This window comes from Mycolicibacter sinensis (assembly GCF_001673565.1).
Lineage (GTDB): Bacteria > Actinomycetota > Actinomycetes > Mycobacteriales > Mycobacteriaceae > Mycobacterium > Mycobacterium sinense_C.
Genome location: NZ_LZMF01000116.1, coordinates 1 through 54,920 on the forward strand (window position 1 = coordinate 1; position 54,920 = coordinate 54,920).

The following is a 54,920-nucleotide window of genomic DNA, read 5'->3' on the forward strand; positions in this document are numbered from 1 at the left end:
GCCCTGGTCGACCGGGATTGGTCGGCACATTCGGGGGAGTTCGTCGGCAGCGCCCATGGTGACGGCAAAGCCGATTAGCATCCCCAGGTATGAGCCGAATCGGAACTTTCCCCGCGGATGACCTGACGGCCTGGATGGCCAAATCGCCCGAACTCGCCGCGGGCATCGGTGGATTCAGTACCGCGGTCTACAACCGCGGCCGGCTGCCGATGCGCACCCGCGAGCTGGCCCGGATGGTGATCGCCTTTGACAACGAGTGCGCGGTGTGCGTCAACACCCGCGATGCCGACGGCCCGGCGGCCGGAGTGAGCGAGGAGCTCTACGACCACGTCGCCGAGTGGCGCACCTGGCCCGGCTACAGCGACTCCGAACGGCTCGCGGCGGAGTTCGCCCACCGGTTCGCCATCGACCACACCGGGCTGCGCGACGACGAGGACTTCTGGTCGCGGTGCTCCGAGCACTTCAGCGACGAACTGTTGGCCGACCTCGCGCTGTCGTGTGCGTTGTGGCTGGGCATGGGACGGTTGCTGCGCACCCTCGACATCGGTCAGGCCTGCGCATTCACCCTGCCCAGCCGCGCTTGATGGTGCGACGGCCCTCGCGCCGGGCCGGCTGGGCCGCGGCGGCCGCCGCGGCTGTGGTCGGGGTTGCCGGTGTCGCGGCGCTGAAATCGGCTGCCGTCCGGGCCCGCAACAGCAGCCCCTCGCCGCTGCGCCCCGAGTGGTCCGCGCCGCCGGCACAGTACGGCGTCGGGGTGCGCCGCAATGTCGCGGTGGAGATGAGCGACGGGGTGGTGCTGCGCGCCGATATCCATTACCCCACTGAACGCGACACCGGATCGCCGGCGGCCGGGCCGTTTCCGGTCCTGCTGTCGGTGACCCCCTACGGCAAACTCGCCCCGCCACCGGCCGCGCAGATCGGCGGCGGTCCCACGCCTCGCCTGATCCGGCGCGGCTACATCGAGGTGATGGTCGACGTTCGCGGCACCGGCGCGTCCGGTGGGTCGTTCCAGATGTTCGGCCCGGACCAGGCTCGCGATGGCGTCGAGCTGGTGAACTGGGCCGCGACGCTGCCGAACGCCAACGGCCGGGTCGGCATGTTCGGCATCTCCTACCTGGCGATCAACCAGCTGTTCACCGCGGCCGCCGTCGGCCCGGACTCCCCGCTGAAGGCGATCTTCCCGGTGATGGCGGCCAACGACTTCTACCGGGATGCCGCCGCGATGGGCGGCGCTCCGCACCTGGCGACCGTGCGCGGCTACGGCGCGCTCTACACAATGCTCAACGTGATCAACCCGGCCCTCGAGTTCTTCACCCGCGGTGACCATCCCCGGCCCCGGGCCGGCGGACTGGCCGCGGTGCGCCAGCGCGGCAGGGATCAGCGCGGCTACTTCGGGCCGTTGGTGACCGAGGCGCGCGTCGGCGGTGACGCCGCCTACGACGGTCCGTTCTGGGACAGCATGCGGCCCGACCTCGTGCTGCCCGAGATCGCGGCCAACAAGGTGGCCGTCTTTCTGGTGGGCGGCTGGCACGACGCCTTCCAGCGCGGCGCGCCGCTGAACTACGCCGCCCTGCAGAACGCCTGCAGCGACCGGCCGGTACACGCCCCGATGCAGCCCGGGCAGCCACTGGCAGACCGGATCAGGCTGATGATGGGGCCCTGGTATCACGTATCGGCTTACGACGGGCTGCGTATCCAGGACCTGCAGCTGCGCTGGTTCGATCATTGGCTGAAAGACGATGCGGCCGCGGAGATCTCCGGTTCGCCGTTCACGTTTCAGGCGATCGGCGACAGCCGCTGGTACCACGCCGGCGAGTACCCGATTCCGGCGGCGACGCCCACCCGGTTGTACCTGTCGCAGGGCGGCCGGCTGATCGCCGACGCCCCGGCCGAGCAGACGCTGGCCGCACTGCCATACCGCACTCGCGGTCCGATGTCGGGGCGCAGCCTGGAACAGTGGACGCTCGGCCTGAACAGCTTCGTCACCGCCGCCGCCGGCGGCCGCACCCGCTACGACCAGGACAACCGCCGCCTACACCGAAATGCGTTGACCTACACCGGCGAACCGTTCGATGCGCCGACGCTGATCGCCGGGCCGATCACGCTGCACGTGCAGGCAACGGCCGACACCACCGAGACGCTGTGGGTCGCCTACCTCGACGACGTCGCGCCCGAGGGCGTGTGCCGCCCACTGACACAGGGGGCGTTGCTGGGCTCGCACCGGGCGCTCGATCCGGAGCGCAGCTGGTATCTGCCGGACGGCACGGTGCTGCGCCCGCACCACATCAGCACCCGGTCAGCGGTGCGGCCCGTCGAACCGGGGGAGCTGACCGGGTATGACATCGAGATCTTTCCGACCGCCGCGATGATCGCTCCCGGCCACCGGCTGCGGCTGACCGTGACCACCTACGATTTCCCGCACCTGGTGCCGACCGCGCCCGCACGCCGGGCGCTGGCCGGCGGCACCTACCGCCTGCACCAGGGTGGGCCCACCCCGTCGTTTCTGCTGTTGCCGCTGGCCGATCCGGACGCCCTGGATTAACCCTGCTCTGCTAGCCCTTTTCTGCGACGTCCCGGATGCGTTCCAGCGTGCGCCGCATATCGCGAATGTTGTTGCGCTGCCGCAGAAAACCGCCGAACACCCAGTAGTACACGCTGGTCAGGAAGGAGTCGGCCAGCTTGAACGACTCGGTGACGTCGGTGCCGTCGGTGGTGGGCGTCAGCTCGTAGCGCCACCGGTTCAGTGCTCGATCACCGGCGAGCACCGCGAAGCCGAAGACCCGATTGGGCTCGCACTCGGTGACCCGGCACGTCGTCCAGTACACCGGACCGATCCCGTTGCGCTTGACGTGTCCCCGGAACCGTGCCCCCACTGCTGGGCCGGTGGCGCCGTCGAGCCATTCGGCCTCGAAGGTCTCGGGGGAGAACTGCCCGATGTTGCGGACGTCAGCCACCAGATCCCAGATCCGCTCGGGAGGTGCTGCCATGTGAACTGTCGCGGAACCCTGCATGCTCGCCAATCCAAGCACGTCCGCCGCGGTCCAGCTACGGCTACCCCGAACAAAGCGCTGAGCCCCACCCCGGATCGGGTGGGGCTCAGTGCTTCAGCTGTCTGACTTTTCGGGTCAGCCCTCGGAACTGCCGCTCTCGGCGCTGCCGCCGCCGGCGCTGGCGCCCAGGTGGCTCTGCAGGTCAGGCTTCATCGCCTGCAACTGAGCCCCCCAGTACTCCCAGCTGTGGGTTCCGTAGTCCGGGAAGTTGAACACGGCGTTGTTGCCGCCGGCCGCGGTGTAGAGCTCCTGGAACTTCTTGTTCTGGCCGATCATGAAGTTGCCCTCGAGGAACGTCGCGGGGATGTTGTCGCCCCCCAGCTCGTTCGGGCGGCCGTTGCCGCAGTAGACCCACAGTCGGGTGTTGTTGGCCACCAGCTTGCCGACGTTGACGGTCGGGTCGTTGCGCAACCAGGCCGGGTCGTCGTCCGGGCCCCACATGTCTTCCTTCTTGTAGCCACCGGCGTCACCCATGGCCAGCCCGATCCAGCTCTTGCCGTCCGAGGGGTTGATGTAGCCGGACAGCGAACCGGCGTAGGTGAACTGGTTGGGGTGGTAGATGGCCAGCGTCATCGCCGACGCGCCGGCCATCGACAGACCGACCGCCGCGTTGCGGCTCTGGCTCACGCCGTACTCCGAAGCCAGATAGGAGGGCAGTTCGCTGGTGAGGAAGGTCTCCCACTTGTAGGTGGTGCAGCCCGCCTTACCGCAGGCCGGCTTGTACCAGTCGCTGTAGAAGCTGGACTGGCCGCCGACCGGCATGATCACCGAGATGCCCGACTGGTAGTACCACTCGAACGCCGGGGTGTTGATGTCCCAGCCGTTGAAGTCGTCCTGGGCGCGCATGCCGTCGAGCAGGTACAGGCCCGGGGAACCCTGACCACCGCTCTGGAACTGAACCTTGATGTCACGGCCCATACCCGCTGAAGGAACCTGCAGGTACTCGACCGGCAGACCCGGCCGCGAGAACGCCGATGCGGTCGCCTCGCCACCGGTCAGGCCGATCAGGCCCGGCAGCGCTGCTGCGGCCACCGCGCCGACCATAAGTCGGCGCACCCAGCGCATTCCCTTGGTCACGTCTGTCATTCCTGCCCCTTGTCGTCTGCTACGGAACGCTCTCGAAATACTGTCAAAGTAACTAATCTGTCGTTCGCGACGCAACGCACGCCACCACTTCTGGATCGGGCCCTCAACATGCGACAACGGCCGCTATCCGCAACTCCGCGGCCGTCTCGGGTATCCGACTCGCGATATAGCATACCCGAATTCCGGGCGGTACCCGGTTAGCCACAACCCCCCGACACGCGTAGGCTGCCCTGCGGTAAGCCGACAAGACCACACTGTCCTGGGCTGTCTCCGGTCCGTTCCGGTGCCCGCCGAGTCCCAGCACGGGGACCCGGCGCAGGCTCTCCGCCGACGCGGTGACATCGCAGATCAGGACGATTGGGGCGCGCGATTTTGGACACGGTACTGGGGCTGGCGATGACGCCGACGACGCTCGGCTGGGTCATGGCCGAAGGTCAGGCCGATGGCTGCCCGACGGTTTCCGGTGACGAGTTCGGTATCACCCGCGGTGATGCCGGATTGGATGCGGTGAGCATGGCGTCGTCGGCGTCGGCCGTTGCCGCTCGGGTCCGCACGGTGCTGGCCGCCCGCGGCGACCGGCTGCACGGCGTGGGAGTGACCTGGAGCGACGACGCAGCCGTGGGGGCCGCCCTGCTGTTGGAGTCGCTGGCCGACGCCGGATTCGACAATGTGGTGCCGGTGCGATTCGCGCGCGCCGCCGCCTCGCTGACCAGTGGCATCGGATCCCGCGGCGAACAGAGCGCGGTGTGTGTCATCGAACCCGGATCGGCCACGCTGGTGTTCGGCGGCCGCGGTGACGAGGGCCCGGTCGTCAGCACCTGTCCGATCGGCGGCACCGACGAGGTGATCGACTGGCTGGCCGATGCCTTTGCCGCGGGCGGCCGGCGGCCCGAGACGCTGATGGTGGCCGGTTCGATGCGCGGCATGGACCGGCTCGGGCGCCGCCTGGAGTCCCGGCTTTCGGTACCGGTCTTCGTCCAGTCCGGGGCGCAGCAGGCGTTGGCGCGCGGTGCGGCGCTGGCCCTGGCGCCGTACGCCGACCTGACCGGCCCGCCGGTCACCGGCGCCCCGGCCGGGCTGCGGATCGGCGGCGTCGGCTCAAAACGTGCGATGCCCTTCTCGTACGCCGCGGCCGTGACGATGCTGACCGGGGGAGCGGTGACCTTCGTGGCCTCACTCTCGGCCGCGCTGAGCCTGCAGCTGGGCCCGGGCCGGGACGTCCCCGACGTGCGGCCGCCCGAGCGCGCGACGGTGGCTCGCGTCGCGGTGCCCGCCGCCCCACCACCGGCCGCGCCCGCGGCGCCGCCGCCGGCCGCTCCCGCTCCCTTGGCCGAGCTGCCCGAGGACCCGGTCGAGTTCGGTTCCCTGTGGGACGGGCCGGCCGTGGCCCCGGTGCCGCCGGCGCCCCCGCCGAGCGCCGGGCCGTCCTTGCTGGACCGGTTCCGCGAGCGTCTTCCGCGTCTTCCCGGCCGCTGAGGTCAGGATCCGCGGATCTTCTCCTCCGGGACGGTCGCGCAGAGGTGCACCGTCACCTCGTCGGCGACCCGCAGGGCGCCCATCAGCATCGAATAGCGCCGTACGCCGAAATCGGTGTGGCGCACCACGGTCTCGCCCTCGATCCGCCACGATCCATCGAGACGGGTCACCCGCACCTCGATGACGTGCGGCCTGGCGAGGCCGCGGATCTCCAGGCTGCCGGCCAACCGGTAACCGTCGTCGGTCGGGGCGATGTCGCTGCACTCGAACCGGATTCGGCCGTACTCCGCGGCGTCAAGGCAGTTGCGCGCATTGCTGCGGATCAAGGATTTCTCCGGAGTGGTCAGCGGGGTCAGTCCGCCGTCACCGCGCAGCACCTGCAGCGAATCCACCTCGACGGTCAGTGCCGCGGCGGTGGGCTGCTGGCCGGACCAGGACACCTGCGCCTGCCAGCGCTCCATGGCGATCGTGAGCCGGTGGCCCATCTTGGCGCCCCGGCCGGTCACACCCGTGCCGAGCTGCAGCTGCCCGTGTGATGCGTCGAACTGCCCCGTGGCCATCTGCGGCACTTTAGCGGCCCGGTCGGCCGGCGACGGCATTCGGCGGATTCGCAATGAGGCGCTGCGGCCACCCGTTAGGCTTCCACGCGGGGCCGGCTGCTGGCCCGGATCGAAGAGGGACGAAGGGCAGTAGGGGCGAAAAGAATGATTCGTGAATTAGCCGCAGCTGTTTTCCTCGCGGGAGCCGCGGGTGTCGTCGCCGTCAGCGGCGCGCCGGCTGCCGGGGCCTACCCCGGTGACGTGCCGGGCATGGCCGAAGGGCAGCGGCAGGGCGACGCCTGCTTCAGCTGGGAGCGCTTCATCTACGGCCACGGCCCCAACGGCCAGGCGCTGGCATGCCATTTCATCGCCAACCAGTGGCCGCCCAAGGACACCGGGTTCTGGCAGATCTCCTACCCGCTCTACGGGGTGCAGGACATCGGTTCGCCGTGCCCCAACCCGCAATCGGCCGCGCAGTCGCCCGATGGATTGCCGCTGCTGTGCCTGGGCGCGCGGGGCTGGCAGCCCGGCATCTACACCGGGGGTATCGGGCCGTACTTCCCGCCCGGGATCGCCCAGGTCGGATGACCGAGGCGTGAGCCCGCCCCCGTCTCCGGTGTACAGCGTTCGTCCAGACGGTTGCATTAGCTTCAGCCGGGGTAGCTATACGCAGGAGGTGCCGAGGAGTTGGGCGAACGCGGTGAGGCGACGTCGGAACTGTTGGTGATCTTCGGGATAACCGGAGACCTGGCCCGCAAAATGACCTTCCGCGCGCTGTACCGCCTGGAGCGCCGCCAGCTGCTCGACTGCCCGATCCTGGGGGTGGCCAGCGACGACATCACGGTCGAGGAGTTGGTCGATCGGGCCGGCGAGGCGATCCGCCAGTCCGGAGAGTCCTTCGACGAGGCGGTGTTTCGCCGGTTGGCGAAGCGGATGTCGTATCTGCACGGCGACGTCACCGACTCCGCGCTCTACGAGCAACTCGCCGAGCGCGTCGGCGCCGACAAGCAGTGCCTGTACTACCTGGAGATGCCGCCGTCGCTGTTCGCCCCGATCGTGGAAAATCTGGGCCGGGCCGGGCTGCTGGAGTGCTCGCGGGTGGCGGTGGAGAAGCCGTTCGGCCACGACCTGGCCTCTGCCCGCGACCTGAATTCCCGGCTGCGCGCGGTGCTGCGCGAAGACCAGATCCTGCGGGTGGACCACTTTCTGGGCAAGCAGCCCGTCGCCGACCTCGAGTACCTGCGGTTCGCCAACACGACCCTGGCCGAGCTGTGGGACCGGCACACGATCGCCGAGATCCACATCACCATGGCCGAGAATTTCGGCGTCGAGGAGCGCGGCAGCTTCTACGACGCCGTCGGTGCGCTGCGGGATGTGGTGCAGAACCACCTGCTGCAGGTGCTGGCGCTGTTCGCGATGGAGCCACCGGTCGGGCCCGGCGATGACGACCTCAACGACAAGAAGGCCGAGGTGTTCCGGGCGATGCCCCCGGCCGAACCCGCGCATTACGTGCGGGGCCAGTACCGCGGTTATGCCGACGTCCCCGGGGTGGCCGACGGGTCGCAGACCGAGACCTTCGTCGCACTGCGCCTGCAGATCGAGAACTGGCGCTGGGCGGGGGTGCCGATCTTCCTGCGGGCCGGCAAGGCCCTGCCCGAACGCGTCACCGAGGTCCGGCTGTTCACTCGCCGTGTTCCGGCCCTGGAGTTCATGCCGCAACGCGGACGCGCCCAACGCAATCAGATCGTGTTGCGTATCGACCCCGATCCGGGACTGCGGCTGCAACTGGTGGCCCAGGACGACGACACCTGGCGCGACGTCCACCTGGATTCCTCGTTCGCCCGTGATCTGGGGGAACCGATCCGGCCCTATGAGCGGCTATTGCATGCGGCGATGATCGGCGATCGCCGGATGTTCGCCCGCGAGGACAGCATCGAGGAGACCTGGCGCATCGTGGCACCGCTGCTCGATCAGCCGGGAGACGTCCACTCCTACGAACGCGGTTCGTGGGGGCCCGAGGCCGCGCACGAGCTGGTGCGCGGCCATCGCAATTGGCAGGACCCATGGCTGCCGGAAGGCGGCCCGGCACAGTAGGAAGGACAGCTATGCGACTGGGGATGATCGGCCTGGGCCGGATGGGAGCCAATCTCGTTCGGCGGCTGACCGCCGACGGCCACGAATGCGTCGTCTATGACCACAATGCCGACGCGGTCGCCGCGCTGGCCGCCGAGGCCAACACCACCGGGGTGTCCTCGCTCGCCGAACTGGCCGAGAAACTTCCCACCCCCCGCGTTGTGTGGGTGATGGTGCCGGCCGGCAAGATCACCACCGGCGTCATCGAAGAACTCGCCGAGACCCTGGCGGCAGGCGACATCGTGATCGACGGCGGCAACTCCTACTACCGCGATGACATCGCACACGCAAAACTGCTGTCCGACAAAGGGATTCACTTACTGGACTGCGGGACCAGCGGCGGCGTGTGGGGCCGCGAACGCGGCTACTGCCTGATGATCGGGGGAGATCGCGACGCGTTCGACCGGGTCGAGCCGATCTTTGCCACCATTGCTCCCGGCGTCGAGGCCGCCCCGCGCACGCCGGGCCGCGACGGTGAGGTCTCCCAGGCCGAGAACGGCTACCTGCACTGCGGCCCGTCGGGGGCCGGGCACTTCGTGAAGATGGTGCACAACGGCATCGAGTACGGGATGATGGCCTCGATCGCCGAGGGACTGAACATCTTGCACCACGCCAACATCGGCAAAACCGAACAACAGGGTGACGCCGAGACCGCACCGCTGAGCCATCCCGAGTTCTATCAGTACGACATCGACATCGAACAGGTCACCGAGGTCTGGCGGCGGGGCAGCGTGATCGGCTCCTGGCTGCTGGACCTGACCGCCAGCGCGCTGCAGAAATCGCCGGCGCTGGAGGAATTCGCCGGGCGGGTCTCCGATTCCGGGGAGGGCCGCTGGACCGTCATCGCCGCGATCGACGAAGGGGTGCCCGCACCCGTGCTGACCACGGCGCTGTACGCGCGCTTCGCTTCGCGCCATCTGTTCGAGTTCGGTGCCAAGGTGCTCTCGGCGATGCGCAAGCAATTCGGCGGGCACGACGAGAAATCCGCGTGAGCTAGCCCGTTCGGCCGAGCGCGGCGTCGCGCGACCCTGGCCGCCCGCCGTCCTGGCGTGCCAGTATGGGGAATGCCGCAGCGACGGCGAGGGACTCAGACGAGCGCTGTTCCGGTGCTGGCCACCGCCGGCCGAACGACGGGGCCGGTGATCGGCCTGATCATGCTGCTGCTCGTCGCCGGCGCGGCGACGCGTGGATATCTGCCCGGCGGGGAGCATGTCGCACACCGGCCGGCGGCGACGGGTCCGTTGGAGCCGATCATTCTCGCGGCCTTGCTCGCGGTGTCCGTCGGCGCCCTCGTGGTCGCCGCCATCCAGCGGGCCCGCCGGCATCGCGCGGTGGCCGGCAGCATGGGAGAACTGTCCGCCACAGTCGGTGCCGGCCGGGCAAAGCCGGCATGGCGGGTGCTGCTGATCGGCGTGGCCGCGGTGGCGGTGTGGTCACTGACGGTCGTGGTGCTGACCAAGCTGGGCGCGGCGCACCGCTTCACGATTTCGGCACGGCTCTTCGGTGTGCGCGGTGAGGCGCCCGCAGCACCGGCCGGCCCGGAAGCGCCGGCCCCGGTGTCGCCGCACCCGCTGCCGGACGGCTCGACAGGCGCTGTGTTCGGTCCACTGCTGGTGCTGGCCGCGGTCCTACTGGTGCTGATCGCCGCGGCGGTCGTCATCGCGCGTTCCCGCCGGAGCAGGCCCGCGCCGCCGGAAGCCGGGCCGGTGATGGCGGCGGTGCCCGCGCCCTCCGCAGGCGAAACCCTGGCCCGGGCAGCCGAACTCGGCTTGACCCGGATCGCCGACCGAAGCCGCGGGCCGCGAGAGGCGATCATCGCCTGCTACGCGGTCATGGAGCGCCACCTCGCCGACGTTCCCGATGCCGCGCCGCGCGAGTTCGACACTCCCAGCGAAGTATTGGCGCGTGCCGTCGAGCACCACGCACTGCCGGCCGAAAACGCATCCCGGCTGGTGGAGCTGTTCACCGAGGCGCGGTTCAGCCCGCACCTGATGACCGAGCGGCACCGCACCGACGCGGTCGCGATACTGCGGCTGGTCCTCGACGAGTTGCGGACGCCGACATGAAAACGCTTGCGCTACAAGGCTTGCTGTTGGTAACCGCGGTCCAGCTGGCGGCGCTTTTCACCCACCAGCGTCAGAGCCTGCTCTATGTGGCGGGCATCGCGGTCGCGGTGCCGCTGGCCGGAATCCGGCGGCTGCTGACTCCACCCGGAGAGCCTGCGGCGCCCGAGCTCACCGATGAGCCCGGAGAGTCGTTGCGGCGGTGGCTGTCGGGAACCGAGGCCAGAATCCGCTGGGCGGAATCGACCAGAGCGGACTGGGATCGGCGCTGGCGGCCGATCCTGGCCCGTCAGTTCGAGGTCTCCAGCGGCCAGCGGCGGGCGAAGAACCCGGCGGCGTTCAACGCCACCGGGGCGATGCTGTTCGGTGACGAGCTGTGGCCCTGGGTGGATCCGGGCAACGTCGCGCCCGCCGGTGGCCGCGGGCCCGGCCCGGGACGTGCTGCGCTGGAGGAGATCCTGTACCGACTGGAGCAGCGATGAGCGCGGGACTGTCGGGCACAGCGGCGATTACCGCCGAGCGCTGCACCGCGGTGCTCGACGAGATCGAGCAGGCGGTGGTGGGCAAACGTGCCGCGCTGACCCTCATCCTGACCGCGGTGCTCGCCGGCGGCCATGTGCTCATCGAAGACCTTCCGGGTCTGGGCAAGACGTTGATCGCGCGGTCGTTCGCCGCCGCCCTCGGGCTGGACTTCACCCGGGTGCAGTTCACCCCGGACCTGCTGCCCGCCGACCTGCTCGGCACGACCATCTACGACATGGCCTCGGGCAGTTTCGAGTTCCGGCGCGGGCCGATCTTCACCAATCTGGTGTTGGCCGACGAGATCAACCGGACCCCGCCCAAGACCCAGGCCGCCTTGTTGGAGGCGATGGCCGAAGGCCAGGTCAGCATCGACGGCCACACCCATCGGCTGCCGTCGCCGTTCATAGTGCTGGCCACCGACAACCCGATCGAATACGAGGGCACCTACCCGCTGCCGGAAGCCCAACTGGACCGGTTCGCGATCAGGCTGCGCCTGGGCTACCTCAGCGAACAGAACGAGGCGGCCATGCTGCGCCGGCGACTCGATCGGGGCGCCGCGACGCCGACGGTGCGCCAGGTGATCGACGCGCAGGACGTGATCGCGATGCGGGAATCGGTGGAGCAGGTCAGCGTGCACGAGGACGTACTGCGCTACGTGGTGTCGCTGGCGAACGGGACACGCCACCATCCGCAGGTGGCCGTGGGCGCCAGTCCACGATCCGAACTCGACCTCATCCAGTTGGCCCGGGCGCGCGCCCTGCTGCTCGGCCGTGACTACGTGATCCCCGAAGACGTCAAGGCGCTGGCCACTTCGGCGGTCGCGCACCGGATCACGCTGCGGCCCGAGATGTGGGTGCGGCGCGTCCAGGGCTCCGATGTGGTGGAGGAGCTCCTGCGGCGGCTGCCGGTGCCGCGCACCTCAGGTGCGCCCGGACCGGCGCCGGATGCGACGCCGCCGTGACGCACCACCCGCAGGCCCGCGAGGTTTCCGAAGTCGACATCGAACTGCATTGGCGGGCATCGCCGTTGGCCCGTGCGTTGGCCACCGGTGCGGCGCTGGCCCTGGCGGTGGCGGTGGGTGGGTCGCGCTGGCAGCTGATCGCGTTCGCCGCGCCGCTGCTCGGCGTGCTGTGCTCGCTGGGTTGGCAGCCGCCGGTACCGGTGTTGCGGGTGCACGCGAGTCCCGCGGCGCAGCGCTGCTTCGAATCCGAGCCGGTCGAAGTGACGGTCCGGGCCGCGGCAGCTAAGGGCGAGGCGGCCGCGGTGCGCCTGAAGGTGTCGGCGCATTCGGCGATGCAACTCGATATCGCCACGGCTGCCGGCGAGCCCGGCGCCAACAAGTCGGTGACGGCCAGCGCCCGGCGCTGGGGCCGCTACCCGATCCGAGCCACCGTCGCCGCCGTGGGCCGGGGCGGGCTGTTGGCCGGCACGGCCACCGCCGACGTCGCCGAGGTCACGGTGTTCCCGCTGGCGCCCCCGCAGCCCACGCCGCTGCCGCACAGCGAGCTGCTCGACCGGGTCGGGACGCATTTGACCCGGCACCCGGGCCGCGGTGTGGAATACGCCGACATCCGCGCCTACGTACCCGGCGACCCGTTGCGTGCGGTGAACTGGCCGGTCAGCGCGCGGCGGGGCAGCCTGCACGTGACCGAGCGGCTGACCGACCGGGCCGCCGACGTGGTGGTGCTGATCGACGCCTACCCGCAGCCGCGCGGGCCCGCGACAGCGGCGACCGAGCGGTCGGTGCTGGGCGCGGCGCACGTCGTGCAGACCGCGTTGCGCAACGGTGACCGCGCCGGGATCGTCACGCTCGGTGGCCGAGACCCGCACTGGGTCGGCGCCGATATCGGGCAGCGCCAGTTCTACCGCATCGTCGATGCCGTCCTGGGTGCCGGCGACGGCTTCGAGCCCACCACCGGGACGCTCGCACCGCGGGCGGCGGTGCCGCCAGGCGCCCTGATCATCGCGTTCTCCACCCTGCTGGACACCGAGTTCGCGCTCGCACTGACCGACTTGCGCAAGCGCGGGCACGTGGTGCTGGCGGTCGATGTGCTGGCCGGCCCCCCGTTCCAGGAGCAACCCGCTCCGCTGGTGGCAAGGCTCTGGACGCTGCAGCGCACCGCCATGTACCGGGACATGGCCAGCGTCGGCGTCGACGTCGCAGCGTGGTCGCCGCAGCAGCCCCTGGAGCAGTCCATGCGCCTGGTGACGCAGCGCCATCGCCCAACGGCGGTGCGGTGATGGAGCATTCAGGCCGCGCCGCTGCGGCCGACCGGTTCCTGTCGCTGGTGCTGTCCGCAGCGTGCGGGCTGGCGATGGCCGCTGCCGCCGGCTCCGGAGCGTCCGGGATGGCCGCGGCCGGCGCGCTGCTCACGGCCGCGGCGGTGCTGGCCGGGCTCTGGTGGCGGCCCGCCGCGACGGGTGCGGTGCTGCTGGCCATCGCGGTGATCGGGTTCGCCGATCCGCCAACGGTTTCGGTGGCGGTCGCCGGGCTGGCCGCGGTCGGCTACCTGTTGTTGCGGCACGCCGCAGACGGTGCTGCCCCGGTGACCGGCCCGGCGCTGCTGGGCGCGGCGGGATTCAGCGTCGTCGGAGTGGTGGCGGCGAGCTTCCCGCTGCAGCTGCCGTGGCTACCGCTGGTGGCAGCGCCCGCCGCACTGGGCTGCTACGTGCTGGCGTTGCGACCGTTCCTGTCGTGACGCGGGAAAGTCCTCAGACCGAGGCTGCGGCGTTGATCTCGTCCAGGCGACCGGTGGCCTCGAGGTACTCCTGCACCCAGCGCTGCATGACGGTCGAGGTCTTCTCCACCTTGGTGAACTGGCCGACGACCTGACCTACCGGATTGAACGCCACGTCGACGCTCTCGTTGGGGTACTTGTTCGTGGCCCGCACCGCCATGCCGGACACCATGTACTGCAGCGGCATGCCCAGCGGCTTGGGGTTCTCCGGGGCCTCCCACGCCTCGGTCCAGTCGTTGCGCAGCATCCGGGCCGGCTTGCCGGTGAAGGAGCGGCTGCGCACGGTGTCGCGGCTGCTGGCCTTGATGTAGGCCGCGTGCTGGGCTTCGGTGTTCGAGGATTCCTCGACCATCAGCCACTGCGAACCGGTCCACGCACCTTGGGCGCCAAGCGCCAACGCCGCGGCGATCTGCTGGCCGCTGCCGATACCGCCTGCGGCCAGCACCGGTACCGGCGCCACCGCCTTGACGACCTCGGGCCACAACACGATCGAGCCCACCTCGCCGCAGTGGCCGCCGGCTTCACCGCCCTGCGCGATGATGATGTCCACCCCGGCTGCGGCGTGCTTCTGGGCCTGCGAGGCCGAGCCGCACAACGCGGCGACCTTGCGGCCGGCTTCGTGGATGTGCTTGATCATGTCGGCCGGGGGAGTGCCGAGTGCGTTGGCGATCATCGTCACCTTCGGGTGCTGCAGCGCCACCTCGACCTGCGGGGTGGCGGTCGCCTCGGTCCAGCCGAGCAACTGCAGGCTGTCCTCGTCGGCGCCCTCCACCGGAACGCCGTGGTCGGCCAGCAGCTTCTTGCCGAAGTCGAGGTGCTGCTGGGGCACCAGCTTGCGAAGCGAGTCGGCGAGCTCCTCGGCGGACTGCCCGGAATCCATGCCCTCGTACTTGTTGGGGATGACGATGTCGACGCCGTAGGGGTGGTCCCCGATGTTCTCGTCGATCCAGTTCAGCTCGATCTCCAGCTGCTCGGGGGTGAAGCCGACCGCGCCCAGCACCCCGAAACCACCGGCCTTGCTCACGGCCACGACCACGTCGCGACAGTGGGTAAAGGCGAAGATCGGGAACTCGATGCCGAGTTCGTCGCAGAGGGGAGTGTGCATGACTTACTCCTTCAAGGGCGGCGGGACCGAAGTGAAACGTGTTCTAATTTAGTACCAGACTCGACGTGGCGAGGCCAGTCGGCCCCAGTGGGCCGCGTGAATGCAACACTACCGCCCATCGTGTCCGGGGTCGGGTTCAGTGGGTCGCGAAGGCGCGGAGCACGGCCACCCCGAAACCGGCGGCGCGGCGCAGGGATCGGCCGCCGGTGCGGCCGGCCCCGGTCACGTGCAGCACCGGCCAGCCCTGCTCGGCCGCCAGTGCCGCCAGCCCGGGGCGCGGATTGACCGGCCGGGGCTGGCCCACCAGCGACATCAGCGCGGCGTCCTCGTCGCCGTCGGCGTAGAAGAAGCTCTCGGCGAGGTCGACCCCGTTGTTCGCGCAGAACCGCTGGACCGCGGCCGCCTTCTCGGGTCCCCACACCACCGGTTTGACGACGCCGCCGGTCAGCACGCCCCGCTCGTCGAGTTCGAACCGGTTGCACAGCACCTGCGGAATGCCCAGGTAGTGGGCGACCGGCTCGGCGTGGATGGTCAGCGCCGAGGAACTCAGCACCACGGTGTGGCCTTGCTGCTGATGGGCCCGCACGACCTCCTGCATGTGCGGATAGACCCGGCTGGTGATGTGGTCGGCGAAGAGCCGCTCACCGACGTCGTCGAGCTCGGTGATCGATTCGCCGCGCAGGTAGCCCGCCGCGCGCACCAGCAGCCGCTCGAATTGCATGCGGCCCAGCCGATATCGCACCGCGGCCTCGACGACGCCGAGCACCTCACCGGCCCGGGCCTGACGCCGGCGGATCCGGTCGCCGGCGTGTGCGGTGGCGGTGAACCCGGACACCAGCGTGCCGTCCAGATCGAAGAATGCTCCGATCCGGGCGCCGGTTTCGCTGCGGCCGATCTCGGCGATCAGATCGCGCGGTGATGCGGTCATCGGCGTCGATGTTACGTCCGCCGCCGCGAATCACCGCCACCACGCGCCGCACGAACGGAGGCGAAACCGGCAGCTGATAGCGTGTTTGGCCTAGCGAAAGGAGGCCGGCGCCATGGCCAGCGAGACCAGTGAAACCACCGCGACCGATGTGCGGAACGCCCTGTCCGAGCAGGCCGCGGAGCTCGGCTGGCAGCGTACCCAGCGGGAGCGTGTCGACATCTACGGCCGTGGGGCCGCCCACGTCCACGCGGTATGGCGCGACAGCGGCACCCTCAACGGCGGGGCCCACTATGACGACTCCGTCCTGCTCGCCTACACCACGGAGCTGGCGAAGATCCAGAGCTGGCTGGCCAGATAGGGCTCGATAACCGCGACGGCTCCGGTTCGCAACGGTTGCATAACCGCCCCTCGTGTCACACGGGCAACATATTTCACACGGCTAACTTCAGTCCCGACCTTGTAGTTATCGGGATGGGGAAGAAAGCCATGTCACGTATCCGTAATTGCCTCACCGTCGCGGCCGGCGCCGCCGCGGGACTGTTCCTGACGGCACTCGCCTCGAGCGCCACCGCCGGCGCGGACGCGGTGCCGATCAACCCGGGCCTGCCCGGCGTCGTCGAGCAGATGGTCGCCTCCTCGACCACCATCCCGCAACAGTTGCTGCAGACCACCACGTCGGCACTGAGCGGAACCTCGGTAGCGCCGGCTGCATCGGGGGCGCAGTCGCCTCTCGCCACCGCGACCCTCAACGTTCCGCAGACCTCGGGTGCCACGGCGCCGGCGTCGCAGGCCGGCGGCCTGCCCGGACTGTCCGGCTTCCCGGCCAATCTGACGTCGGTGCTGCCGTTCCCGATGCCGAATTTCGGACCCACCACACCGGTGCCCACCGCGGTGGCGCCGACGGTCTTCGCGCCGTCAGCCCCGATGCCGCCGATGGAGGTCCTGCTGATTCCCGGCTTGCCCTGACGGTGAGGCCGTAACCTCGGACCGGTGAGCGCACGCGCAGGAATCGTGGTCACCGGTACCGAGGTACTCACCGGACGGATCGCCGATCGCAATGGACCGTGGCTGGCCGACCGGCTCCTGGAACTGGGAGTCGAGTTGGCGCACATCACGATCTGCGGCGACCGGCCCCGCGACATCGAGGCCCAACTGCGGTTCCTGGCCGGCGAGGGTGTCGACCTGATCATCACCAGCGGCGGTCTGGGGCCGACAGCTGATGACCTGACGGTCGACACCGTCGCCCGGTTCTGCGGACGCGACGTCGTGCTCGACGCCGCGCTGGAAGCCCGGATCGCCGACATCCTCAAACCGATGATGGCGCGCTTCACCGGGCCGGGCGCCCCGGATTTCGCGACGGTCCGGGCGGCCAACCGCAAACAGGCCATGGTCCCGGCCGGCGCGATCGTTCTCGATCCGGTGGGTACCGCGCCCGGTGTGGTGGTGCCCGGCTCTCCCACGGTGGTGGTGCTGCCCGGGCCGCCGCGCGAGCTGCAACCGATGTGGCACAAGGCGATCGCCACCGCCGAGGTGCAGCAGGCGATCGCCGGTCGTACCCGCTACGAACAGCAGACCGTGCGGATGTTCGGGCTGCCCGAGTCCGGTCTGGCCGACACGCTGCGGCACGCCCAGGAGGCGATCGCCGACTTCCTGCGGCTGGAGATCACCACCTGCCTGCGCCGCGGCGAGCTTGAGATCGTCACCCGCTACGAACCCGATGCCGCCGCGACCTACGGCCAGCTGCTCGCGCTGCTGCGCGAACGGCACGCCCGGGCGATCTTCTCCGAAGACGGTTCGCGCATCGACGATCTGGTGGCGGTGCGGCTGGCCGGCCGGCGGATCGCGACCGCGGAATCGTGCACCGCCGGGCTGCTGGCAGGCCGACTGGCCGACCCGCCCGGGGCCTCGGCCTACCTCGCCGGCGGGGTGGTGTCCTACGCCGACGACGCCAAGGTTGACCTGCTCGGCGTCGACGCTGCCCTGATCGCCGAGCACGGTGCGGTCTCCGAGCCGGTGGCCGAGGCGATGGCCGCCGGTGCGCTGCGCCGCTTCGCCGCCGATACGGCGGTGGCGATCACCGGAATCGCCGGCCCCGGTGGCGGAACACCGGACAAGCCGGTGGGAACCGTGTGCTTCTGTGTCGCGCTCGGGGACGGCCGGCTGCTCACGCGCACGACCCGGCTGCCGGGGGAGCGGGCCGACGTTCGCGAACGCTCGACGACGGTGGCCATGCATCTGCTGCACCGCGCCTTGTCAACCGCGTGATTGCGACCGCATCCGGTGGTATGAACATCTCACCGAGGAGTTGCGGATGTGAACACGACGTGGTTGAGCGGATCGGGTTACTGGCTGGGCCGGCTGGTGCTGGAACGCGGCATCGCCGCGATTTACGTCCTGGCGTTCGTCGCCGCCGCGCGCCAGTTCCGTGCCCTGATCGGTGAGCACGGCATGCTGCCGGTGCCGCGGTACCTGCGCCGGCGGCCATTCGGAGTGAGCCCCAGCATCTTTCAGCTGTACTACTCGGACCGGTTCTTCGCCGCCATCTGCTGGCTGGGGGCAGCACTGGCAGCCGCCCTGGTGGCCGGGGCCGGCGAGCTGGTCCCGCTGTGGGCGGTGATGGCGATCTGGCTGCTGTTGTGGGCGATGTACCTGTCGATCGTCAACGTCGGCCAGACCTGGTATTCGTTCGGCTGGGAATCGATCCTGCTGGAGGCCGGGCTGCTGGCGGTATTCCTGGGCAACGACCGCGTCGCGCCTCCGGTGCTGGTGATGTGGCTGGCCCGGTGGCTGCTGTTCCGGATCGAGTTCGGGGCGGGGCTGATCAAGCTGCGTGGCGACTCCTGCTGGCGCGACCTGACCTGCCTGGACTACCACCACGAGACCCAGCCGATGCCGGGACCGCTGAGCTGGTTCTTCCACCACCTGCCCAAACCGCTGCACCGGATCGAAGTCGCCGGAAACCATGTCGCCCAGCTGGTGGTGCCGTTCGGGTTGTTCGCTCCGCAGCCGATCGCCGGGGCGGCGGCGGTGATCATCATCGTCACCCAGCTGTGGCTGGTGGCCTCCGGCAACTTCGCCTGGCTGAACTGGGTGACGATCGTGCTTGCCGCCAGCGCGCTCGACCAGTCGTGGTTCACCGGACTGCTTCCGGGCCTGCAGCCCCCGGTGATGCCGGATCCCCCGGCGTGGTTCGCCGTCGCTGCGATCGCCTTCGCTGCGATGGTGGTGGTGCTCAGCTATTGGCCGGTGCGCAACATGGCATCACGCAATCAGCGAATGAACGCCTCGTTCAACCCCTTTCATCTGGTCAACACCTACGGGGCGTTCGGGACCGTCGGACGCTCCCGGCAAGAAGTGGTCATCGAGGGGACCGCCGACGCTGAGCTCACCGACAAGGCGGTCTGGCGGGAATACGAATTCAAGGGCAAACCCGGTGCCACTGACCGGCTGCCACGGCAGTGGGCGCCCTATCACCTGCGGCTGGACTGGCTGATGTGGTTCGCCGCGTTATCGCCGACCTACGCGCTGCCGTGGCGCGACGCGCTGCTGGAACGTCTGCTGCGCAACGACCGCGACACGCTGCGCCTGTTGCGGCACAACCCTTTCCCGGACGAGCCGCCGCGGTACGTGCGTGCACTGCTCTACGATTACCGCTTCACCACCCCGGCTGAGCGCCGGCGCGATCGGGCGTGGTGGCATCGCAGCCTGGTGGGCATCTACCTGCCGCCGGTCTCGGCCTCTGGTCGCGGGTCCTAGCGGGTGTCAACCCAGAAGGCGGTGCCGGCCAGCGCAAGCGTGAGCACCGCCAGCAGTGCCGTGTCGGTAAGGCCCAGCCGCGGCGTTTCGGAGCCCTCGGCAGCCAGGCGCCGTTCGCGGGCGATCAGGAACAGCGGGAAGGTGACGCTGATCGCGATGAGGAAGCCGCCGGCGATATAGGCCCAGACGAACCGCACGTTGTGCCGGCGCGCCTCGAGGACCATCAGGATCGCGGCGGCCAAGAACAGCAGCACGATATCGGCGGTGATCGAGCGCGCCGCGGGTGTCACGGTGGTGTCGAGCAGGAATTGCGGGAACACGTCGCCGAACTCATACGCCAGATTCTGGCTCCAGGTCGCGACCAGCGCGACAACGGATATCGCAGCGTAGACACCGCAGCGGATCTTTGCGGCTGTGTTCATCTGGCCAACGGTAAACGCGCGGCGCGGCGCGCACGGCGGTTTCGCCTCTACAGTTCCAGCAGCACGGTCACCGGTCCGTCGTTGACCAGTTCGACCGCCATGTGTGCCCCGAACACCCCGGTCGCCACCTGCGCGCCCAATTTCCGCAGCGCCTCGGCGAACTCGGCCACCAGCGGCTCGGCGACGGCACCCGGAGCGGCGGCGTTCCAGGAGGGGCGCCGCCCCTTGGCGGTGTCGGCGTACAAGGTGAACTGGCTGACCACCAGGATCGGCGCGCCGACGTCGGAGGCCGAGCGTTGGTCGTCGAGAATCCTTAACTGCCAGAGCTTTTCGGCAAGGCGCCGCGCCTTGGCCACGTCATCGCCGTGGGTGACACCGACCAGCGCCACCAATCCATGGCTTTCCGGCGTGATCGCACCGACGGTTTCGCCGTCGACGGTAACCCGGGCCGACGAGACGCGTTGCACCAGAACCCGCATGGGCCCGACTCTAGGTAGGCTCGGCGATGGTGCGACCGGGAGGGGTGGTCAGATGTCGGTGGTCGTTGCGTTCTCGGTCACGCCGCTCGGAGTGGGCGAGGGAGTGGGTGAGCTCGTCGCGGAGGCGGTGCGGGTCGTGCGCGAGTCGGGTCTGCCCAACCGCACCGATTCGATGTTCACCGTGATCGAAAGCGACAGCTGGGCCGAGGCGATGGCAGTGGTGCAGCGGGCGGTGGAAGCGGTGGCGGCCCGCTCGCCACGGGTGAGCACGGTGATCAAGGCCGACTGGCGAGCCGGCGCGGTCGATGCGATGACCACCAAGGTGGCGTCGGTGGAGCAGCACCTGGCGGCGCCACCTAGTTGACGGCGACGTCGAGGATGGGTCTGCCCACGCCGGCGCCGGGTCCGTCGAAGTGCCACCACTCCCCGGAATAGCCGGCGAGGCCGCCGGCGCTCATCGCGTCGCGCAGGGCGGCGCGTTCGGCCGCGGCTCGCGCGCTGATCCCGCCGGCGAAGGCCGCCGCGCGCGGCGAAAAGTCGTCGAAGTCGGTGCCCATCTCGACCAGCCGCCCCTGCGGGTCGGCGGTCGTCACGTCGACCGACCGCCCGGTCTCATGGCTGCGGGCCAGCGGGCCGGGCCGGGCCACCCAATTCGGATCCGGCACCACCTCGAACATCCGCACCTGCACGTCGTGCGGCCGGTAGCAGTCCCAGAACACCAACGTCCGGCCCCGGCCACGCAGCGCATCGGCGGCCGCCGTCAAGCCCGGAGCCAGCGACTCGTGCACCAGGCAGCGGGCATCGGCCGGATACAGCTGCACGCCGGTGAAGTTGTTCGCCGTGGCATACCGCAGATCGAGGATCGCGTCCGGCACCGCGCTGCGGACGTCGACGAACCCCGCCGCGCGCGCCGCCGGGGACACCGGTGGTGGGCCGGGAACGGCCCACGCCGCGCCGGCCGCCAGGGCGGCCAACAGCAGCGGCACCACGGCCAACGACCTGATCATGAGGCCGGCACCACCACGGTCAGCCGGTGGCGGTCGCGCTCCACCCGCATCCCGGCCCGGCGGGCGATCACCGCCACGGCCGCGGCGTCGGTCGGGTCGGACCTGGTGGTGGCCAGCGCCCGGGCCAGCCGGCCCTTGTGCGCCTTGTTGAAGTGACTGACGCTGGCCCGTCGGCCGTCGGGATGTTCGGCGACCACGTCGACGCAGACCGCACCGGGAATCTTGGCCAGCGCCGCATACGACCCGGACCGCAGGTCGACGATCAGTTCGGCGGCGGCGATCTCGGCCAGCACCGGCTCCAACATCGGGCGCCAGCGCTGGGCCAGGCCGGGCCGCCCGGGCAGCTTCGAGGTCGCCGACAGTCGGTAGGCGGGTACCGGATCGGTTGCCCGCAGCAACCCGAACAGGGCCGAGCCGACCGCCAGCCGCTCGGCGGCACGGGCTGCCGCCGCGCCGCGCAGCGAGCCGATGTCGAGCGCCTCGTACAGCACGCCGGTGTAGCGGTTGATCGCCGGCGCCGTCGGCGCCGAACGCAACAGGGCGTTGCGGTCGATCTCGGCGTCCTGGCTGGCCGACAGCGCCAGTGCGCGCCGGCTGGCGTCCCGATCCGCGGCCAGGGCGACCAGCTCGTCGACCAGCGCCGCCCGCAATTCGGTCAGCTGCGGGGACCCGAGCGCCTCCAGGCGCAGCCGCTGTCCGTCGCCGCCGGCCCGCTTGGTCTCCGACGGTGGCAGCAGCACGATCACAGCGCCGAGGTTAATCGAGCCGCTGCGCACACCAGCGCGGTGGCGAGCATCGCCGCTCCGAGGGTGTCGGTGAGGAAGTGGTAACCGCAGGCCACCAAACCGAGCATGCCCAGCAGGCTCAGCACCGTCGCCAGGGCCAGAGTCCCGCGCCGAGCCCGGCTCGAACCGGCCACCACGACCAGCATGCCCAGCACCGCGACCAGTAGCGCGGTGTGCCCGCTGGGATATTCCAGGTACGGCCCGTTGCGCCGGTCGAAGAGGTACTTGAGGGCCTGGCTGGTCGCGGTGACCACGAACGGGCAGACCAGCACCGCGGCCGCCAGCGCCCACTGCCGCCGCAATAAGGTGACCGCCAGACAGCCCACCAGCACCGCGAACACCAACCAGACGCTGGTGAACGTCAGCAGCCATCGCGGCTGGCCGCCGAGGAGAGCGTGGGTGTGATCGCTGAACCAGTCGTCGAAGGTGGTCGAGCCGCGGCCCACCGCCCAGCCCAGGGCCAGCGTGGCTAACAGGCCGACCAGCGGCCACCAGCGCAGCGCTGCGGCGAAGCCTCGGCTCAGGCCGACTTCTGGAACAGCGGCAGCAGCGCCTGGCGGCGCTGGTCGTTGCCGTCGGCGAGCGTGTGCAGCGCCTGCTCCACCGACCGCGCCGTCGGGAACATGGCGTCCTCATCGAAGTCGCCGAGCAGCTCGCTGACCGCCGGGCCCTCGATGAGCGTCCAGTCCACACCCGCGGCACGGCAGTCACCGTCGATTACGCACAGCAGCCAGATACCGGCGGCCGCGAACGAGGTGACCCCGCTCAAGTCCAGCAGCAGCGGTTCCTTGGCGAGGACGAAGCGACGAGCCTGCTCACTGAGCTGGTCCACGTTGGCGGAATCGATCCGGCCCCGGATCGTGATCACCGTCGCCAGGTGGCGGGAGTGTGCCCGGATCTGCGCGCCACCGCAGTCGACGGTGGGGTTGTTCTGCTGACCGATCCGTGCTGTGCCCCGTGTGGTGATGGTGATAGCCATGCCCAGCCCCCGCTTCCCATTGTCTGACCACTGCCGGCTGATATCCGACCGTGACATTTCCCGACGTTAGGCGGTGAAGTTAAGGCGCGTTGGGCGGCCGATTAACGCTTTGGTGAGATATCGAACGGCTCGGTCGTTCCGGTGAACTCCTTGACCCGGCCGTCGCGCCCCCGGGCGTCGCCGTGATAGCGCAGTCGGTAGCGTCCGGCGGCGGTGTCCTCGGGCACCGCCCAGGTCACCGTCACGGCGGAGCCGCGACGGCCGGCGCGGCGCCAACGCAACGTCGTCGACCAGTCGCCGTCGTCGGCCACGGTGCTCCATCCCTCGCCGGTTTCGCGCTCAACCCGCAGGTAGGTGCCGCCGCGGTGCAGGTCGTTGTTCGGGTAGGCGCCGGCGAACACCGCCGCCACGGTGGTCCCCGGCTGATACCGCGGCTGCGGCGGCTGCAGGACGTCGCCGAACCGGTGGCCCGGGGCCGGTTCGTCCGGGTACGGGTGGCGGCGTGACCGCCGGGCGCGGGCCGGCGCGGCGGGGGCGTTGCCGTTCGGCGCCGGCCGCCGCTCGCGCATCGCGGTGGCCAGCCCGGCGACCACCTGTTGCAGCGCCGCGAGCTCCCAGCGGCCGAACATCGTGCTGCCGCCCTCGTAGCGCTGCTCCTCGTACTCCTCCGGCGTGGTGACGTAGTGCAGATAGCCGTTGCTGTAGCCGGCGACCAGCACATCCCGCAGCTCGGCGCCCACGATCGCGGCCACGGTGCGGCGCAAGCGCAGCCCAGCCACGATCGTCACTTCGGCGGGGATGCCGATCAGATACAGCTGCCCGATGCGCAGCAGCTGGATGGGGCCACCGTTGGGCATCAGTGCCAGGGCCTTGTTCAGCCGGCTGCCCGGGCCCATCGCTCCCTTGGGTGCGTGTGCGTCGCGTAGGCGCGGAGCCAGGCGGTAGACGGTGCTGGTGACCAGCGCATCGATGATGCGGTTGCGGCCCTGTCTGACCAGCGGATGCAGTGGCCCGGGCCCCTCGTCGGTGCCGGCCAGCGCCGCCGCGCCGGCCAGCGCGGGGCCGGTGCGATGGGTTCGCCCGTCGCCGGTGAACTCGGCCGAGACCTCGAAATCAGACAGATCGACGTAGCTGGCCAGCGCGTCCAGGCCGCCGGTGACCTCGCTGCCGTGCCCGGTCGTCAGGTCGGTGGCGGCGGCGGCCTGCCGAGCCCCGATGATCCGGGTGTTCTCGAACTCGTCCTCGGTGGGCCCGCTGCCGGGCCGGTGGTTGAGATTCGGTGACATGTCCCCGGTGTTGGTCTGGGCGAAGGCCGCGATGAAGTCCGGCGGTTCGGGCGCCAGGTAGTCGACGCCGCGGTCGAGGCGCTCCAGTTGGTAGGCGGCGTAGCCCTTGTTGTCGCCGCTGATCAAGGTGTTGCGGTTGGTCATGGAGGTGCCGTGGGTGGCGAACCAGTTCACCGCGCCGACCAGCCGGCCGCCGCGTTCGATGCGCAGCAGGGTGGTCTGCGGGTCGATGGCGTCGGGGAAGTGGGCGCGGTCGGCTTCGGGATTGCGGGCGAACGCCGACGGTGAGCGGTTGGTGCTGGCGTCGTGCAACCGGCCGACGGCGAGGCTCAACGTGGCGGGAGCGAGGTCGGCGTGCGCGCGCTCGACCGCCTCGCAGGTGCCGTCGACGATCGCGGTGAACGTCTGCGGCCGAAACCCGCCGGTGTTGGAGTTGTAGAGCCGGTGATCGGAGTACCCCCCGGGCCCGCAATGGGTGTGCGTGGCGGTCAGCATCACGTTGCGGAACGTGTACAGCTCGCCGTGATCGGCGGCGAGGCGCCCGAGCACCGCGCGGTGCACGCTTTCCAGCAGCAGCGGCAGTTCGCAGACGACCAGCAGCAGCCGGGCGCTGGTGGCGGTGTCGACGAACACGAACGCCCGGGCGCGCAGCCGGTTGTGCAGCCCGGAAGTCTGCTGGGAGGCCACGCCGTAACCGAGCATTCCGCACTCGGCGGGTTCGCCGGTGATGTCGGCGATCCCGCGACCCACCCGATACTGCTCTGGCATCGCTTCAGTATTCACACCGGCCGGCAAAAACCCAGCAGGCGCACCCGGCCGGCAACTTCACCGAGGACGGTCCCGCTGCTAGTCTGCGATGGCTGCCGGCCACCGGTTGCGGCTGCCGATAGTCGGGCCATCTCGGCGGGCCCGCATCTCAGGCAGCCGAGACAGCAGAGCCCACCGGCGAAAGAGTGTCGTGCGCAGCGGAGAGATCAAAGCCCTCACCGGGCTTCGCATCATCGCCGCGGTATGGGTGGTGCTGTTTCATTTCCGGCCGCTGCTGCGACTGGCTTCACCGGCCTTCAGCGACGCGCTCGCCCCGGTGCTGGACCGGGGAGCCCAGGGCGTCGACCTGTTCTTCATCCTCAGCGGATTCGTGCTGACCTGGAACTACCTGGAACGGATGGGGGAGTCGTTCTCGCCGCGGGCCACCCTGCATTTCCTGTGGTTGCGGCTGGCCCGGGTCTGGCCGATCTATTTGGTCACCTTGCACCTCGCGCTGCTCTGGGTGATCTTCACCCTGCACGTCGGCCACGTGCCGACCGAAGACCTCAGCCGGCTGACCGCGACCAGCTACGTGCGCCAGCTCCTACTGGTGCAGCTGTGGTTCGAGCCGTTCTTCGACGGGTCCAGCTGGGACGGGCCGGCCTGGTCGATCAGCGCCGAATGGCTGGCCTACCTGTTGTTCGGCGGGCTGATCCTGGTGGTCTACCGGATGATGCGGGCGACGTCGGCGCGTGGCCTGGCCGCACTGGCGATCATCGTCTCGCTGCCGCCGCTGCTGTTGATGCTCGCCACCGGCCAGTTCTACACCCCGTGGAGCTGGTTGCCGCGCATCGTCATGCAGTTCACCGCGGGTGCGCTGGCCTGCGCCGCGGTGCGCAAGATGGCGCCCACCGGCCGCTCCCGCCGCGCCGCCGGATACTGCTCCGCGCTGCTCATCGCCGCGATCGTCGGCGTCCTCTACTACTTCGATGCGCATCCGATCTCCGGGCTCCACGACAGCGGCGGACTGGTCGACGTGCTGTTCGTGCCGTTGGTGATGGCGCTGGCGATCGGAACCGGCAGCTTGCCGGCACTGCTGTCGACTCGGCTGATGGTCTACGGCGGGCAGATCTCGTTCTGCTTGTACATGGTTCACGAGCTGGTGCACACTGCGTGGAACTGGGCCGCAATACAATTCGAAATCATGCTGGACGAGGGGGCGACCGCGGCCAAGTGGATGGTGTGCGGGCTGTTGGCGGCGTCGACGTTGTTGTCGGTGCTGCTGTTCCACGGTGTCGAGGAGCCGGGCCGGCGCTGGATGCGCAGGATGATCGGTGCCCGGCCCGAGACGGCGCAGGTGCGCCCCGCCGAGGACCCGCTGGCCGTCGAACCGGTCGAGGAGATCCTTGACCAGCGCACCGCGGCGGTTCCGGTCAGTGTCTCCTGAAACGCTGACCGTGGCCGCCGATCGGGGAGGTGAGCTGTGAGCCGGGTGATGACGTTCGCGGTCTCGCTGGCGGCGGTCGTCGTCGCCGTCGTGGCGGGAACCGGTTACCTGGCCCGCGATCGTGACTCAGCCCGCCATTACGAGACCGTGCCGCTGAGCGCCTCCCCGATCCGAGTCGCCGTCATCGGTGACTCCTACACCTCCGGGTATGAAGACACCGGTCGCGGCGCGGCGAACTGGACCGAGCGGGCGTGGCAGATCCTGGCCGGCCGCGGCATCTACGTCAGCGCCGACGTGGTGGCCGAAGGCGGCGCCGGTTACGCCGTGCGCGGCAACCGGGGCGGTCTCTTCGGGGATCTGACGGCTCGGGGAGTGCAACCCGACGACGCGCTGGTGGTGTTCTTCGGCTCGCGCAACGACCAGGATGTCGAGCCGGGTGAGCTGACCCGGCTGGTCGCCGAGACCCTGGGCCTGGCCCGGCGGATCACCCCGGTGGCCCGGATGCTGGTGATCGGGCCGGCGTGGCCCACCGCTGAGGTACCCGCCAGCGTGTGGCGGATCCGCGACATCTTGAGTGCCGAGGCGCGCGTCGTCGGGGCGGAGTTCGTCGACCCGCTGGCCGAACGCTGGTTCGTCGGCCGGCCCGAGCTGATCGGTCCCGACGGCGTGCATCCCACCGACGCCGGGCACGCCTACATGGCCGACAAGATGGTGCCGCTGATCGCCGGCCAGTTACCCAAGCGCACTTGACGCGGCTGCCTTGCCAGATCCCGGGCCATAGCAGAATCGGGGCATGACTGCGACGCGCGTGTTGATCACCGGAGGAACCGGATTCGTCGGGGGCTGGACCGCTAAAGCGATCAGCGACGCCGGTCACCAGGTGCGGTTCCTGGTTCGCAACCCGGCCGGCTTGCACACCAGCGTGGAGCGGCTCGGCGTCGACGTCTCGGATCACGTCGTCGGTGACATCACCGACGCGGACTCGGTGCGGCGCGCGCTGGACGGCTGCGACGCCGTGGTGCATGCGGCCGCGCTGGTCGCCACCGACCCGCGGCAGAACGACCAGATGATGGCCACCAATTCCGACGGCGCCCGCAACGTGCTCGGCGGCGCGGTCGAGCTGGGGCTGGACCCGATCATTCACGTCTCGAGCTTCACCGCGCTGTTCCGCCCCGGCTTGGGCACGCTGCGCGCGGACCTGCCGGTGGCGGGCGGCTCCGACGGCTACGGCCGGTCCAAAGCCCGCGAGGAGCGCTACGTGCGCGGTCTGCAGGAAGCCGGTGCCCCGGTCAACATCACCTACCCGGGCATGGTGCTGGGTCCGCCGGTCGGAGACCGATTCGGTGAGGCGGGCGAGGGGGTGCGGGCCGCGTTGCAGATGCGGGTGATTCCGGGCCGCAGCGCGGCCTGGCTGATCGTCGATGTCCGCGACCTGGCGGCGTTGCACGTGGCGCTGCTTGAGCCCGGCCGCGGTCCGCGGCGTTACATGGCCGGCGGGCATCGGGTGCCCGCGCGGCAGCTGGCCGGGCTTTTCGCCACGGTGTCCGGTTCGGCCATGCTCGCCGCGCCGGTGCCGGACATCGCGCTGCGCTGGGCCGGGCGCCTGCTGGATCAGGCCGAGCGGGTGCTGCCGATCAGCACGCCGTTCACCGAGGCGGGGATGCAGTACTACACCCAGATGCCGGCCTCCGACGATTCACCGGCCGAACGCGACCTCGGCGTCGTGTTGCGGGATCCGCAAGAAACCCTGGCCGATACGGCAGCGGCGATCCGCGGGTAGCCGGCTATGGATTACCGCTGGGCGCTGCTGCGGAATCGGTCTCGGTAGGCCTTCGGCGAGATGCCGAGGTGGGTGGCGAAGACTCGCCGCAACGTCTCAGTGCTGCCGAAACCGGCCAGCCGCGCCGTGTCGGTGACGCTGCGGCCGGCGTCGAGCGCGGCGCGGGCGATGTCGATCCGGACCGTTTCGACGTAGCGGGCCGGGGTAATGCCGAGCTCGGCGCGAAACAGCCGGGTCAGTTGGCGGGTGCTCAGCGACGCCTGGGCGGCCAGGCTCTTCACGGTGTGTCCGGCCCCGGGATCGGCCGCGATCGAGTCGAGAACACCCCGCAGCGTGGATTGCGATGGCGGAGAATAGCTTTCAACCAGGACCGAGAACTGCGATTGACCGCCCGCCCGCTTGAGGTACACCACCAGGGTTCGGGCCACCTCGCGGGCGACCTCGGTACCGTGGTCCTGCTCGACGAGGGCCAGGGCCAAGTCGATGCCCGACGACACTCCTGCCGAGGTGAAGACGTCGCCGTCGCGGACGAAGATGGCATCCGGTTCGACGGTGATGTCGGGGAAGGCGCGGGCCAGTCGCCCGGCATGGCGCCAATGGGTGGTGGCGCGACGGCCGCTGAGCAGCCCGGCCTGAGCCAAGACGAACGAACCGGTGCACACCGAGGCCAGCCGCCGGGTACGGGTGGCCGCCGTCTTCAGTGCGTCGACCAGTTCGGGATCGATCGGCCGGCCGACCAGCGCATCACCGCCGGCGACCATCACCGTGTCGGCGGATTCCAGCGCCGAGATCCGGCCGGTGGCTGTGAACGGCACCCCGACCGAAGTCTGCACCGGGCGACCGTCCACCGAGGCGACGGTCAGCCGATAGTCCGCGCCGAACCGGTTGGCTTCGGCGAACACCTCGGCCGGTCCCGCGATGTCCAGAAGTTTCACGCCGTCGAAGACGACGAGCATCACCGTCTTGCTCACCGAACCGCCCTCATACCTGCGGCATCCGCGCGCTCAGCTGCGCCAGCGTCAGCCGTTCGCGTCCAGCGTCGTCGAGGTAGGGGATACCGATTCCGTACTCCTGCCAGCGGGCGGCGATGCGGGCTTCCAACTCTGGGGCGAGTCGGTCCGTCGGCGGGAATCGCCGCCCTCCCCATGCCGGTCTGGGGTCGATGTCCCAGCTGCGGGTGGCGTCGATGAGCATTCGGGTCCATTCGCCGCTGCCGTACTTGTTGGTGTCGTTGCGTTCCGGCGGGGTGGACGGATCCAGTGAGGAGCCCAGGCCCGGCCCGAAGAACGCGATGTCGCCGCGTCCGGCGTTGACCCGGTAGGACATCGCCCAGTCCAGGGCGGCCGGGTCGTGGATGTCGATGTCCTCTTCGACGACCATGACGTTCTTGTGGAACCACATCGAGCCCCCGGTGCCCCACAGCGCCGAGGCGATCTGTTGGGCGTGGCCCCGGTAGCGCTTTTGGATCTGCACCACGGTGTTCTGCCCGTTGGTGACCTCGCTCATCCACAGGTCGGTGATGCCGCCGATACCGAGATCGTCGAGCACGTTCCAGCTGATGGCCGAGCGGGCGAAATTGACGATGCTGTCCTCGTTGAGAAGGCCCGGCCGGATGCCTTCCAGGGTGCCGCGCAGCACCGGATCATCGCGGTGGGTGATCCGGGTGACGCGCAGTACGGGCGCGGGTGCCGCATCGCCGATGAAGCCCGGGTATTCGGCGAAGGGGCCCTCCATCACGAAGGTCGCCGGGTCGGGATCGATGTATCCCTCGACGACGATCTCGGCGGTCGCCGGCACGTGCAGCGGAACCGACTCGCAGGCCACCAGATCCACCGGGCGGCCCAGCAGGGCACCCATCATGTCCCACTCGCAGATGTTCTTCGGAAACGGGCTGCCGGCGCAGAAGGTCAGCACATCGTGCCATCCATACACCACTGCCACCGGCATGGGCTCCGGTTTGTATTGCGCCATGTGGCCGCCCCAACCCTGGCTGGGAACCAGCAGTTTGGCGATCTTGTCGCGGTCGACGATCATGCCCCGGTACAGGCCGATGTTGTCGCGGCCGGTCACGGTGTCCTGGGTGATGACGCCGCAGAACGTATCGATGTAGCGGCCGCCGTCCTCGCCGTGCCATTTCGGCACCGGGAACTCCCGCAGGTCGATGTCGGCGCCTGCGATGATGTTCTGCTTGACCGGTCCGGTCTCGACGATGCGCGGGGGAACCGGGTTGCGGAACGCCTCCCGAAGATGACGCACCATGGCCGAATCGCCGGTGCCCTCGGGCAGGCCCAGCAGCAACTGGACCTGGCGTCGGCTGCCGATCGCCGAGGTCAATAGTTTGGTGCAGCGGGTGTTTTCATGGCCGGTGATGTTCTCGAACAGCAGCGCCGGGCCACCGAGGCAGAGATTGGCCCGGGTGATCGCACCGATCTCCTCATCCCAGTCGACGGCCGCGGTGATGCGGCTCAGTTGTCCGGCCGATTCCAGGGTGTCCAGCCAGCTGCGCAGATCCGGACCGGTGTGCTGATCCGGCTGCCCGGCGGAGTCTGCGGTACCGGAAAGGGTTGGCGCGGTGCTCATTGCGCGCTCCGCACTACGGCCAACCGCGCGTCACCGGGTTGGTCGCCGCCCGCCGGGATCGGGTGGTGATCGTCTTTCCAGCGGTCGATCAGCGAATGTTCGATCCCGAGCTGATCGATGATGCGGCCGACCACGTAGTCGGTGACCTCCTCGACCGTGCTGGGGCGGGCGTAGTAAGCCACCGTCGGCGGAAAGATCACCGCACCGGCCCGCGCCAGGTAATGCATGTTCTCCAAGTGGATCTCGCTCAGCGGTGCCTCTCGGGTGACCAGCACCAATTTGCGGCGCTCTTTCAGCGTGACGTCGGCGGCTCGGGTGATCAGATTGTCGCTGAAACCGATCCGGATGGCGCTCAAGGTTTTCATGCTGCACGGGCACACCACCATGCCATCGGCGCGGAAGGATCCACTCGAGATGCCCGCGGCCAGATCACGGGCACTGTAGGCATGCGTCGCCATCGCGCGCACGTCGGCGACACTGAAGTCGGTCTCGATCTTGATCGTCGCCCGGGCCCACTCACTGAGGACCAGATGGGTTTCGACGCCGAGCTGCGCCAGCGCTTCCAATAAACGGATTCCCAGAGCGGCGCCGGTCGCTCCGGTCATGCCAACCACTAATCGCATCTGCTTCCTCCTTCTGAACGCCACCTCAGTCTGTGGTGACCGCCTCCCGGCGCAGAGGGGCATTTCCGCCGCGCATCCCACAGAATGCGACGCGTCGACAGGTGTCAGGTCGCACTACCCAACGCGGTCAGGCGGGAGTGGTTCTCGGCGAACCACCTGGTCTCCTGGCCGGGTTCGGGCAAGACCAACCCGGCTTCCATGGCGTTCGCCGGGTCGGCCTCGGTGAGCACGACCAGAAACTCGGCCTCCGGTTGCGCGGTCACCTCGGCCCACATCCGCGAGAATTGACGCAGCATCTGCTGGCGGGTGTCGAGATCGCGCCCGTGGCGGATCAGCCCGAAAAGGTACGAGTGGGCGGCGGTCTTCCCGGCGACGAAACAGTCCCCGTCGGCGATCTGGTGAAACAGCACGTTGACGAACAACTCGGGCGCTCCCGTCTGTTTGGTGTGGATCGCGGTGATCTCCTTCGCGATTCGGCTTTTTTGCGGCCCACTGAGCAGCCCGGCCGGGCTGTAGCACTGATAGATGGGCATGTCAGGATTCCTTTCAACAACGTTCCTGGTAGGCGTGTGATCCCAGCACTTGCCGCCGGAAGTCGCTCGGCGTGATCGCGTGCCGCCGTCGCATCACTGTGGCGAGATGTTGGGAACTGGCGAATCCGCACTGGTGAGCGATCTCGGTGACGCTCAGCGACGAGGTCGCAAGCAGCTCACACGCTCGGGCGAAGCGGCGGTTCATCAGCCAGCGGCGCGGTGGGTCGCCGGTCGCGTCTCGAAAGAGCGCGGCAAGGCGTGGCACCGACAGGCACACTGACGCAGCGATCTCGCCGAGATCGAGGTCGTCGGCCAGGTGCGCCTCGAGATATTCGATGGTGCGCCGGAGACGCCAATCGTGGTAGCCGGCACCGAGTTTGGCTGCCAGAGGTCGTGAGCCGGAGACGCTCGAATGCCGTCGCAGCAGGCCCGTTATCAGCTGCTGGCCCAGGGCGCTCAGCATCGTCCGGGAAATCCTGTCGCCACAGGTCATCTCACGCAGAATCTGCCGGAAGACGAATTCGACGAACGGATCGTGGGAACACATCGGGTCGACGAGGGTTACCGTCCGGCCGACGGCCAGCACGCCGCTGTCGACGGCCAGCCGCTCGACCAGGGCGTGCCGCACGTAGACATGCAGATAGGTGAACGGCTGGTCGGAGATGAACAGCCCGCGCGGTTGCTCGCCGGCCACCACCATGTTCAGGTGGAATGCCGGATGCGAGCGGCTCCATTTCAGCCGGCCATTGCCGAAGTAGGTGTGGTGGTGGCGTCCGCTGATCGGCATCGCGATGACGTCGGTGTTCCGATCTGCGCTGCGGCACAGTTCGTAGGACGGCCTGTTGCGGAACCGCCAGATCGCCGCCGATAGCGACCCGTCCGGTGTGGCGAGGCGGCGTTCCGGGGCAAAGCCCAATCGGTGCGCGATCACATCAGGAATCGATATCGGAGGTGCCGTCACCCCAGCAGTGTCCGCTTCGGTGCGTCGCACGTACTGGGGCCAATGCGACATCTTTCCCACAACAGCCGACATCGCCGGCCGGCACCGACGGCCGCTGCGACGCAGGTGCGTGTCCGGTGTACATGCCGCTCGTCGCAGACACGCCGTGGCACCACCACTTTGGTAAGACCACGGGGCGGTCGCGGCGCTCGGTGTCGTGCCGACGTAACCACGCTCAGCAGAGGAGAAGTCATGCAGTTGTTCTGTCACCCAGGCGCAACCGCCGGGGGGCCCGCGGCCCGGATCCGGTTGTGCGTCGCCGCTGGCGCCGCGGCCGCAAGCGCGAGCGTCGTCGTGTGCTCTCTACCGGTGAGCGAGACCGACATAGCCCAGATTCGTCGGGATGTGGCGCTGACCGCCGGCCGGTTCGACGTCGAGGCTGCAGCCTTGGTCGACGCCACCGACCCAGTCCCGGTCGGCCCCAGCGCAACGGGCGCTGACGCGTTCACGATCGGCGGTTTCACCTTCGATCCGGTAAATGGCGACGAGGAGGGTTACGCCCTCATTCACCCGCTCACCAGCGCTCCGCCCCTGTTGACTCTGGGTGGGGGATTCGCATTCGGCGGGCCCATGGCCGGCCAGGAATTCGAGGTGTTCGATCCCGCCGACGGCACCGACCTCGGCAGCATCAACACCAGTGTGGTGGTGGCGAACCTGGCGGGTTTCACCAATACCCAGTTCACCGTCGTCGGCGCGCCACCGGCGACCGATGTGTCGCTACCAACGGTGGGATCGGTCTACGACGTGTTCAACCTCGGCGCCGGCTACGCGAACGTCTACACCGCCATCGTGAGTGCCGACGATGGCCCGGACACCGTCACTGACACCTTCGTGACGCCGTTCGGGAACATCGATCTGACCCCGTTGTTCGGCGGTATCGACGCTGCGCCTCTGCTGCAGCCCGGCGACGCCTTCGTCGAGCTGGAAGCCGGTGCGGCCGGCGGGGGCGAGGACGCCTTCGCGATCGGCGGGTTCACCCTCGACCCGTTCACCAAAACCGACGGCTCCATCACGGAGGGTTTCGCCCCGGTCGCAGCACTGACCGGAGCCGCGCCGTTCCTGAATATCGGGGGCGCTTCGATCGAGGATGCCACAAACGGCGGAATCATCTTGGCTCCGCAGAGCTTCGACGTCTACAGCGGTTCCGGTGATGCGGCCACGCAGGTCGGCACCATCGCCACCTCCGAGCACGTGACGAGCCTGTTGGGGCTGACCAACACCCAGCTGATCGTCGCCAGCACGACCGCGGTCGAGGGCGGCAGCACCGCCGACCTCCCGGCTGTCGGGACAGTGTATGACGCCTTCAATTTCGGCGGCGGTTTCACGAACATCTACACCGCCACCCCGGGAGTCGACGGTGTCGTCACCGACACCCTGATCACACCGATGGGGAGCATGGACCTCAGCTCACTGTTCGGCGGTATCGATGCGGCGGAGCCGCCGGACCCGGGCGATGCGTTCACCGGGTTGGCCGAAACGGCAATCGGCAAGGATGCTTTCAGCATCGGCGATACCACCTTCGATCCGTTCACCGGATCCGGTGACAACGCGACCGAGGGTTTCGCCCCGGTCTTCCAGACCATCGGTGCGCCGCCGCTGCTCAATATCGGCGGCGGTGTCGCCACCTTCCCCGGCACCTCGCTCCTGCTACAGCTGGCACCGCAGAGCTTCCACGTCTACGACGGAACCGGGGCCGATGCCGAACAGCTCGGCAGTGTGCACACCGCGGAGACCGTGACGCAGCTGCTGGGCCTGACCAACACCGCGTTCACCGTTGACGGCGTCACCGCCGCCACCGGTGTGGACATTGCGGATCTGCCCGCGATCGGCTCGGTGTATGACGTGTTCAACTTCGGCGGCGGTTTCGCCAACGTCTACACCGCAATCCCGGGTCTGGACGGCGCCGCGAGCACCGTCACCGACCTCTTGGTGACACCGTTGGGGAACGTGGACCTCAGCGCACTGTTCGGCGGCTTCGACGCCTCCTCGCTGCTGGACCCGGGGGATGCTTTCCTCGGCCTCGATATCTAGGCAGTCCAGTCAGCCAGCACGGCCCAGGCGGTAGGCGCCCACCGCCTGGGCGTGTGCATTTCCGTGCCGCCCGAGGTCGCATTCTGTGGGATCTACGGCACATCTGCCATGGCTGGATCGCCGGCTGGGCGACCAGAATCGGATCGAAGTGTTGTCGAGAGGAGAACTGATGCCCGAGAAGAGGCCGGACCGGCGAGTGTTGATCACCGGCGCCTCCAAGGGAATTGGGCGCGCGGTTGCCGACCGGCTCGCCTCGCGTGGAGTTCAACCGATCGGGATCGCCCGCACCGCACCCGAGAGCTTCCCGGGGCCGTTCTATCCGGTGGACCTGGCCGACCGCGCGGCAACCGCGGACACATTGGCGGCCATCGTCGCCGACGGCCACGTCGATGCGGTGGTCAACAATGTGGGCTTTGCGCACTTCGGCCGGATCGGGTCGATCGATCTGGACCACCTGTTCGACACCTACGATCTCAATGTTCGCGCCGCGGTTCAGGTCGTGCAGGCGGTCCTGCCCGGGATGCGCGCCGCCGGCTGGGGGCGCATCGTCAACGTCACCAGCTTGACCACCTTGGGCACTCCGGAGCGCACCCCCTACGCGTCGGCGAAGGCCGCGCTGGAAACCTGCACCCGGATCTGGGCGGTGGAACTCGCCGAGACGGGTATCACCGTGAACGCGGTGTCGCCCGGCCCTACCGAGACCGAGATGTACCGCGAGCGCAGCCCGGTCGGCTCGGAGCGGGAAAGCCTGTTCCTGCAGAGCATTCCGATGCATCGGGTCGGCACGCCGGCGGAGATCGCCCATGGGATCTGCTTTCTGCTGGACGAGGACGCCGGGTATATCACCGGACAGATCGTCCGGGTGGACGGCGGCGGAAGCCTACCCGGGTGAGTACATTCGCCGAATCGAAAGGAGCCGCAGCGATGAACGCAGCACTGGAAACCGTTGCCGGGATCGCGATCCCCGACACCGCGCTGGTGCGCGATGCCACCGACTACATCCGCGACGTCGAAAATGATCTGCTGTTTCATCATTCGCGCCGGGTGTTCTTTTTCGGTGCCCTGCAAGGAGCCCGGCGCGGACTGACCCCCGACCTGGAACTGCTCTACGTGGGGGCGATGTTTCACGACCTGGGGCTGACCGAGCGCTACCGCGAGTCCGCACTGCGCTTCGAGGTCGACGGTGCCAACGCCGCCCGGGACTTCCTGCTGGAGCGCGGCGTCGACGAGGCCGATGCCCGCACGGTCTGGCTGGGCATCGCGTTGCACACCACCCCGAACATCCCGGAGTTCCTCAACCCGGAGATCGCGCTGGTCACCGCCGGCGTGGAGACCGACGTGCTCGGCATCGGCCGCGACGATCTGGCACCGGATCTGCTGGCGGCGGTGACCGCCGCGCATCCACGACCCGACTTCAAGCGCCGCATCCTGCACGCGTTCGCCGATGGCTTCAGGCACCGCCCGGACAGCACGTTCGGCACGGTCAACGCCGATGTGCTCGCACACTACGACCCGTCGTTCGTCCGCGGCGATTTCGTCGAGACCATCCTGGGCAACAGCTGGCCGGAGTAGCCGGCTCCGCCCCGGCAGCGCGCTCAGTCCTCCTTGCGGATCAGCTTGCCCAGCGCCTCGCGGTCCGGTGCCAGCAGTTCGTCGATGCGCGGCTGGTTCACGTCGGCGACGATGATCTCGCCGACCTCCTGGTGCACGCTGCTGAAGATGCCGTGCGCCTTCATCTTCTCGGTCTGATACAGGTTGTCCTGGGTGGGCGTGACGTAGTGCACCGCCGCGGCCTTGAACCGGTTCACCAGCCACAGATGGGTCAGCGTCATCAGCCGCTTCTGGCGGAACTTCTCGGCGAAGGTGTTCTGATCGCGCACCGTCAGGATGCTGCGGCCGTGCCGGTCCTTGATCGGGTCGACGATCACGTTGGCGAGCTTCTCGCCGTCGTCATTGAAGATCCCGAGTTCGAGCACATCCGATCCGGGGCGGGTCGGGCGTAGCTGCACCCGCAGCTTGTCGGTGAGCTGATTGTGCTCGGCCCACATCGCCAGCCATTCCTCCAGCAGCTTCTTGGGCACCTCGGTCTGCACCAGGTGCTGATGCTGGGTGGAGCCGGCGCCCATCGCCTTGGTGGTGGCGGTGCGGCCGGACGAGGCGGCCAGCGCGGCATCGCTGCGCGGCCCGCCGACCAGGGTCTGCGGGGTCCGGTAGGGCGACTCGACCAACCGCATCTTGCGCTGCAGCCGGGCCAGCGCCAGCATGCCGTCTTGCAGCAGGGTGGCCGCGAACTCCTCGGAGGCCACGCCGTCGACCTGGTGCCCGCCGTAGGTGATGAAGTTGAAGACGAACCCCATCTTGCCGAGCTCGGCGGGGAAGGCCCGCATCTGTTCGTCGGTCATGCCGGTGGTGTCCCAGTTGAACGAGGGCGACAGGTTGTAGGCCAGCATCTGGTCGGGATACACGGCGTGGATGGCCTCGGCGAACTGGCGGGCGTCGTCGAGGTCGGCGGTCTTGGTCTCCATCCACAGCAGGTCGGCGAACGGCGCGGCGGCCAGCGACTTGGCGATCGCATAGGGAATGCCGCCGCGCACCTGGTAGTAGCCTTCGGGGGTCTTGGCCCGCTCGCAGTCCCAGCCGGAGTCGGCGTTCAACTCCGCGGCCTTCGCCTGGGCCGTGTAAAACGGTGCGCGTTCGGCGAATTCGCGCCACTGCGCGGCGGTCATGTTGCGTGGCTCGCCTTCGCCTTCGGCGAACTCCAGCAGCTCGGCGACGGCTTCGCCGTAGGTCATCAGTCCGGCGTCGTTCTGCCAGGCTTCGACGAACTTCGATTCGATCTCGTCGTAGAGCCCATCCACGGGCTGTCGGCCGTCGCTGCTCCAGCCCTCGGCGGCTTTGGTGATCGACGCGCTGATGCCGCTGCGTTCCAGCCAGGCGTCGGCGGCGGCGTACTCGCCGTCGGGCAGGTCATAGAGCAGGTGACCGTTGATCTCGGTGATCCCGGAGTTGTACAGCTGCCGCGTCATGGCCAAGAAACAGGCCTTGTAGGACGGGATCTTCAGGTTGGTGGTGCCCAGGATGAACGGCTGGTCGCGCTCGTCGGCGCGGCTGTCGATCAGGTTGGCCGCCTCGGCGTCGGTGCGCGCCACGATGATGCCGGGCACCCCCATCATGTCCAGCTGGAACCGGGCGGTGTTCAGCCGCTTGATCTGCTCGTCGGAGGGCACCAGCACCTTGCCACCCTGATGCCCGCATTTTTTGGTCCCAGGTCGCTGATCTTCGATGTGATAGCCGGGGACACCGGCTTCGACGAAACGCCGGATCAGGTTGCGCACGTGCGGATCACCGCCGTGACCGGTGTCGGCGTCGGCGATGATGAACGGCCGGTAGTCCACCGCGGGCGTGGCGGCACGCTGTTGGTCGGTCATCTTCAACCGCAGGTACTGCTGATTGCGATCGGCGGTGAGCAGGGCACGCACCAGCCCGGCGGCCTCCTCGGGCACTTGGCTCAGCGGGTAGCTGGCCAGGTCGGGGCCCGGGTCTTCGGTAATGGAGCCCTTGGCCGACGTCGCCCAGCCGCCCAAGTAGATGCCCTCGATCCCGACTCGCTTCATCACCACCGCCTGGCCGGGCGAATAGGGCCCGAAGGAGGTGATGCTCTTCTGCTGGGCGAACAGCTCTCGGAGACGGGCGTAGAACGCGGTCGCCGCTTCGCGCGCCACGATGTAGTCGGCCGGGATGGTGCCGCGCTGCTCGACCACCTGGCGGGCGGAGTACAGGCGGGTGATTCCTTCGAAACGCGGGCTGTCGAAATATTGCTGGGTCGCCTCGATGTCAGCCTCGATGTCTCGTTGGCCTGGTGCACTCGCGTTTGTCTCGATGGTCGTCATGGAATTACGCTCCTGTTCGCCGTGCTATTGCGACGGTCCCAGCTTCGTCTCTCCTCCGTCGAGCCTCGCTGAACCGCCGTGCTGTTGCGGCGGTCCCAGCTTCGTCTCTCCTCCGTCGAGCCTCGCTGAACCGCCGGGAACCGCAGGTGTTACTCCCACGATTGTGCCGCCGCTCGCTGAACGATTACCCACTTTTGCTCTACATCTTCTGCGCGCTGCCGGCGACGCCGCCAAAGTTGCGTGAAGCCGGTGGATCCGGGTGATTTCGCGGTTAGGGTGAGAGTTATGACGGCCGGGTCAGACCGTTGGGCCACCCCCTGGGGTCAGCCGCCGCAGCACATCGCTTCGGTGGATCACCCGGTCGGCCGCTGGGGCGCGCGCCGGATGAGCCGGCGCTTCGCCGGCGTCGGCGTCCAGATCCCGGCGGCCCGCCTGCGCGAGTTGACGGCCGGCGCACCGCTGGCGGCCGCGGAGTCGATCGACTACATGTTCGCACTCACCGCGACCGCCATGAAACGCGAGCAGCGCCTGGCCCGCTCGCAGCGCAACCGCCGCCGCCTCGTGCACGCACTCATCGTGGCCGGGCTGATGCTCGCCGCGCTGAACCTGCTGATCTGTATGGGCTACGTCTTCATCAGCCTGGCGCTGCACGAACCGGTGATGTGATCCCCGCCTTAGACTGCGGGAATGGATCACCCGACGCACCCGGCGGCGCTCAAGGGCCTGATCCAGATCGAGGAGTGCCTGGACGAGCACGGCGGCATCGTCCTACCGCCGGGGGACACCCTGATCTCGTTGATCGACCGCAACATCGCCAATGTCGGCGACGCGGTGGCCTTCCGCTACCTCGACTACGCCGGACCGGACGAGGGCCGCGCCATCGAACTGACCTGGGCGCAGTTCGGTCGGCGGTTGCGTGCCATCGCCGCCCGGCTGCAAACACTCACCGAGCGCGGCGACCGGGTGGCGATCCTGGCGCCCCAAGGCCTCGATTACGTCGCCGGGTTCTACGCGGCGGTCAAGCGCGGAGCCGTCGCAGTGCCCTTGTTCGCCCCGGAGTTGCCGGGACACGCCGAACGCCTCGACACCGCGTTGCGCGACTCCGCCCCGGTCGCGGTCCTGACCACGGCAGCGGTGCGGCACATCGTCGAAGACTTTCTGCGCGCACTGCCGCAGCAGCTGCAGCCGCACGTCGTCGTCATCGACGAGATCCCGGATTCGGCCGCCGCGGAATTCGTGCCGGTGGACATCGACGTCGATGACGTGTCACACCTGCAGTACACCTCGGGCACCACCCGCGCGCCGGTCGGTGTGCGGGTGACCCACCGCGCGGTGGGGACCAACCTGCTGCAGATGATCCTGTCGATCGACATGCTGGACCGAAACACCCACGGGCTCAGCTGGTTACCGCTCTACCATGACATGGGCCTGTCGATGATCGGATTTCCCGCGGTCTACGGTGGACACTCCACGCTGATCTCACCGACCGCGTTCATCCGCCGGCCGCAGCGCTGGATCCACGCCCTGTCGGACGCCTCGCGGCGCGGCCGGGTCGTCACCGCGGCACCGAACTTCGCCTACGAACTGACCGCTCAGCGTGGGCTGCCCGCCTCGGGCGCCGACATCGACTTATCCGGCGTGGTGATGATCATCGGATCCGAGCCGGTGAGCATGCCGGCGATCACGGCGTTCAACGAGGCCTTCGCCCCCTACGGGTTGCCGCGCACCGCGATCAAGCCGTCCTACGGGATCGCCGAAGCCACGCTGTTCGTGGCGACCATCGACCCCGACGCCGAGGCCAGCGTGCTGCACCTGGGGCGCGAGCAGCTCGGCGCGGGGCGCGCGGTGCCGGTGGCCGCCGACGCCCCCGATGCGGTGGCGCAGGTGTCGTGCGGCCGGGTCGCGCGCAGCCTGTGGGCGGTGATCGTCGACGCCGACGCCGGCCAGGAACTGCCCGACGGCCACGTCGGCGAGATCTGGTTGCACGGCGACAACGTGACCGCCGGCTATTGGGGCCGCCCCGAGGAGACCCGGCGGGCCTTCGGCGCTCGGCTGCGGCGCCGGCTGGCGCAGGGCAGTCACGCGCAGCGCGTGCCGAGCGACGGAACCTGGCTGCGCACCGGCGATCTGGGGTTCTATCTCGACGGCGAGCTTTATGTGACCGGCCGAACGGTGGACCTGATGACCATCGAGGGCCGCAGCCATTACTCGCACGATATCGAGGAAACGGTCGCGCAGGCCTCGGCGATGGTGCGCAGCGGCTACGTGGTCGCGTTCACCGCAGACACGAGCGACCGGCTGGTCATCGTCGCCGAGCGCGCCACCGGCACCGGACGCAAGGATCCCGCGCCGGCGATCGAGGCGATCCGAGCGCAGGTGTCGCGGGTGCACGGGCTGATCGCCGCCGACGTCCTGTTCGTGCCGGCCGGGGCGATCCCGCGCACCACCAGCGGCAAACTCGGGCGTACCGCCTGCCGTGCGCAGTACCTCGCCGGCGCGCTGGATCCGCGCTGACGGCGCCGCGCACAGCGGACGCACAGCGCAGACATGCCGGGCACCAAAAATAGCTAGATAACCTTCCTAAATCGGCTCGTCGGTGTGGATCGCCGGCCAGGTCATAAGGGGAGGCAATGGATTTCGGAGCCTTGCCGCCGGAGGTCAATTCGGCGCGGATGTACGCCGGTGCCGGCCCGAGTTCGCTGCTGAGTTCCGCAACCGCCTGGCAGGAGCTCGCCGCCGAGCTCAATTCGGCCGCAGCGTCCTACGGTTCGGTGGTCGAAGGCCTGACCAGCGGAGCATGGATCGGGCCGTCGGCACTGGCGATGGCGGCTGCGGCCAGCCCCTACGCCACCTGGCTCAGCGCGACCGGCGCCCAGGCCCAGCAAGCGGCCGCCCAGCTCACCGCGGCGGTCGGGGCGTATGAGACCGCCTACGCGGCAACCGTTCCGCCGCCGTTGATCGCGGCGAACCGCGGCCTGCAGGCAACGCTGATCGCGACGAACATCCTGGGCCAGAACACCGCGGCGATCGCGGCAACCGAGGCGGAGTACCTGGAGATGTGGGCCCAGGACGCCGCGGCGATGTACGGCTATGCGGCGGCGTCGGCAGCGGCCACCCGGGTCACGCCGTTCACCTCACCGCCGCAGACCACCGACCCGACCCGACAAGCCAGCCAGGCCTCTTCGGTGGCGCAGTCTGCTGCGGCCACCACAGGTGCCGACACCGAGACCTTGATGAGCCAAGGGCCGCAACTGATCTCGACGACCCCGGCGGCGCTGCAGACGCTGGCGGCGCCGGTGACCGAGACGCCGTCGGGTTCCTCGACGGCATCACTGTCCAGCCTGACCTCGCTGACCATGCCGCTGCGGATGGCGATGATGCCGATGAGCATGCTGATGCGGATGCTGATGACCGGGACCAACGGAGCCAAGGGTGCTGCCGCTGGTCTGGCCGCTGCCCCGGCCGCGGTGGCCGGTACTGCGGGTTCGGTGACCCTGACCGGCTTCACCGGAGGGCAGGCTGCCACGGCCGGCCTGGGCCGGGCCGCCTCGATCGGGGCACTGTCGGTGCCGCCGGCCTGGACCGGCATGGGGGTGGCCACCACACCGGCGGCCGCGGCGCTGCCGATGACCGGCGGGGTCGCTCCGGCGGGAATGGGGCCCGCGTCGGCGATTCCGCCGATGGTTCCGTTCGGGAACCTGGGCGGCCGTGGCGGTTTCGGTGCCTCGGCCACCCAGTACGACTTCCGTCCTACGGTGATCCCGCGGTCACCGGCAGCGGGGTAGCCACCATCTCACGGTCGGTGCGGCGCGTCCGCTGAACGTTGAGGGGCCACCAGAACCAGCGGCCGAGCAGCGCCGCGATCGACGGCGTCAGGAACGAGCGCACGATCAGGGTGTCGAACAGCAGTCCGAGCCCGATCGTGCTGCCGGCCTGGCCGATCGAGTACAGGTCGCTGACCGCCATCGACATCATCGTGAACGCGAACACCAGGCCGGCCGCGGTGACCACCGATCCGGTTCCGCCGATCGAACGGATGATCCCGGTCTTGATTCCGGCGCCGATCTCCTCCTGGAAGCGGGAGACCAGCAGCAGGTTGTAGTCCGAGCCCACCGCCAACAGGATGATGACGCCGAACACCGGGGCGATCCAGTTCAGCGGCAGCCCGAAGATGTGCTGCCACACCAGCACCGACAGCCCGAACGCCGCGCTCAGCGACAACAGCACGGTGCCGACGATCACCGCGGCGGCCACCAGCGCCCGGGTCAGCAGCAGCATCACGATGAAGATCAGCGTCACCGCGGCCACCCCGACGATCAGGATGTCGTAGGCGGACCCGGCTTGGATGTCGTTGTACACCGCCGCGGTCCCGGTGAGATAGAACTTGGCGTTGGTCAGCGGCGTCCCCTTAACGGCGTCGTGGGCGGCGGCTAGCATCGGTTCGACGAACGAAATGCCTTTGGGGGTAGCCGGATCGGCGTCGTAGGTGACGATGAACCGGGCCGCGGTGCCGTCCGGCGACAAGAAGAGCTGCAGGCCCTTCTGAAAGTCCGGGTTGTCGAAGGCTTCCGGCGGCAGATAGAAGTAGTCGTCGGCCTTGGCGGCGTCGAACGCCCGGCCCATCTCGGTGGCGGTGTCGGTCATCCGCGACATCTGGGTGACCAGGCTGGAGACGCTCGAGTGCATCGTCAACAGGCTGCCCCGCATGGATTCGGCCACCGCGATCATCGGGTCGAACTGCCCGACGATCTGCGGCATCACCGCATTCATGTCGGCCATGTCGGCCAGCAGCGGCACCATGTTCTCGCTGAACTTGTCCATGCCGTCATAGGCGTCGAACACTGACCGGATGGCATGACAGACCGGGATGCCCGTGCAGTGCTGTTCCCAGTAGAAGTAATTGCGGACCGGGCGGGCGACGTCGTCGAAATCGGCGATGTGGTCCCGGATCTCGTCGACGGTCTGGCTGATAGCGGCCATGTCGGTGTTCATGTTCTCGGTGGTGGTGTTCATCCGGGTGACCAGATCCCGCAGCCGCACCATCGAGTCGACGGTGGCGCCCAGATCGTCGCTCATCGTGACCATGTCCAACAGCCGGTCGGTCATGAACTGCAGGTTCTCCTGGATGGGGACGGCCTGCATGCTGATCTGGAACGGGATCGAAGTGTGCTCGATCGGGCTGCCCAGCGGCCGGGTGATGCTCTGCACCCTCTCCACTCCGCGGGTGCGGAACATGTTCTTGGCGATCCGGTCCAAGATGATCATGTCGGCCGGATTGCGCAGGTCATGGTCGGCTTCGACCATCAGCACGTCGGGGTTCATCCGGGCGGCGCTGAAATGGCGTTCGGCGGCGTCGTAGCCGACGTTGGCCGGCAGATCGGCCGGGATGTAGTAGCGGTCGTTGAAGCTGATCTTCATGCCCGGGACCGCGAGCATCCCGGCCAGCGTGACCAGCAGCGCGCCCACGAACACCGCACCGGGCCAGCGGACGGTCGCGGTGCCGATGCGCCGCCAGCCGCGTCCCTCGACTCGTTTGGGGTCTAGCAACGGCGCGGCCACCGCGACGACGGCCGGCGCGACGGTCAGCGCGCCGGCGATCACCACCAGCAGGCCCAACGCCGACGGGATGCCGAGCGCTTTGAAATAGGACAGCCGGGCGAAGTGCAGACACAACGAGGCCCCGGCGATGGTCAGCCCGGAGCCCAAGATGACATGCCAGGTGCCGCGAAACATTGAGTACCAGGCGGTTTCGCGGTCCTCGCCGGCGTTGCGGGCCTCGTGGTAGCGGCCGATGAGGAAGATCGCATAGTCGGTGCCGGCCGCGATCGCCAGCGACGACAGCATCGCGACCACGAATGTCGAGAACCCCAGCAGGCCGCGGTCTCCCAGCAGCGCAACCAATCCGCGGGCGGTGCCCATCTCGAAGCCGACCATCACCAGAGCCAGCGCCACCGTGGCAGCCGAGCGGTAGACGATCGCCAGCATGATGATGATGACCAGGCCGGTGACGGCCATCATCTTGAGCATGGATTTGTCGGCGGCTTCGGTCATGTCGGTGGTCAGCGCGGCCTGGCCGGTGACATACGCGCTCACCCCATCGGGCGCCGGGACCGACGCGACGATCTTGCGCACTGCGTCGACCGACTCGTTGCCCAGGGTGCTGCCCTGGTCGCCGGCGGTGTTGATCTGCGCGTAGGCGGCATGGGCGTCGGTGCTCTGTACGCCGGCGGCGGTGATCGGATCACCCCACAGGTCGGAGATGTGCTGCACGTGGTGGTGATCGGCGGACAGCTTCTCGATCAGGGTGTCGTAGTAGAGGTGGGCGTCGGCTCCGAGTTCGGTCCGGCCTTCCAGCACCAGCATGACCATGCTGTCGGAGTCGAATTCGTCGAACTTCGCGCCGATGTGCTTGGCGGCGATCAGCGACGGCGCATCCTGTGGGGACATCGTCACGGCGTGTTCGCGCGCGACCGATTCGATCGGCGGCACCAGCACGTTGAGGCCGACGGTCAGCAGCAGCCAGAAGATGATCAGCGGCCACGCGAGCCGGCGGATCAGGCGCATGTATGCCGGGCGGGGGTTGTCGTGCGCGCTCATGCGGCTTTGACCAGACAGAAGACCTGGGCGTGGTGCCCGGTGGCGTGCTGTTCGTCTTTGATGTCGCCGTTGACCGTGATCCGGCAGCCGATCCCATCGGCGTCGCCCTGGGCCACCAGGTTGCCGACCACGGCCGGGTTGGTCGTGGTCATGGTGAGAGACCAGGGGAGTGCCGTGAACGTCGACTGCACGGGTCGGGTCTGCTCGTCGAGGTAGCTGACTCCGCCGGTGGCGCCGTGGGGCCCGAAAATCTCGTAGACGACTCGCTTTTCGTTGATCGATGCGATCGGGGTGGAGCCGCTGCCATCCCATCCGAAGATCTCGTCGGATCCGAAGGCGCCGCGCAGGTTGATCACGGCCATGGCTCCGGCCGCCGCCGCCAGCGTGACAACCAATGGCAGCCAGGTCCGTTTAGTGATCGCGCCTATCGCACTCACGCCGCACCTCCGTTCCGTTCCATGGGCCCACTATACCCCCTGGGGTATATGACCAAGTGGCCGGTGACCGTCGGCGGAGTCGATTCGAGCTAGGTGGTGCGCCGTTTCTGGGCGGCGACCGCTTCGCCGAGCCAGCGGCGCAGGAAGCGGCGAAGCTCGTCGGGGGAGCGATCGGGATCGTTGGGTGCCACGATGAACGACAGCATGATCCGCAGGGTGAATTCGACGAGTTCACGCAGGCTGGGCTCGTCGTAGCCGTGCTGCGACCAATCGACGTCGAACCGGTCGATCATCCGCATTCCCAATGCCAAGGACTCCTGCGACGTTATCTCCCGGTTGAGCGGGGAGGTGGAGGACAGCATCGCGCCCAGCTGGGGGGAGCGGGCCACGGCGTCCAGGGTGTAAAGGGTTCCTTCGGTGAGTGCGTCGGCCGGATCGTGAATGCCCTGGACGTGTTCGGTCAGCCGGTCGAGGAAGTCGTCGACCGAGGCGATGGCCACGGCGCGCATAAGGGCGTCGGCGGTGGGGAAGTAGCGGTACACCGTCTGCCGGATGACGCCCAGCGAGGCGGCGACGTCGGCCAACGACACCGCCGAGCCCGTTTCGGCCACCAGGTCGACGGCCGTGGCGATGATCCGCCGGCCGGCTTCTTCGTCGTTGCGGGGCGGGTTACCGCCCCAGCCGCGTCGGCGTGCCATCAGCGGACCCCTTGACAACCGTCACGCATCGAACAATCATACGCGAGGACGTTCATTTGTATGTTGATTGCTGAGGTGGCCATGACCGACCTGATCGTGCGCAAGTTGCGGTTCGCATTCGCCGATCATCCCGTGCCCTTTCTGTGGAATGAAGCCAACCCGGCGTTCTCGTCGATGGCCAACGCCGTGTCATTACTGGCCATCGGGTTCGAGAAGATGATCGTCTCGACGATGGCCGACGTCACGCCGACGATCACCGACCCGGAGATCGCCGCGGAGGCCGATGCCTTCGTCCGTCAGGAAGGCCAGCACTCGATGGCCCATCGCGGGCACGCGCGGGCGCTGATCAAGGCCTACCCGGGGCTCAAAGAGACCCTCGACGAGTGCAACGCGATGTTCGACCGACTGGTCGCCGAGACACCGCTGCGCTACCGGCTGGCCTACACCGCCGATCTCGAGGCGACCTTCACGCCGGTGTTCAAGCTGATGCTCGATCACGACGACACGCTGTTCGCGCCGGGCGATGACCGGGTCGCGTCACTGTTCTTGTGGCACTTCGTCGAAGAGGTCGAGCATCGCAGCTCCGCGCTGATCATCTACGACGCCGTCGTCGGCGACCCGTGGTACCGGATGCGGATGGCGCCGTCGATCTTCAAACATGTGATGAGCGTGATCAAGGTGGCGTGCCTGGGATTCAACAAGCACATCCCGCTGGCCGAGCGCAAAGTCGATGCGCTGTCGCTGTTCAGCACCTACCGCGGCAAACAGGCCTGGCGGCGGCGGATGCCGTTCGGCTGGCCGGCCGATCAAGGGCCGGTCGTCGATGCCTTCAAGCATCTGCCCAAAGGCGAGGTGCTCACCGCCGTGAACGGTATCGTGCGTAGTCAGCTGCCCAATCATCAACCGGCGCACGAGAAGATCCCGGTTCTGGCCGAGGAGTGGTTCGCCCGCTACGACCAGGGCTACGACGTGACCAAGTGGTACACCGCCGAGGAGAAGAGCGCCTGATGTCCGACTTGTGTGCACCCACTTTCGAGCAGCTCGCCCAATCGCTGGGGTTCTCCTGCTCGGAGGCCGGCGGTCTGGTGGAGTTCCGCAACCCGTTGCAGCTGGAGAACTGGACGTTGCCGGTGTTGGAGCTCACCGTGATCATCGGGGCGGTGCTGGCACTGGTCTACGCGATCAACCGGTTCCGGCGCCACGGCGATGCCACCAACCTGGCGCTGTGGTTCGGCGCGATCGCCTACCTGCTGATAATCGAGCCGCCGCTGTACTTCCCGGCGGCGTTCGGCATCAGCGAGCATGTCGATACGATGTTCGCGCACAACGTGTTCACCGTTGATTTCCTGTGGGGCCGGCTGCCGCTGTACATCGTCGCGATCTATCCGATGATGGCCACCGTCGCCTTCGAGATCGTCCGCATCCTAGGGGTGTTCCGCCGCTACGGCGTCGTCGTCGGTGCGATCTGCGTGGGTTTCGTCCACCACGTTTTCTACGAGATCTTCGACCACCTCGGCCCGCAGCTGCGCTGGTGGGAATGGTCGGTGGACAACCCGCTCAACCAACCCATGTTCGCCTCGGTGCCGATGGGCAGCGTGGTGGTGTTCGCGGCACTATGGCCGGCGTCGCTGGCGTTCTGCGTCCAGCTGTTCGTCGGCCGCCAGGTCGATCAGGGCAGGCGATTCAGCGGGCCGCAAGTGGTGTGGCGCACCATCGTCATCGGCCTCTTGGCCTCGCTGGGGACCGGCATCCTGCCGCTGCCGGCGACCCTTCTCGGTGCCGCCACCGACGGCAGGTTGCTGGGGATCGCTTATGCCGCCGAGCTTCTGGTCATCGTGGCGGTAGCCCTGCCGGTGCTCATCATGCAGTGGCGGCGGCTGAGGCTGAACCCGGCCACCACGGGCCGCCACGACAATCCGCTGATCGTCCGCTACGCGGCGGTGTACCTGGCGGTCATGACGGTGCTGTGGCTAACAGCTCTGCCGGCCTACCTCGGCGCGGTGGACGGGGTGACCGCCAACGGTGACCCGATCGGCAGTCTCTGGTACACCATCGGATGCTTCGCGGTGGCCTACCTGAGCGTCGCCGCCGCGGCCACCGTGCCGCCGATCCTGCCGGACACCGCCGAGCGGGCCGAGCACGCTCCCGTCGCGGTGTGATTCAGCGGCCCTGCCAGCGCGGTGGGCGCTTCTCCTGCCAGGCACGCAAGCCGTCGGCGACGTCCTCGGTGGCCCCGGCGACCTTGCGCATGGTCTCACCGAAGCGGACCGCGTCGATCCAGCTCATGTCGGCGCTGCGCCACGCCACCTCCTTGGTGGCCCGCTGGGCCAGGGGAGCGGCCTTGGTCAGGGTGCGCGCCCAGACCCGGGCGGTCTCTTGCAGCTCGGACGGCTCGACCAGCTTCCACACCAGCCCGATCTCCTTGGCCCGCTGCGCGGTGATCGGTTCGCCGGTCAGCAGCAGCTCCATCGCGTTGGCCCAGCCCACCCGCTGTGGCAGTCGGATCGCGCCGACGATGGTAGGGACCCCGATCGACACCTCCGGGAAACGGAACACCGCCTCAGTGCTGGCGATCACGAAGTCGCAGAACAACAGTCCGGTCAGCCCGTAGCCGATGCACGGGCCGTGCACCGCGGCGATGGTCGGCTTGAAAAGCTCCATGCCGCTTTCGAACGAGTTGATGGTGGGCTTCTCCCAGAACGTGCCGGCGAAGGTGCCTACGGCCCCTTGTGAATCGGTGAGGTCGGCCCCGGCGCAGAACACCTCCCCGTTGGCGGTGAGGATGCCCACCCAGGCGTCCTGCTCACCGCGAAACCGCTCCCAGGCCGCGTTGAGCTCATCGCGCAACGGCCCATTGATGGCGTTGCGGGCTTCGGGACGGTTCAGCGTGATGGTGGCGACGTGGTCGTCCAACGCATAGGTGACCAGAGACATGGCGCCACCGTACCGTCGGAGTCGTGCGATGGATCGTCGACGCGATGAACGTGATCGGTTCCCGGCCCGACGGCTGGTGGAAGGACCGCCACGCGGCCATGGTCCGGTTGACGCTGCAGCTGGAACGCTGGGCGGCCGCCGGCGACCGGCATGTCACGGTGGTGTTCGAAAAGCCGCCGTCCCCGCCGATCCGCTCGCAGCTCATCGAGATCGCCGCGGCGCCGCGGGCTGGTGTCGATTCCGCTGACCACGAGATCGTCCGGCTGGTGCGAAGCGCCGACCGGCCACCCGACATCACGGTGGTGACATCGGATATCGACTTGCTGGGGCGGGTCCGGGAGGCCGGCGCGAACACCTACCCCGCCAAGGGGTTTCGGGAGCTGATCGAGGGGCCGTAGGGCTCAGGCCGGCCGGCGCCCGGCCGCGGCCGCCCCGGCCCGGCGGCCGGCGAACACGCAGTCGGCGATCGACAGCCCGCTGACGTAGGACCGTGATGCGATACCGATGGCGGTGCGGCCGGCGCTGTAGAGCCCGGGAATCGGTGTGCCATCGGCGTCGACGACCGCGCCGGTGTCCTCGGCGACCCGAACCCCGCCCAGCGTCAGCATCGGGGTGGGCAGCAAGACGTTGGGTCGCACCGAGATGTCCAGCAGGGTGAACGGGGCCTTGTCGATCCGACGGCAGAACTCGGCCGGTTTTCCGGCCGGGTCCTCGGTACCGGCGTCGATCGCGTCGTTGTGCGCCGCGACGGCGGCCTGCAGGCCCCCGGGGTCGATGCCGGCGGCCCGGGCCACCTCGGCCAGCGTCCTCCCGCGCGCCGCGCCGGTGAACAGCAGCGCGGCGCCCTGGGCGCGCTGGAACCACAACGTCTGGGTGAGCAGCTGGCGGCGGGCCTCGGACATGAGTGCGGCGTCGGCCAGGATCCAGCCTTTGCTGCCATGGTTTTTCACCAACGCCTGGCCCAGCGCCGCACCGTAGCGGGTCTCGTCGATCACCCGGGTGCCCTTCTCGTCGACGACGATCGCGGAGATGAAGGCGCTCGGCGGCGTGATGAACCGCCATGCCGAGACGTTGTCCATCCGGTCGGGCATCCCACCGACGCTCTGCGCCAACGCGATGCCGCTGCCGTCGTCGCCGCTGGTTCCCAACGGCAGGCCGCCGTTGAATTCCGGGGCGTAGCGTTTGCGCCATTCGGTGTTGGCGATGAAGCCGCCGGCGCAGATGATCACCCCACGGCGCGCGGTGATCTCGATCGGCCGGGCGTAGCGGTCCTCCAGCTTCGCCAGGCGACGGTCCATCGCGGCGCGCAGCGGCGGGTAATAGACGCCCGGCTTGGAGGAGATCGCGGCCAGCCTCGCGTAGCGCCGCTGGATGCGCCGCGGCGCCTCGCCCATGGTCAGGGCGCGCACCCCGGTCACCCGGCCCGACGCGTCCTGCAGCAGTGCGGTGACCCGGGTGTGCGCCCGGAAATCCACCCCGAGCTTGCGCGCCGAGCCGGCCAGTGGCGCATAGATCTTCTTGCCCGAGGTGCCCTTGCCGTAGGCGCGGTGACCGCGCTGCACCGGCGGGGTCTGCGCGCGGGAGACGCCGGCGTTCTCGCTGCCGGAGTGGTACAGGTAGTAGCGGTTGTTCGGAAACGACGTCTTGTAGGGACACAGCGCCGCGTTGAACGGCACCCCGTGTTTGCTCAACCAGTCGATCATCTCCGGGCTGGTGTCCACGAAGCGCTGCAAGGTCTGCGGGCTGACCGCGTCGCCGACCTCCAGGCGCAGATAGTCCAGCATCTGCTCTGCGGTGTCGTGCACCCCGGCTTCGCGCTGGACCGCCGTGCCGGCCCCGGCGTAGATGATGCCGCCGGAGATCGCGGTGGCACCGCCGCCGTTGGCGCGATCGAGCGCTATGACCCCAGCGCCGAGTTCGGCGGCGGTGATCGCCGCGCAGGTGCCGGCCGCACCGAACCCGACCACGACGACGTCGGTTATCAGGCTGGTGATCACGCGCAATCTCCTCCACGACATGAGCTGGTCGGTCCCCAATGTAACAGTCGGTAGTCGGCCACCAGCAGAAGTGACCAGCGATGATGATCCGCAGTCGGGTCGTAAGCAGAACACGTTCTAGTTGGCTTGGAACGCTCCGAGCCCCGGTCTTGCCGGGTTTGCCACGGATGACAGGCGAAGATGAACCCCATGGCTGTCCGGTTACTGCGCACCCTCGCCGCCCTGGTCTTCGTTCTCGCCGCCGCGCCGGCGCCCGCCGGTGCGGCGCCGGGACCGGATCCCGCCGCGGTGGCCGCCGATCTGGTCGCCGCCGACCAGGCGCTGCGTAACCCGTCCGCGCCCGAGCAGGTACTTGCGGCCGCGGCCCGTCGCCAGCAGGTCGCCTACCGCACCCTGGGCGCGCATCCCGAGTGGGACGCGACCGCCCGCCCGCAGATCCCAGCCGCACTGCTGGAGGTCTACGACCGCAACATCGACGCCCGCCGCCAGCTCATGGCGCTCACCGAGCCCAAATCCACCCTGCCGCCGTGGCGCGTGGTGCCACCGGTACCGGCCAACGAGCTGATGGCCGCCTACCGCGCGTCCGAGGCAGCCTCCGGTGTGCCGTGGAACTACCTGGCGGCGATCAACTTCGTCGAGACCGGCTTCGGCCGCATCAACGGAGTCAGCGACGACGCCGCGCAGGGCCCGATGCAGTTCCTGCCCTCGACGTTCGCCGCGTACGGCAACGGCGGCGACATCCACTCACCGCGCGATGCCATCATGGCGGCCGGAAGACTATTGGCCGCCAACGGTTTTGCCACCAACCGCGACAAAGCCATCTGGAACTACAACCATTCCGATCACTATGTGCGCGCGGTCAACGACTATGCCGAGGTCATCGGTGGCGATCCGGCCGGATTCGCGAGTTACTACCGCTGGGATACCTACTACCGCACCACGGCCGGGGACCTGTTACTGCCGATCGGGTACGTCTCGACGACGCGGATCCCGGTCGAGCAGTACCTGGCCGCGCACCCGCAGTAACGCGTCAACCCTGCTGGGCCCGCCACTTGTCCAGCGCCCGGCGGTCGCGTTTGGTGGGCCGCCCGGCGCCGCGATCCCGTGCGGCCACCGGGGCAGGAGCAGCCGGTGGGGGCGGCGGAGTGCGATCCAGGTAGCAGGTCACCGCATCGGCCGCACCGACCCGCTTCTGAATCACCCGCACGACCTCGACGGTCCTGGTGCGGTCACCCACCCGGGCGCTCACCACGTCACCTGGAGAAACCGGCGTCGCGGGCTTGGCCGGCCGGTTATTGACCCGCACATGCCCGCCGCGGCAGGCCGCAGCGGCGTCCGGCCGGGTCTTGGTCACTCGCACCGCCCACAGCCAGCGATCCACCCGGGCCGATTCCATGGCACTGCGGCTCAGCGGGCCTTGAGGATCTTGATCGCGAAGACCAGGGTGTCGCCCGGCAGGATGCCGGCGGCCGGTTGACCCTCGGGGTAACCGTCGGCGGGAATCATCGCGACCGCCACGGTCGAGCCGACTTTCTGGCCGGCGATGGCCTTCTGGAAGCCCGGCACGACGCGGTCGAGTCCGAACTCCACCGGCTCGCCCCGCTCGTAGCTGCTGTCGAACACCGACCCGTCGCGGCCGTTGACGCCCATGTAGCAGACCGACACGCGCGCGTTATCGGCGACGATCGGTCCGTCGCCGGCCTTGAGCGTCTGCACCTGCGTCTGGGTCACCGTGAACGGCGCCTCCACGGCGACGCGCGGGGCCGCGGTCTCGGTCGAGCCGGTCACCGCGACGCTGCCGCTGGAGCCGGGCAGTGTCCAATCGGCTGCGCCGCCGTCGGCGGGCGGTGTCGACGGACAGGCCGACGGCGTCTGGTTGGTGGGGGGTACGAACAGATCCGTGACCGAGGAGGTGCGCTCCGAGGAGGTGTTGTCCTCAGAGCTGCCGCACGCGGTCAGCGTCATTCCCAGGCAGAGGGCACCGGCAGCGAACGCGACGAAAGAGGGGGCGCGAAAGGAAGTCACCTGCGCCACGCTACAGCGCGCCTCGGCGTGTAGCATTTTGCTATAATCCGTTACAGGATGCTACGGAGTCGGGAGGTGGGTCATGCCTGAGGTCGCCGATCGGGTCACCAGGTTTGCCGCGGATTTGGTGGACAGTGCCGCCGCCGAGGGTGCTCGGCAAAGCAGGTCAGCCAAACAGCAACTCGACCACTGGGCAAGGGTCGGCCGAGCGGTGTCGGCGCAGCAGACCGCGGCGCGGCGGCGGGTCGAGTCGGCCCTGGCCGGCCAGCTGGACACCGGTGCCTTGAATCGGGAAGAAGGCGTGGTGTTCAACGCCGAGATCTCCGCAGCGATCGAGGAGAACCTGGCCCACACCAACTATGGCGACATCCTTGCCGACCGCGGCATCACCACGGTTGCCCTCGATGACGACGGCCGCATCGTCGAGTACCGGCCCGACGGCACCTCGGTGATCGTGGAGACGTCCCACTGAGGCGCCTTGACCTCATCGTCGGCCCGAACGGGGCGGGGAAGTCGACCTTCGTTGCGCTTACGCTGGCGCCACTGCTGCCGGGGGCACCGTTTGTCAACGCCGACGAGATCGCCAAGAGTCGCTGGCCCGATGAGGTCGCCGCGCGCGCGTACGACGCCGCGCGGGTGGCCGCACAGACCCGGATGGCGCTCATCGAACAAGGACGTTCGTTCATCGCCGAGACGGTGTTCTCGCACGAGTCGAAGCTCGACCTGATCGCTACGGCCCTTGCCCATGACTACACGGTGGTGCTGCATGCGGTCATGATCCCCGAGGCGCTGGCCGTGCAACGGGTGCGGTATCGGGTGGCCGCCGGCGGGCATGCGGTTCCCGAGGAGAAGATCCGAGACCGCTACCACCGACTGTGGCCGTTGGTTGCCGAGGCGATCGGAATAGCCGACGTCGCAACGGTTTACGACAATTCGCGTGCTGTCGGTCCGCGGGTGGTGGCGCAGTTCGCGGGCGGTGCCGAAATCGGGGAGCTGGCTTGGCCGGCCTGGGCGCCCGAGGCGCTTGTCAACCGCTGGCGGCGCCGCACCTAGTGGTGCGTCTTCACCACCAGCTTGCCAACGTTCTTGCCGTCGAACAGCATGTTGATGGCGGTCGGCAGCTGCTCGAAGCCCTCGACGACGGTCTCGAGCGGCGTGAGCCTTCCCGCGGAGATCAGCTCGGTGATCTCGCTGTTCGCCTCCTGCGCGCGATGGAAGTGATCGAGCACGATGAAGCCCTGCAGGGT

57 protein-coding genes (1 of these 57 running past the window's edge) are annotated in these 54,920 nt (G+C 68.8%); 31 read left to right on the forward strand and 26 right to left on the reverse strand.

All coding sequences use genetic code 11. The features are described 5' to 3' along the window. The first annotated feature begins 89 nt into the window (after positions 1-89). Together A5648_RS16170 and A5648_RS16175 are read left to right on the forward strand one after the other, a co-directional pair. Positions 90-584, forward strand: coding sequence for a carboxymuconolactone decarboxylase family protein (locus A5648_RS16170; RefSeq protein ID WP_065025522.1), 495 nt, complete (start codon positions 90-92; stop codon positions 582-584). Positions 585-778: 194 nt separating this feature from the next. After that, positions 779-2,542 (forward strand): CocE/NonD family hydrolase, encoded by a 1,764-nt coding sequence (locus A5648_RS16175; protein WP_065025595.1) that lies wholly within the window; start codon positions 779-781, stop codon positions 2,540-2,542. Between the two features lie 10 nt (positions 2,543-2,552). On the opposite strand, the gene A5648_RS16180 is transcribed toward A5648_RS16175, so the two are convergent. After that, a complete protein-coding gene (locus A5648_RS16180) occupies positions 2,553-3,011 on the reverse strand; it encodes an SRPBCC family protein (protein WP_082966534.1) in 459 nt (152 codons plus the stop codon). Between the two features lie 114 nt (positions 3,012-3,125). Next, complete coding sequence (locus A5648_RS16185; RefSeq protein WP_065025524.1) at positions 3,126-4,136, reverse strand: esterase family protein; 1,011 nt, start codon at positions 4,134-4,136, stop codon at positions 3,126-3,128. Between the two features lie 372 nt (positions 4,137-4,508). On the opposite strand from A5648_RS16185, the gene A5648_RS16190 reads away from it, so the two are divergent. Further along, positions 4,509-5,612, forward strand: a complete 1,104-nt coding sequence (locus A5648_RS16190; protein WP_131810583.1) for a DUF7159 family protein — start codon at positions 4,509-4,511, stop codon at positions 5,610-5,612. Between the two features lie 2 nt (positions 5,613-5,614). On the opposite strand, the gene A5648_RS16195 is transcribed toward A5648_RS16190, so the two are convergent. Continuing rightward, positions 5,615-6,172: a YceI family protein gene (locus tag A5648_RS16195; RefSeq protein ID WP_065025596.1), complete on the reverse strand. Its 558-nt coding sequence runs from the start codon at positions 6,170-6,172 to the stop codon at positions 5,615-5,617. Positions 6,173-6,316: 144 nt separating this feature from the next. Here A5648_RS16195 and A5648_RS16200 point away from each other — a divergent pair, with 144 nt between their 5' ends. The 8 genes from A5648_RS16200 to A5648_RS16235 all read left to right on the forward strand — a co-directional run bounded on the left by A5648_RS16200 (position 6,317) and on the right by A5648_RS16235 (position 13,568). Beyond that, on the forward strand, positions 6,317-6,739 hold the full coding sequence (locus A5648_RS16200) for a hypothetical protein (protein ID WP_065025526.1): 423 nt from the start codon (positions 6,317-6,319) through the stop codon (positions 6,737-6,739). 99 nt (positions 6,740-6,838) lie between these two features. Next, complete coding sequence (locus tag A5648_RS16205) at positions 6,839-8,245, forward strand: glucose-6-phosphate dehydrogenase (RefSeq protein WP_065025527.1); 1,407 nt, start codon at positions 6,839-6,841, stop codon at positions 8,243-8,245. 11 nt (positions 8,246-8,256) lie between these two features. Continuing rightward, positions 8,257-9,276, forward strand: coding sequence for a phosphogluconate dehydrogenase (NAD(+)-dependent, decarboxylating) (gene gnd, locus A5648_RS16210; protein ID WP_065025528.1), 1,020 nt, complete (start codon positions 8,257-8,259; stop codon positions 9,274-9,276). Positions 9,277-9,390: 114 nt separating this feature from the next. Next, positions 9,391-10,350 (forward strand): DUF4129 domain-containing protein, encoded by a 960-nt coding sequence (locus tag A5648_RS16215; RefSeq protein WP_342707273.1) that lies wholly within the window; start codon positions 9,391-9,393, stop codon positions 10,348-10,350. Then, complete coding sequence (locus tag A5648_RS16220; protein ID WP_065025530.1) at positions 10,347-10,829, forward strand: hypothetical protein; 483 nt, start codon at positions 10,347-10,349, stop codon at positions 10,827-10,829. The genes A5648_RS16215 and A5648_RS16220 overlap by 4 nt, the downstream gene beginning before the upstream one ends. Beyond that, complete coding sequence (locus A5648_RS16225) at positions 10,826-11,830, forward strand: AAA family ATPase (RefSeq protein ID WP_109470819.1); 1,005 nt, start codon at positions 10,826-10,828, stop codon at positions 11,828-11,830. Before A5648_RS16220 ends, A5648_RS16225 begins: the two co-directional genes overlap by 4 nt. Next, positions 11,827-13,110: a DUF58 domain-containing protein gene (locus A5648_RS16230; RefSeq protein WP_082966535.1), complete on the forward strand. Its 1,284-nt coding sequence runs from the start codon at positions 11,827-11,829 to the stop codon at positions 13,108-13,110. The genes A5648_RS16225 and A5648_RS16230 overlap by 4 nt, the downstream gene beginning before the upstream one ends. Continuing rightward, on the forward strand, positions 13,110-13,568 hold the full coding sequence (locus tag A5648_RS16235; RefSeq protein ID WP_065025531.1) for a hypothetical protein: 459 nt from the start codon (positions 13,110-13,112) through the stop codon (positions 13,566-13,568). Before A5648_RS16230 ends, A5648_RS16235 begins: the two co-directional genes overlap by 1 nt. A gap of 13 nt (positions 13,569-13,581) precedes the next feature. On the opposite strand, the gene A5648_RS16240 is transcribed toward A5648_RS16235, so the two are convergent. Together A5648_RS16240 and A5648_RS16245 are read right to left on the reverse strand one after the other, a co-directional pair. Next, the gene (locus A5648_RS16240; protein WP_065025532.1) at positions 13,582-14,712 is read right to left on the reverse strand and encodes a nitronate monooxygenase; all 1,131 of its coding nucleotides are present in this window, start codon (positions 14,710-14,712) and stop codon (positions 13,582-13,584) included. A 136-nt stretch (positions 14,713-14,848) separates the two neighbouring features. Then, positions 14,849-15,640 carry an HAD family hydrolase gene (locus A5648_RS16245; protein ID WP_065025533.1) on the reverse strand — a complete coding sequence of 264 codons (792 nt, stop codon included), beginning with the start codon at positions 15,638-15,640 and terminating at the stop codon, positions 14,849-14,851. 112 nt (positions 15,641-15,752) lie between these two features. Between A5648_RS16245 and A5648_RS16250 the strand changes: the two genes are divergently transcribed. From A5648_RS16250 to A5648_RS16265, 4 genes are all read left to right on the forward strand, one after another. Continuing rightward, the gene (locus A5648_RS16250; RefSeq protein ID WP_064855471.1) at positions 15,753-15,998 is read left to right on the forward strand and encodes a hypothetical protein; all 246 of its coding nucleotides are present in this window, start codon (positions 15,753-15,755) and stop codon (positions 15,996-15,998) included. 128 nt (positions 15,999-16,126) lie between these two features. After that, complete coding sequence (locus tag A5648_RS16255) at positions 16,127-16,606, forward strand: hypothetical protein (protein ID WP_065025534.1); 480 nt, start codon at positions 16,127-16,129, stop codon at positions 16,604-16,606. A gap of 24 nt (positions 16,607-16,630) precedes the next feature. Next, on the forward strand, positions 16,631-17,905 hold the full coding sequence (locus A5648_RS16260) for a competence/damage-inducible protein A (protein WP_065025535.1): 1,275 nt from the start codon (positions 16,631-16,633) through the stop codon (positions 17,903-17,905). Between the two features lie 48 nt (positions 17,906-17,953). Beyond that, the gene (locus A5648_RS16265) at positions 17,954-19,396 is read left to right on the forward strand and encodes a lipase maturation factor family protein (protein WP_065025536.1); all 1,443 of its coding nucleotides are present in this window, start codon (positions 17,954-17,956) and stop codon (positions 19,394-19,396) included. Here the strand turns inward: A5648_RS16265 and A5648_RS16270 are convergent. Together A5648_RS16270 and dtd are read right to left on the reverse strand one after the other, a co-directional pair. Beyond that, on the reverse strand, positions 19,393-19,818 hold the full coding sequence (locus A5648_RS16270) for a DUF2834 domain-containing protein (RefSeq protein WP_065025537.1): 426 nt from the start codon (positions 19,816-19,818) through the stop codon (positions 19,393-19,395). The two genes, A5648_RS16265 and A5648_RS16270, sit on opposite strands and share 4 nt — an antisense overlap. Before the next feature lie 47 nt (positions 19,819-19,865). Then, on the reverse strand, positions 19,866-20,297 hold the full coding sequence (gene dtd / locus A5648_RS16275) for a D-aminoacyl-tRNA deacylase (RefSeq protein WP_065025538.1): 432 nt from the start codon (positions 20,295-20,297) through the stop codon (positions 19,866-19,868). A 52-nt stretch (positions 20,298-20,349) separates the two neighbouring features. Between dtd and A5648_RS16280 the strand changes: the two genes are divergently transcribed. Next, a complete protein-coding gene (locus tag A5648_RS16280; protein WP_065025539.1) occupies positions 20,350-20,661 on the forward strand; it encodes an MTH1187 family thiamine-binding protein in 312 nt (103 codons plus the stop codon). Here A5648_RS16280 and A5648_RS16285 read toward each other — a convergent pair. From A5648_RS16285 to A5648_RS16305, 5 genes are all read right to left on the reverse strand, one after another. Next, complete coding sequence (locus A5648_RS16285) at positions 20,654-21,304, reverse strand: M15 family metallopeptidase (protein ID WP_065025540.1); 651 nt, start codon at positions 21,302-21,304, stop codon at positions 20,654-20,656. The two genes, A5648_RS16280 and A5648_RS16285, sit on opposite strands and share 8 nt — an antisense overlap. Continuing rightward, complete coding sequence (gene yaaA / locus A5648_RS16290; RefSeq protein WP_065025541.1) at positions 21,301-22,050, reverse strand: peroxide stress protein YaaA; 750 nt, start codon at positions 22,048-22,050, stop codon at positions 21,301-21,303. The genes A5648_RS16285 and yaaA overlap by 4 nt, the downstream gene beginning before the upstream one ends. Continuing rightward, on the reverse strand, positions 22,047-22,535 hold the full coding sequence (locus A5648_RS16295; RefSeq protein WP_234787447.1) for a phosphatase PAP2 family protein: 489 nt from the start codon (positions 22,533-22,535) through the stop codon (positions 22,047-22,049). The genes yaaA and A5648_RS16295 overlap by 4 nt, the downstream gene beginning before the upstream one ends. A 74-nt stretch (positions 22,536-22,609) precedes the next feature. Further along, positions 22,610-23,068 carry an STAS domain-containing protein gene (locus tag A5648_RS16300; protein WP_065025543.1) on the reverse strand — a complete coding sequence of 153 codons (459 nt, stop codon included), beginning with the start codon at positions 23,066-23,068 and terminating at the stop codon, positions 22,610-22,612. A 101-nt stretch (positions 23,069-23,169) separates the two neighbouring features. Beyond that, positions 23,170-25,122, reverse strand: coding sequence for a neutral/alkaline non-lysosomal ceramidase N-terminal domain-containing protein (locus tag A5648_RS16305; RefSeq protein ID WP_065025544.1), 1,953 nt, complete (start codon positions 25,120-25,122; stop codon positions 23,170-23,172). A gap of 190 nt (positions 25,123-25,312) precedes the next feature. On the opposite strand from A5648_RS16305, the gene A5648_RS16310 reads away from it, so the two are divergent. The 3 genes from A5648_RS16310 to A5648_RS16320 are packed head-to-tail and all read left to right on the forward strand — an operon-like array spanning position 25,313 to position 28,328. Further along, the gene (locus tag A5648_RS16310) at positions 25,313-26,548 is read left to right on the forward strand and encodes an acyltransferase family protein (protein ID WP_065025545.1); all 1,236 of its coding nucleotides are present in this window, start codon (positions 25,313-25,315) and stop codon (positions 26,546-26,548) included. 36 nt (positions 26,549-26,584) lie between these two features. After that, complete coding sequence (locus A5648_RS16315) at positions 26,585-27,298, forward strand: Rv0518 family GDSL lipase (protein WP_065025546.1); 714 nt, start codon at positions 26,585-26,587, stop codon at positions 27,296-27,298. A gap of 43 nt (positions 27,299-27,341) precedes the next feature. Next, a complete protein-coding gene (locus A5648_RS16320) occupies positions 27,342-28,328 on the forward strand; it encodes an NAD-dependent epimerase/dehydratase family protein (protein ID WP_065025547.1) in 987 nt (328 codons plus the stop codon). Between the two features lie 11 nt (positions 28,329-28,339). Here A5648_RS16320 and A5648_RS16325 read toward each other — a convergent pair whose 3' ends face one another. The 5 genes from A5648_RS16325 to A5648_RS16345 form a co-directional block, all read right to left on the reverse strand. Beyond that, entirely contained in the window at positions 28,340-29,284 is a 945-nt protein-coding gene (locus A5648_RS16325; protein ID WP_065025548.1) for a GlxA family transcriptional regulator, read from the reverse strand. Between the two features lie 25 nt (positions 29,285-29,309). Next, positions 29,310-30,908, reverse strand: coding sequence for a UbiD family decarboxylase (locus tag A5648_RS16330; RefSeq protein WP_065025549.1), 1,599 nt, complete (start codon positions 30,906-30,908; stop codon positions 29,310-29,312). After that, positions 30,905-31,531: a UbiX family flavin prenyltransferase gene (locus A5648_RS16335; RefSeq protein WP_065025550.1), complete on the reverse strand. Its 627-nt coding sequence runs from the start codon at positions 31,529-31,531 to the stop codon at positions 30,905-30,907. The genes A5648_RS16330 and A5648_RS16335 overlap by 4 nt, the downstream gene beginning before the upstream one ends. 104 nt (positions 31,532-31,635) lie before the next feature. Continuing rightward, positions 31,636-32,064, reverse strand: a complete 429-nt coding sequence (locus A5648_RS16340) for a tautomerase family protein (RefSeq protein ID WP_065025551.1) — start codon at positions 32,062-32,064, stop codon at positions 31,636-31,638. Positions 32,065-32,077: 13 nt separating this feature from the next. Next, positions 32,078-33,025 (reverse strand): helix-turn-helix domain-containing protein, encoded by a 948-nt coding sequence (locus tag A5648_RS16345; protein ID WP_065025552.1) that lies wholly within the window; start codon positions 33,023-33,025, stop codon positions 32,078-32,080. Positions 33,026-33,373: 348 nt separating this feature from the next. Here A5648_RS16345 and A5648_RS16350 point away from each other — a divergent pair, with 348 nt between their 5' ends. The 3 genes from A5648_RS16350 (at position 33,374) to A5648_RS16360 (ending at position 36,667) form a co-directional block, all read left to right on the forward strand. Beyond that, positions 33,374-35,095 carry a hypothetical protein gene (locus A5648_RS16350; protein WP_131810584.1) on the forward strand — a complete coding sequence of 574 codons (1,722 nt, stop codon included), beginning with the start codon at positions 33,374-33,376 and terminating at the stop codon, positions 35,093-35,095. A gap of 169 nt (positions 35,096-35,264) precedes the next feature. Continuing rightward, complete coding sequence (locus tag A5648_RS16355) at positions 35,265-35,987, forward strand: SDR family oxidoreductase (protein ID WP_065025554.1); 723 nt, start codon at positions 35,265-35,267, stop codon at positions 35,985-35,987. A gap of 32 nt (positions 35,988-36,019) precedes the next feature. Beyond that, positions 36,020-36,667, forward strand: a complete 648-nt coding sequence (locus A5648_RS16360; protein ID WP_065025555.1) for an HD domain-containing protein — start codon at positions 36,020-36,022, stop codon at positions 36,665-36,667. Positions 36,668-36,690: 23 nt separating this feature from the next. Here the strand turns inward: A5648_RS16360 and aceA are convergent, their stop codons facing one another. Beyond that, positions 36,691-38,985, reverse strand: coding sequence for an isocitrate lyase ICL2 (aceA, locus tag A5648_RS16365; RefSeq protein WP_065025556.1), 2,295 nt, complete (start codon positions 38,983-38,985; stop codon positions 36,691-36,693). 285 nt (positions 38,986-39,270) lie between these two features. On the opposite strand from aceA, the gene A5648_RS16370 reads away from it, so the two are divergent. The 3 genes from A5648_RS16370 (at position 39,271) to A5648_RS16380 (ending at position 42,770) form a co-directional block, all read left to right on the forward strand. Further along, the gene (locus A5648_RS16370) at positions 39,271-39,651 is read left to right on the forward strand and encodes a hypothetical protein (RefSeq protein WP_234787448.1); all 381 of its coding nucleotides are present in this window, start codon (positions 39,271-39,273) and stop codon (positions 39,649-39,651) included. Positions 39,652-39,672: 21 nt separating this feature from the next. Beyond that, positions 39,673-41,499 carry a fatty acyl-AMP ligase gene (locus tag A5648_RS16375; RefSeq protein WP_065025557.1) on the forward strand — a complete coding sequence of 609 codons (1,827 nt, stop codon included), beginning with the start codon at positions 39,673-39,675 and terminating at the stop codon, positions 41,497-41,499. Between the two features lie 116 nt (positions 41,500-41,615). Continuing rightward, the gene (locus A5648_RS16380; RefSeq protein WP_065025558.1) at positions 41,616-42,770 is read left to right on the forward strand and encodes a PPE family protein; all 1,155 of its coding nucleotides are present in this window, start codon (positions 41,616-41,618) and stop codon (positions 42,768-42,770) included. On the opposite strand, the gene A5648_RS16385 is transcribed toward A5648_RS16380, so the two are convergent. From A5648_RS16385 to A5648_RS16395, 3 genes are all read right to left on the reverse strand, one after another. After that, positions 42,736-45,582, reverse strand: coding sequence for an RND family transporter (locus A5648_RS16385; protein ID WP_065025559.1), 2,847 nt, complete (start codon positions 45,580-45,582; stop codon positions 42,736-42,738). The two genes, A5648_RS16380 and A5648_RS16385, sit on opposite strands and share 35 nt — an antisense overlap. Continuing rightward, on the reverse strand, positions 45,579-46,010 hold the full coding sequence (locus A5648_RS16390; protein ID WP_428844348.1) for an MmpS family transport accessory protein: 432 nt from the start codon (positions 46,008-46,010) through the stop codon (positions 45,579-45,581). The genes A5648_RS16385 and A5648_RS16390 overlap by 4 nt, the downstream gene beginning before the upstream one ends. A 98-nt stretch (positions 46,011-46,108) precedes the next feature. Further along, positions 46,109-46,717 carry a TetR/AcrR family transcriptional regulator gene (locus tag A5648_RS16395; protein WP_065025561.1) on the reverse strand — a complete coding sequence of 203 codons (609 nt, stop codon included), beginning with the start codon at positions 46,715-46,717 and terminating at the stop codon, positions 46,109-46,111. A gap of 81 nt (positions 46,718-46,798) precedes the next feature. Between A5648_RS16395 and A5648_RS16400 the strand changes: the two genes are divergently transcribed. Further along, on the forward strand, positions 46,799-47,725 hold the full coding sequence (locus A5648_RS16400; RefSeq protein WP_065025600.1) for a metal-dependent hydrolase: 927 nt from the start codon (positions 46,799-46,801) through the stop codon (positions 47,723-47,725). Next, positions 47,725-48,876, forward strand: a complete 1,152-nt coding sequence (locus A5648_RS16405; protein ID WP_065025562.1) for a hypothetical protein — start codon at positions 47,725-47,727, stop codon at positions 48,874-48,876. Before A5648_RS16400 ends, A5648_RS16405 begins: the two co-directional genes overlap by 1 nt. A gap of 1 nt (position 48,877) precedes the next feature. Here A5648_RS16405 and A5648_RS16410 read toward each other — a convergent pair whose 3' ends face one another. After that, positions 48,878-49,651, reverse strand: coding sequence for an enoyl-CoA hydratase/isomerase family protein (locus A5648_RS16410; RefSeq protein ID WP_065025563.1), 774 nt, complete (start codon positions 49,649-49,651; stop codon positions 48,878-48,880). A gap of 23 nt (positions 49,652-49,674) precedes the next feature. Here A5648_RS16410 and A5648_RS16415 point away from each other — a divergent pair, with 23 nt between their 5' ends. Beyond that, entirely contained in the window at positions 49,675-50,049 is a 375-nt protein-coding gene (locus A5648_RS16415; RefSeq protein ID WP_065025564.1) for an NYN domain-containing protein, read from the forward strand. A 3-nt stretch (positions 50,050-50,052) separates the two neighbouring features. Here A5648_RS16415 and A5648_RS16420 read toward each other — a convergent pair whose 3' ends face one another. Continuing rightward, positions 50,053-51,648, reverse strand: a complete 1,596-nt coding sequence (locus A5648_RS16420; RefSeq protein WP_428844347.1) for an FAD-binding protein — start codon at positions 51,646-51,648, stop codon at positions 50,053-50,055. A gap of 189 nt (positions 51,649-51,837) precedes the next feature. Between A5648_RS16420 and A5648_RS16425 the strand changes: the two genes are divergently transcribed. After that, entirely contained in the window at positions 51,838-52,674 is an 837-nt protein-coding gene (locus A5648_RS16425; protein WP_065025566.1) for a lytic transglycosylase domain-containing protein, read from the forward strand. A gap of 4 nt (positions 52,675-52,678) precedes the next feature. Here the strand turns inward: A5648_RS16425 and A5648_RS16430 are convergent, their stop codons facing one another. Both A5648_RS16430 and A5648_RS16435 read right to left on the reverse strand, forming a co-directional pair. Then, complete coding sequence (locus A5648_RS16430) at positions 52,679-53,044, reverse strand: RNA-binding S4 domain-containing protein (RefSeq protein WP_064855499.1); 366 nt, start codon at positions 53,042-53,044, stop codon at positions 52,679-52,681. An 11-nt stretch (positions 53,045-53,055) separates the two neighbouring features. Further along, a complete protein-coding gene (locus A5648_RS16435; RefSeq protein WP_428844349.1) occupies positions 53,056-53,613 on the reverse strand; it encodes an FKBP-type peptidyl-prolyl cis-trans isomerase in 558 nt (185 codons plus the stop codon). A gap of 142 nt (positions 53,614-53,755) precedes the next feature. On the opposite strand from A5648_RS16435, the gene A5648_RS16440 reads away from it, so the two are divergent. Together A5648_RS16440 and A5648_RS16445 are read left to right on the forward strand one after the other, a co-directional pair. Continuing rightward, positions 53,756-54,145 carry a TA system antitoxin ParD family protein gene (locus A5648_RS16440; protein ID WP_065025568.1) on the forward strand — a complete coding sequence of 130 codons (390 nt, stop codon included), beginning with the start codon at positions 53,756-53,758 and terminating at the stop codon, positions 54,143-54,145. Beyond that, positions 54,142-54,726, forward strand: a complete 585-nt coding sequence (locus A5648_RS16445) for an AAA family ATPase (protein WP_065025569.1) — start codon at positions 54,142-54,144, stop codon at positions 54,724-54,726. Before A5648_RS16440 ends, A5648_RS16445 begins: the two co-directional genes overlap by 4 nt. On the opposite strand, the gene A5648_RS16450 is transcribed toward A5648_RS16445, so the two are convergent. Then, positions 54,723-54,920, reverse strand: the 3' end of a protein-coding gene (locus A5648_RS16450; RefSeq protein ID WP_065025570.1) for an NADP-dependent oxidoreductase. 816 nt of this gene lie beyond the right edge of the window; only the last 198 of its 1,014 coding nucleotides appear in the window; the start codon falls outside the window, past its right edge; its stop codon occupies positions 54,723-54,725. The genes A5648_RS16445 and A5648_RS16450 overlap by 4 nt on opposite strands.

What these genes read in the sequence shown, in the direction of transcription:
- A5648_RS16425 (WP_065025566.1), top strand. Translation starts at nt 51,838, where the DNA reads ATGGCTGTCCGGTTACTGCGCACCCTCGCCGCCCTGGTCTTCGTTCTC.
- A5648_RS16405 (WP_065025562.1), top strand. Translation starts at nt 47,725, where the DNA reads ATGTCCGACTTGTGTGCACCCACTTTCGAGCAGCTCGCCCAATCGCTG.
- A5648_RS16340 (WP_065025551.1), bottom strand. Translation starts at nt 32,064, where the DNA reads ATGCCCATCTATCAGTGCTACAGCCCGGCCGGGCTGCTCAGTGGGCCG.
- A5648_RS16225 (WP_109470819.1), top strand. Translation starts at nt 10,826, where the DNA reads ATGAGCGCGGGACTGTCGGGCACAGCGGCGATTACCGCCGAGCGCTGC.
- A5648_RS16245 (WP_065025533.1), bottom strand. Translation starts at nt 15,640, where the DNA reads ATGACCGCATCACCGCGCGATCTGATCGCCGAGATCGGCCGCAGCGAA.
- A5648_RS16370 (WP_234787448.1), top strand. Translation starts at nt 39,271, where the DNA reads ATGACGGCCGGGTCAGACCGTTGGGCCACCCCCTGGGGTCAGCCGCCG.
- A5648_RS16435 (WP_428844349.1), bottom strand. Translation starts at nt 53,613, where the DNA reads ATGACGCTGACCGCGTGCGGCAGCTCTGAGGACAACACCTCCTCGGAG.
- A5648_RS16375 (WP_065025557.1), top strand. Translation starts at nt 39,673, where the DNA reads ATGGATCACCCGACGCACCCGGCGGCGCTCAAGGGCCTGATCCAGATC.
- A5648_RS16400 (WP_065025600.1), top strand. Translation starts at nt 46,799, where the DNA reads ATGACCGACCTGATCGTGCGCAAGTTGCGGTTCGCATTCGCCGATCAT.
- A5648_RS16235 (WP_065025531.1), top strand. Translation starts at nt 13,110, where the DNA reads ATGGAGCATTCAGGCCGCGCCGCTGCGGCCGACCGGTTCCTGTCGCTG.
- A5648_RS16320 (WP_065025547.1), top strand. Translation starts at nt 27,342, where the DNA reads ATGACTGCGACGCGCGTGTTGATCACCGGAGGAACCGGATTCGTCGGG.
- A5648_RS16255 (WP_065025534.1), top strand. Translation starts at nt 16,127, where the DNA reads ATGTCACGTATCCGTAATTGCCTCACCGTCGCGGCCGGCGCCGCCGCG.
- A5648_RS16305 (WP_065025544.1), bottom strand. Translation starts at nt 25,122, where the DNA reads ATGCCAGAGCAGTATCGGGTGGGTCGCGGGATCGCCGACATCACCGGC.
- A5648_RS16220 (WP_065025530.1), top strand. Translation starts at nt 10,347, where the DNA reads ATGAAAACGCTTGCGCTACAAGGCTTGCTGTTGGTAACCGCGGTCCAG.
- A5648_RS16170 (WP_065025522.1), top strand. Translation starts at nt 90, where the DNA reads ATGAGCCGAATCGGAACTTTCCCCGCGGATGACCTGACGGCCTGGATG.
- A5648_RS16440 (WP_065025568.1), top strand. Translation starts at nt 53,756, where the DNA reads ATGCCTGAGGTCGCCGATCGGGTCACCAGGTTTGCCGCGGATTTGGTG.
- A5648_RS16270 (WP_065025537.1), bottom strand. Translation starts at nt 19,818, where the DNA reads ATGAACACAGCCGCAAAGATCCGCTGCGGTGTCTACGCTGCGATATCC.
- A5648_RS16180 (WP_082966534.1), bottom strand. Translation starts at nt 3,011, where the DNA reads ATGCAGGGTTCCGCGACAGTTCACATGGCAGCACCTCCCGAGCGGATC.
- A5648_RS16410 (WP_065025563.1), bottom strand. Translation starts at nt 49,651, where the DNA reads ATGTCTCTGGTCACCTATGCGTTGGACGACCACGTCGCCACCATCACG.
- A5648_RS16430 (WP_064855499.1), bottom strand. Translation starts at nt 53,044, where the DNA reads ATGGAATCGGCCCGGGTGGATCGCTGGCTGTGGGCGGTGCGAGTGACC.
- A5648_RS16335 (WP_065025550.1), bottom strand. Translation starts at nt 31,531, where the DNA reads ATGCGATTAGTGGTTGGCATGACCGGAGCGACCGGCGCCGCTCTGGGA.
- aceA (WP_065025556.1), bottom strand. Translation starts at nt 38,985, where the DNA reads ATGACGACCATCGAGACAAACGCGAGTGCACCAGGCCAACGAGACATC.
- A5648_RS16185 (WP_065025524.1), bottom strand. Translation starts at nt 4,136, where the DNA reads ATGACAGACGTGACCAAGGGAATGCGCTGGGTGCGCCGACTTATGGTC.
- A5648_RS16300 (WP_065025543.1), bottom strand. Translation starts at nt 23,068, where the DNA reads ATGGCTATCACCATCACCACACGGGGCACAGCACGGATCGGTCAGCAG.
- A5648_RS16380 (WP_065025558.1), top strand. Translation starts at nt 41,616, where the DNA reads ATGGATTTCGGAGCCTTGCCGCCGGAGGTCAATTCGGCGCGGATGTAC.
- gnd (WP_065025528.1), top strand. Translation starts at nt 8,257, where the DNA reads ATGCGACTGGGGATGATCGGCCTGGGCCGGATGGGAGCCAATCTCGTT.
- A5648_RS16195 (WP_065025596.1), bottom strand. Translation starts at nt 6,172, where the DNA reads ATGGCCACGGGGCAGTTCGACGCATCACACGGGCAGCTGCAGCTCGGC.
- A5648_RS16385 (WP_065025559.1), bottom strand. Translation starts at nt 45,582, where the DNA reads ATGAGCGCGCACGACAACCCCCGCCCGGCATACATGCGCCTGATCCGC.
- A5648_RS16280 (WP_065025539.1), top strand. Translation starts at nt 20,350, where the DNA reads ATGTCGGTGGTCGTTGCGTTCTCGGTCACGCCGCTCGGAGTGGGCGAG.
- A5648_RS16360 (WP_065025555.1), top strand. Translation starts at nt 36,020, where the DNA reads ATGAACGCAGCACTGGAAACCGTTGCCGGGATCGCGATCCCCGACACC.
- A5648_RS16355 (WP_065025554.1), top strand. Translation starts at nt 35,265, where the DNA reads ATGCCCGAGAAGAGGCCGGACCGGCGAGTGTTGATCACCGGCGCCTCC.
- A5648_RS16285 (WP_065025540.1), bottom strand. Translation starts at nt 21,304, where the DNA reads ATGATCAGGTCGTTGGCCGTGGTGCCGCTGCTGTTGGCCGCCCTGGCG.
- A5648_RS16250 (WP_064855471.1), top strand. Translation starts at nt 15,753, where the DNA reads ATGGCCAGCGAGACCAGTGAAACCACCGCGACCGATGTGCGGAACGCC.
- A5648_RS16325 (WP_065025548.1), bottom strand. Translation starts at nt 29,284, where the DNA reads ATGCTCGTCGTCTTCGACGGCGTGAAACTTCTGGACATCGCGGGACCG.
- A5648_RS16200 (WP_065025526.1), top strand. Translation starts at nt 6,317, where the DNA reads ATGATTCGTGAATTAGCCGCAGCTGTTTTCCTCGCGGGAGCCGCGGGT.
- A5648_RS16240 (WP_065025532.1), bottom strand. Translation starts at nt 14,712, where the DNA reads ATGCACACTCCCCTCTGCGACGAACTCGGCATCGAGTTCCCGATCTTC.
- A5648_RS16395 (WP_065025561.1), bottom strand. Translation starts at nt 46,717, where the DNA reads ATGGCACGCCGACGCGGCTGGGGCGGTAACCCGCCCCGCAACGACGAA.
- A5648_RS16175 (WP_065025595.1), top strand. Translation starts at nt 779, where the DNA reads ATGAGCGACGGGGTGGTGCTGCGCGCCGATATCCATTACCCCACTGAA.
- dtd (WP_065025538.1), bottom strand. Translation starts at nt 20,297, where the DNA reads ATGCGGGTTCTGGTGCAACGCGTCTCGTCGGCCCGGGTTACCGTCGAC.
- A5648_RS16330 (WP_065025549.1), bottom strand. Translation starts at nt 30,908, where the DNA reads ATGAGCACCGCGCCAACCCTTTCCGGTACCGCAGACTCCGCCGGGCAG.